At 52.4% G+C, this 56,700-nt stretch carries 56 protein-coding genes, 3 tRNA genes and 1 other annotated feature (1 of these 60 cut by a window edge); of the genes, 39 read left to right on the top strand and 20 right to left on the bottom strand.

The features are described from left to right. Window positions 1-113 carry the 5' end (the start) of a threonine/serine ThrE exporter family protein gene (locus tag JQ822_RS18155; RefSeq protein ID WP_213134629.1) on the bottom strand. The gene continues 664 nt to the left of window position 1, outside the view, so only the first 113 of its 777 coding nucleotides appear in the window; it begins with the start codon at window positions 111-113; its stop codon lies off the left edge, out of view. A 472-nt stretch (window positions 114-585) separates the two neighbouring features. Between JQ822_RS18155 and JQ822_RS18150 the strand changes: the two genes are divergently transcribed. Continuing rightward, entirely contained in the window at window positions 586-1,311 is a 726-nt protein-coding gene (locus tag JQ822_RS18150; protein ID WP_213134628.1) for a helix-turn-helix transcriptional regulator, read from the top strand. After that, window positions 1,272-1,949, top strand: coding sequence for a DNA-binding transcriptional activator BglJ (bglJ, locus tag JQ822_RS18145; RefSeq protein WP_213134627.1), 678 nt, complete (start codon window positions 1,272-1,274; stop codon window positions 1,947-1,949). Before JQ822_RS18150 ends, bglJ begins: the two co-directional genes overlap by 40 nt. Before the next feature lie 58 nt (window positions 1,950-2,007). Here bglJ and JQ822_RS18140 read toward each other — a convergent pair whose 3' ends face one another. The 3 genes from JQ822_RS18140 to JQ822_RS18130 form a co-directional block, all read right to left on the bottom strand. Beyond that, window positions 2,008-2,466, bottom strand: coding sequence for a YbaK/EbsC family protein (locus JQ822_RS18140; RefSeq protein WP_213134626.1), 459 nt, complete (start codon window positions 2,464-2,466; stop codon window positions 2,008-2,010). A gap of 155 nt (window positions 2,467-2,621) precedes the next feature. Continuing rightward, window positions 2,622-3,410, bottom strand: coding sequence for a siderophore-iron reductase FhuF (gene fhuF / locus JQ822_RS18135; RefSeq protein ID WP_213134625.1), 789 nt, complete (start codon window positions 3,408-3,410; stop codon window positions 2,622-2,624). Between the two features lie 118 nt (window positions 3,411-3,528). After that, on the bottom strand, window positions 3,529-4,593 hold the full coding sequence (locus tag JQ822_RS18130) for a GGDEF domain-containing protein (protein ID WP_213134624.1): 1,065 nt from the start codon (window positions 4,591-4,593) through the stop codon (window positions 3,529-3,531). A 257-nt stretch (window positions 4,594-4,850) separates the two neighbouring features. Between JQ822_RS18130 and JQ822_RS18125 the strand changes: the two genes are divergently transcribed. Continuing rightward, window positions 4,851-5,087 (top strand): DUF1435 domain-containing protein, encoded by a 237-nt coding sequence (locus JQ822_RS18125; protein WP_135324943.1) that lies wholly within the window; start codon window positions 4,851-4,853, stop codon window positions 5,085-5,087. Window positions 5,088-5,126: 39 nt separating this feature from the next. Here JQ822_RS18125 and JQ822_RS18120 read toward each other — a convergent pair. The 4 genes from JQ822_RS18120 to rsmC all read right to left on the bottom strand — a co-directional run bounded on the left by JQ822_RS18120 (window position 5,127) and on the right by rsmC (window position 6,616). Beyond that, window positions 5,127-5,212: transfer RNA gene (locus tag JQ822_RS18120), tRNA-Leu, on the bottom strand. Window positions 5,213-5,245: 33 nt separating this feature from the next. Next, window positions 5,246-5,331, bottom strand: a tRNA-Leu gene (locus JQ822_RS18115). 29 nt (window positions 5,332-5,360) lie between these two features. Beyond that, window positions 5,361-5,447, bottom strand: a tRNA-Leu gene (locus JQ822_RS18110). Window positions 5,448-5,584: 137 nt separating this feature from the next. Continuing rightward, on the bottom strand, window positions 5,585-6,616 hold the full coding sequence (gene rsmC, locus JQ822_RS18105) for a 16S rRNA (guanine(1207)-N(2))-methyltransferase RsmC (RefSeq protein ID WP_213134623.1): 1,032 nt from the start codon (window positions 6,614-6,616) through the stop codon (window positions 5,585-5,587). Between the two features lie 155 nt (window positions 6,617-6,771). Here rsmC and JQ822_RS18100 point away from each other — a divergent pair, with 155 nt between their 5' ends. The 8 genes from JQ822_RS18100 (at window position 6,772) to JQ822_RS18065 (ending at window position 13,155) form a co-directional block, all read left to right on the top strand. After that, on the top strand, window positions 6,772-7,185 hold the full coding sequence (locus JQ822_RS18100; protein WP_213134622.1) for a DNA polymerase III subunit psi: 414 nt from the start codon (window positions 6,772-6,774) through the stop codon (window positions 7,183-7,185). Continuing rightward, window positions 7,154-7,600: a ribosomal protein S18-alanine N-acetyltransferase gene (rimI, locus tag JQ822_RS18095; RefSeq protein WP_213134621.1), complete on the top strand. Its 447-nt coding sequence runs from the start codon at window positions 7,154-7,156 to the stop codon at window positions 7,598-7,600. Before JQ822_RS18100 ends, rimI begins: the two co-directional genes overlap by 32 nt. A gap of 17 nt (window positions 7,601-7,617) precedes the next feature. Further along, on the top strand, window positions 7,618-8,295 hold the full coding sequence (gene yjjG, locus JQ822_RS18090; protein WP_213134678.1) for a pyrimidine 5'-nucleotidase: 678 nt from the start codon (window positions 7,618-7,620) through the stop codon (window positions 8,293-8,295). 92 nt (window positions 8,296-8,387) lie between these two features. Continuing rightward, the gene (prfC, locus tag JQ822_RS18085) at window positions 8,388-9,977 is read left to right on the top strand and encodes a peptide chain release factor 3 (RefSeq protein WP_213134620.1); all 1,590 of its coding nucleotides are present in this window, start codon (window positions 8,388-8,390) and stop codon (window positions 9,975-9,977) included. Window positions 9,978-10,282: 305 nt separating this feature from the next. Next, entirely contained in the window at window positions 10,283-10,900 is a 618-nt protein-coding gene (osmY, locus tag JQ822_RS18080; protein WP_213134619.1) for a molecular chaperone OsmY, read from the top strand. Between the two features lie 126 nt (window positions 10,901-11,026). After that, window positions 11,027-11,188 (top strand): DUF1328 domain-containing protein, encoded by a 162-nt coding sequence (locus JQ822_RS18075; RefSeq protein WP_003019081.1) that lies wholly within the window; start codon window positions 11,027-11,029, stop codon window positions 11,186-11,188. 120 nt (window positions 11,189-11,308) lie between these two features. Continuing rightward, window positions 11,309-12,382, top strand: a complete 1,074-nt coding sequence (locus JQ822_RS18070) for a patatin-like phospholipase family protein (RefSeq protein WP_213134618.1) — start codon at window positions 11,309-11,311, stop codon at window positions 12,380-12,382. Next, window positions 12,379-13,155, top strand: coding sequence for a metal-dependent hydrolase (locus JQ822_RS18065; protein ID WP_213134617.1), 777 nt, complete (start codon window positions 12,379-12,381; stop codon window positions 13,153-13,155). Before JQ822_RS18070 ends, JQ822_RS18065 begins: the two co-directional genes overlap by 4 nt. Before the next feature lie 15 nt (window positions 13,156-13,170). On the opposite strand, the gene JQ822_RS18060 is transcribed toward JQ822_RS18065, so the two are convergent. Beyond that, the gene (locus tag JQ822_RS18060) at window positions 13,171-14,034 is read right to left on the bottom strand and encodes a YjjW family glycine radical enzyme activase (RefSeq protein ID WP_213134616.1); all 864 of its coding nucleotides are present in this window, start codon (window positions 14,032-14,034) and stop codon (window positions 13,171-13,173) included. After that, entirely contained in the window at window positions 14,006-15,556 is a 1,551-nt protein-coding gene (locus JQ822_RS18055) for a YjjI family glycine radical enzyme (protein ID WP_213134615.1), read from the bottom strand. Before JQ822_RS18055 ends, JQ822_RS18060 begins: the two co-directional genes overlap by 29 nt. Window positions 15,557-15,817: 261 nt before the next feature. Between JQ822_RS18055 and deoC the strand changes: the two genes are divergently transcribed. The 5 genes from deoC (at window position 15,818) to yjjJ (ending at window position 21,643) form a co-directional block, all read left to right on the top strand. Beyond that, window positions 15,818-16,597: a deoxyribose-phosphate aldolase gene (gene deoC / locus JQ822_RS18050; protein ID WP_213134614.1), complete on the top strand. Its 780-nt coding sequence runs from the start codon at window positions 15,818-15,820 to the stop codon at window positions 16,595-16,597. A 107-nt stretch (window positions 16,598-16,704) separates the two neighbouring features. Further along, window positions 16,705-18,027, top strand: coding sequence for a thymidine phosphorylase (gene deoA / locus JQ822_RS18045; protein ID WP_043018339.1), 1,323 nt, complete (start codon window positions 16,705-16,707; stop codon window positions 18,025-18,027). Between the two features lie 51 nt (window positions 18,028-18,078). Continuing rightward, the gene (gene deoB, locus JQ822_RS18040; protein ID WP_213134613.1) at window positions 18,079-19,302 is read left to right on the top strand and encodes a phosphopentomutase; all 1,224 of its coding nucleotides are present in this window, start codon (window positions 18,079-18,081) and stop codon (window positions 19,300-19,302) included. A gap of 151 nt (window positions 19,303-19,453) precedes the next feature. After that, the gene (gene deoD / locus JQ822_RS18035) at window positions 19,454-20,173 is read left to right on the top strand and encodes a purine-nucleoside phosphorylase (RefSeq protein ID WP_000224864.1); all 720 of its coding nucleotides are present in this window, start codon (window positions 19,454-19,456) and stop codon (window positions 20,171-20,173) included. 141 nt (window positions 20,174-20,314) lie between these two features. Continuing rightward, on the top strand, window positions 20,315-21,643 hold the full coding sequence (yjjJ, locus tag JQ822_RS18030; protein WP_213134612.1) for a type II toxin-antitoxin system HipA family toxin YjjJ: 1,329 nt from the start codon (window positions 20,315-20,317) through the stop codon (window positions 21,641-21,643). Between the two features lie 7 nt (window positions 21,644-21,650). Here yjjJ and lplA read toward each other — a convergent pair whose 3' ends face one another. After that, window positions 21,651-22,667: a lipoate--protein ligase LplA gene (gene lplA / locus JQ822_RS18025; RefSeq protein ID WP_213134611.1), complete on the bottom strand. Its 1,017-nt coding sequence runs from the start codon at window positions 22,665-22,667 to the stop codon at window positions 21,651-21,653. Window positions 22,668-22,687: 20 nt separating this feature from the next. Continuing rightward, window positions 22,688-23,329 carry a YtjB family periplasmic protein gene (locus JQ822_RS18020; protein ID WP_213134610.1) on the bottom strand — a complete coding sequence of 214 codons (642 nt, stop codon included), beginning with the start codon at window positions 23,327-23,329 and terminating at the stop codon, window positions 22,688-22,690. Between the two features lie 116 nt (window positions 23,330-23,445). Here JQ822_RS18020 and serB point away from each other — a divergent pair, with 116 nt between their 5' ends. Genes serB through nadR form a run of 3 tightly spaced genes read left to right on the top strand, consistent with a single transcriptional unit; the run spans window position 23,446 to window position 27,092 of the window. Continuing rightward, entirely contained in the window at window positions 23,446-24,414 is a 969-nt protein-coding gene (gene serB / locus JQ822_RS18015; protein ID WP_213134609.1) for a phosphoserine phosphatase, read from the top strand. 11 nt (window positions 24,415-24,425) lie between these two features. Continuing rightward, the gene (gene radA, locus JQ822_RS18010) at window positions 24,426-25,808 is read left to right on the top strand and encodes a DNA repair protein RadA (protein WP_213134608.1); all 1,383 of its coding nucleotides are present in this window, start codon (window positions 24,426-24,428) and stop codon (window positions 25,806-25,808) included. A gap of 54 nt (window positions 25,809-25,862) precedes the next feature. Continuing rightward, window positions 25,863-27,092 carry a multifunctional transcriptional regulator/nicotinamide-nucleotide adenylyltransferase/ribosylnicotinamide kinase NadR gene (gene nadR / locus JQ822_RS18005; protein ID WP_446715015.1) on the top strand — a complete coding sequence of 410 codons (1,230 nt, stop codon included), beginning with the start codon at window positions 25,863-25,865 and terminating at the stop codon, window positions 27,090-27,092. Window positions 27,093-27,142: 50 nt separating this feature from the next. Here the strand turns inward: nadR and ettA are convergent, their stop codons facing one another. Next, window positions 27,143-28,810, bottom strand: coding sequence for an energy-dependent translational throttle protein EttA (gene ettA / locus JQ822_RS18000; protein WP_213134607.1), 1,668 nt, complete (start codon window positions 28,808-28,810; stop codon window positions 27,143-27,145). 211 nt (window positions 28,811-29,021) lie between these two features. On the opposite strand from ettA, the gene sltY reads away from it, so the two are divergent. Both sltY and trpR read left to right on the top strand, forming a co-directional pair. Further along, complete coding sequence (sltY, locus tag JQ822_RS17995; protein WP_213134606.1) at window positions 29,022-30,959, top strand: murein transglycosylase; 1,938 nt, start codon at window positions 29,022-29,024, stop codon at window positions 30,957-30,959. Window positions 30,960-31,049: 90 nt separating this feature from the next. Then, entirely contained in the window at window positions 31,050-31,376 is a 327-nt protein-coding gene (trpR, locus tag JQ822_RS17990; protein WP_213134605.1) for a trp operon repressor, read from the top strand. A gap of 8 nt (window positions 31,377-31,384) precedes the next feature. Here the strand turns inward: trpR and yjjX are convergent, their stop codons facing one another. Beyond that, on the bottom strand, window positions 31,385-31,900 hold the full coding sequence (gene yjjX, locus JQ822_RS17985; RefSeq protein WP_213134604.1) for an inosine/xanthosine triphosphatase: 516 nt from the start codon (window positions 31,898-31,900) through the stop codon (window positions 31,385-31,387). 52 nt (window positions 31,901-31,952) lie between these two features. On the opposite strand from yjjX, the gene gpmB reads away from it, so the two are divergent. Next, complete coding sequence (gpmB, locus tag JQ822_RS17980; RefSeq protein ID WP_213134603.1) at window positions 31,953-32,600, top strand: 2,3-diphosphoglycerate-dependent phosphoglycerate mutase GpmB; 648 nt, start codon at window positions 31,953-31,955, stop codon at window positions 32,598-32,600. Here gpmB and robA read toward each other — a convergent pair. After that, a complete protein-coding gene (robA, locus tag JQ822_RS17975) occupies window positions 32,597-33,466 on the bottom strand; it encodes an MDR efflux pump AcrAB transcriptional activator RobA (RefSeq protein WP_213134602.1) in 870 nt (289 codons plus the stop codon). The two genes, gpmB and robA, sit on opposite strands and share 4 nt — an antisense overlap. Before the next feature lie 211 nt (window positions 33,467-33,677). On the opposite strand from robA, the gene creA reads away from it, so the two are divergent. The 4 genes from creA to creD are packed head-to-tail and all read left to right on the top strand — an operon-like array spanning window position 33,678 to window position 37,696. Then, window positions 33,678-34,151, top strand: a complete 474-nt coding sequence (gene creA / locus JQ822_RS17970) for a protein CreA (protein ID WP_213134601.1) — start codon at window positions 33,678-33,680, stop codon at window positions 34,149-34,151. A gap of 12 nt (window positions 34,152-34,163) precedes the next feature. Beyond that, window positions 34,164-34,853 (top strand): two-component system response regulator CreB, encoded by a 690-nt coding sequence (creB, locus tag JQ822_RS17965; protein ID WP_213134600.1) that lies wholly within the window; start codon window positions 34,164-34,166, stop codon window positions 34,851-34,853. Beyond that, complete coding sequence (gene creC / locus JQ822_RS17960) at window positions 34,853-36,277, top strand: two-component system sensor histidine kinase CreC (protein WP_213134599.1); 1,425 nt, start codon at window positions 34,853-34,855, stop codon at window positions 36,275-36,277. Before creB ends, creC begins: the two co-directional genes overlap by 1 nt. A gap of 57 nt (window positions 36,278-36,334) precedes the next feature. Then, entirely contained in the window at window positions 36,335-37,696 is a 1,362-nt protein-coding gene (gene creD, locus JQ822_RS17955) for a cell envelope integrity protein CreD (RefSeq protein WP_213134598.1), read from the top strand. 60 nt (window positions 37,697-37,756) lie between these two features. Here the strand turns inward: creD and arcA are convergent, their stop codons facing one another. Beyond that, complete coding sequence (gene arcA / locus JQ822_RS17950; RefSeq protein ID WP_001194359.1) at window positions 37,757-38,473, bottom strand: two-component system response regulator ArcA; 717 nt, start codon at window positions 38,471-38,473, stop codon at window positions 37,757-37,759. Window positions 38,474-38,568: 95 nt separating this feature from the next. Between arcA and yjjY the strand changes: the two genes are divergently transcribed. The 6 genes from yjjY to thrC all read left to right on the top strand — a co-directional run bounded on the left by yjjY (window position 38,569) and on the right by thrC (window position 44,834). Beyond that, entirely contained in the window at window positions 38,569-38,709 is a 141-nt protein-coding gene (gene yjjY, locus JQ822_RS17945) for a YjjY family protein (protein ID WP_042998021.1), read from the top strand. A gap of 398 nt (window positions 38,710-39,107) precedes the next feature. Continuing rightward, complete coding sequence (locus JQ822_RS17940; RefSeq protein ID WP_213134597.1) at window positions 39,108-39,794, top strand: tRNA/rRNA methyltransferase; 687 nt, start codon at window positions 39,108-39,110, stop codon at window positions 39,792-39,794. A 206-nt stretch (window positions 39,795-40,000) separates the two neighbouring features. After that, window positions 40,001-40,127 (top strand) — a sequence feature (Thr leader region). Continuing rightward, window positions 40,006-40,071, top strand: coding sequence for a thr operon leader peptide (thrL, locus tag JQ822_RS17935; protein WP_213134676.1), 66 nt, complete (start codon window positions 40,006-40,008; stop codon window positions 40,069-40,071). Its footprint overlaps the feature before it by 66 nt. 23 nt (window positions 40,128-40,150) lie before the next feature. Beyond that, on the top strand, window positions 40,151-42,613 hold the full coding sequence (gene thrA, locus JQ822_RS17930; RefSeq protein ID WP_213134596.1) for a bifunctional aspartate kinase/homoserine dehydrogenase I: 2,463 nt from the start codon (window positions 40,151-40,153) through the stop codon (window positions 42,611-42,613). 1 nt (window position 42,614) lies between these two features. Beyond that, the gene (gene thrB, locus JQ822_RS17925) at window positions 42,615-43,544 is read left to right on the top strand and encodes a homoserine kinase (protein WP_213134595.1); all 930 of its coding nucleotides are present in this window, start codon (window positions 42,615-42,617) and stop codon (window positions 43,542-43,544) included. A 3-nt stretch (window positions 43,545-43,547) separates the two neighbouring features. Then, a complete protein-coding gene (gene thrC / locus JQ822_RS17920; protein ID WP_213134594.1) occupies window positions 43,548-44,834 on the top strand; it encodes a threonine synthase in 1,287 nt (428 codons plus the stop codon). A 44-nt stretch (window positions 44,835-44,878) separates the two neighbouring features. On the opposite strand, the gene yaaA is transcribed toward thrC, so the two are convergent. Together yaaA and JQ822_RS17910 are read right to left on the bottom strand one after the other, a co-directional pair. After that, on the bottom strand, window positions 44,879-45,652 hold the full coding sequence (gene yaaA / locus JQ822_RS17915) for a peroxide stress protein YaaA (protein ID WP_213134593.1): 774 nt from the start codon (window positions 45,650-45,652) through the stop codon (window positions 44,879-44,881). A gap of 77 nt (window positions 45,653-45,729) precedes the next feature. After that, window positions 45,730-47,160, bottom strand: a complete 1,431-nt coding sequence (locus tag JQ822_RS17910) for an alanine/glycine:cation symporter family protein (RefSeq protein WP_213134592.1) — start codon at window positions 47,158-47,160, stop codon at window positions 45,730-45,732. Window positions 47,161-47,433: 273 nt separating this feature from the next. Here JQ822_RS17910 and tal point away from each other — a divergent pair, with 273 nt between their 5' ends. From tal to JQ822_RS17895, 3 genes are all read left to right on the top strand, one after another. Continuing rightward, the gene (gene tal / locus JQ822_RS17905) at window positions 47,434-48,387 is read left to right on the top strand and encodes a transaldolase (RefSeq protein ID WP_213134591.1); all 954 of its coding nucleotides are present in this window, start codon (window positions 47,434-47,436) and stop codon (window positions 48,385-48,387) included. 110 nt (window positions 48,388-48,497) lie between these two features. Next, a complete protein-coding gene (mog, locus tag JQ822_RS17900; RefSeq protein ID WP_213134590.1) occupies window positions 48,498-49,085 on the top strand; it encodes a molybdopterin adenylyltransferase in 588 nt (195 codons plus the stop codon). Window positions 49,086-49,209: 124 nt separating this feature from the next. Beyond that, a complete protein-coding gene (locus JQ822_RS17895) occupies window positions 49,210-50,517 on the top strand; it encodes an MFS transporter (protein WP_213134589.1) in 1,308 nt (435 codons plus the stop codon). 34 nt (window positions 50,518-50,551) lie between these two features. On the opposite strand, the gene satP is transcribed toward JQ822_RS17895, so the two are convergent. Together satP and JQ822_RS17885 are read right to left on the bottom strand one after the other, a co-directional pair. Further along, the gene (satP, locus tag JQ822_RS17890) at window positions 50,552-51,118 is read right to left on the bottom strand and encodes an acetate uptake transporter (RefSeq protein WP_006686623.1); all 567 of its coding nucleotides are present in this window, start codon (window positions 51,116-51,118) and stop codon (window positions 50,552-50,554) included. Window positions 51,119-51,291: 173 nt separating this feature from the next. Continuing rightward, window positions 51,292-51,696 carry a DUF2541 family protein gene (locus tag JQ822_RS17885; protein ID WP_213134588.1) on the bottom strand — a complete coding sequence of 135 codons (405 nt, stop codon included), beginning with the start codon at window positions 51,694-51,696 and terminating at the stop codon, window positions 51,292-51,294. 384 nt (window positions 51,697-52,080) lie between these two features. Between JQ822_RS17885 and dnaK the strand changes: the two genes are divergently transcribed. From dnaK to JQ822_RS17865, 4 genes are all read left to right on the top strand, one after another. Next, window positions 52,081-53,997, top strand: coding sequence for a molecular chaperone DnaK (gene dnaK, locus JQ822_RS17880; RefSeq protein WP_096758373.1), 1,917 nt, complete (start codon window positions 52,081-52,083; stop codon window positions 53,995-53,997). 87 nt (window positions 53,998-54,084) lie between these two features. Beyond that, window positions 54,085-55,218, top strand: a complete 1,134-nt coding sequence (gene dnaJ, locus JQ822_RS17875; protein ID WP_135323217.1) for a molecular chaperone DnaJ — start codon at window positions 54,085-54,087, stop codon at window positions 55,216-55,218. 188 nt (window positions 55,219-55,406) lie between these two features. After that, window positions 55,407-56,360: a LysR family transcriptional regulator gene (locus tag JQ822_RS17870; RefSeq protein ID WP_213134587.1), complete on the top strand. Its 954-nt coding sequence runs from the start codon at window positions 55,407-55,409 to the stop codon at window positions 56,358-56,360. 13 nt (window positions 56,361-56,373) lie between these two features. Further along, window positions 56,374-56,697, top strand: coding sequence for a phage holin family protein (locus JQ822_RS17865; RefSeq protein WP_213134586.1), 324 nt, complete (start codon window positions 56,374-56,376; stop codon window positions 56,695-56,697). Window positions 56,698-56,700 lie beyond the last annotated feature (3 nt).

Raw genomic sequence — 56,700 nt, 5'->3', positions numbered from 1 at the left:
CGGGTGGAGAGTTCGTCAACCAGCGCGCTTTCCGCCCCGTGTTGCAGTAGAAAAAGTCCGCATTGTATACATAACCGTGTAACCGTTCGCTGTAACGACTGCTCTGTTTGCATGGCTCGCTCTGACTGAAAAGATACTCTCTGAATGACAACTGCCTTCTTTTTATCATGAAGCATGATCCCGTTGGCTCTGGCAAAGATCAATCTTTATGTTGAAAAAAGACGCAGCTCGTATGGTTTATGCATTTGAACAACCTCACTGTCTTATCAATGCGTTGTAATGTGAGTCGCGCCTACCTCAAAGTGGTGTTATTCGCATAGGCGACAATTATGTAAGCAATACTAATGATCTAATGTAGTTCTTTTAATTGTACAGATGATGTATTTATGCGCGATTGTGCAATAATGGTTTAATAGTTTGGTACTATGTGGATTATAGTATCGTAGCTTTGTTTTATTTAAATAAAACCAAGGATAAACAATTCACCTCGTCTATTGTTCGGCATTTTTCTTTTAATTAGTCTTATTTAATTAATCCGAAAAACTTGGATAAGTGCGATTACGGACAAGTGAATTTGGAGGGGTTATGTTGCCAGGACGCTGCAAGAACGCAATTATCATTAGTAAATTACCAATCATACAAACTGGGCTTAAAGGGGTGATGAAAGGGCAGTTTTCTGACTATGAACTGACCTACTGCCGCTCCGTAGAAGAACTTACTTTGCTGCAGTTGCGCTGCTCTGATCTGGTGATCGCCGATTTAACCGGGGACTGTAATAACCCGCGTGCAATCTGCGAACAGTATTATTCTTTACTGTCTCAATACCGTGATATCCACTGGGTTTTTCTCGTTTCACGGCTATTTTACCCTCTGGCGGTTGAATTGCTGATGTGTCCAGTCAGTTCGCTGTTATCTGATGCGGAATCGATTGAAAGCTTAGTGAATGTCATTCACGCGGGGAATACTCGCGCGGAGAGAATCAGCAAGACGCTGCTCTCTCCGCCAATAGTACCTGAAATACTGGATCATAGCGCACGGTCAATTGTTCTCACGCTTTCTGAAAGAAAAGTGTTACGGCTATTGGGAAAAGGCTGGGGGATTAACCAGATTGCGATGTTACTGAAGAAAAGTAATAAAACAATCAGCGCTCAGAAAAATAGCGCGATGCGTCGCTTGTCTGTCCATAGCAACGCAGAAATGTATGCATGGATAAACAGTTCTCAAGGAGCACGAGAACTGAATTTACCTTCAGTTTATGGAGAAACCACGGAATGGAAAGCGGAAGTAACAAAAGAAATGTCGCACTGGTAGAAAAATGTGCGATGAGTGGTGTCGGTATTAAGAGTTTATTTAATACCATGCCACATAGCCCATACAAACTTTATCAGTTTTCTAACCCAGCTGCCTTTAACCAGGAGATGTTAAAAACGTCTTTTTCTGCGGTTATTTTTTCACTTTCTGCATTAAGAGCGGACCGTCGAGCAGGACTGGTTTACCTGACCGACCTTGCTGTTAATTACCCGCGTATCCGGCGTGTGGTTATTGCTGATGATGATGCTGAAGTTCGTTTAATTAGCTCTCTTTCTCCGTTGCCACTGGATGGTGTTATCAGCAAAGCATCGTCATTAGATGTTTTACAGGAAGGGTTACTGGCTGCTTTGAATTGCGCCAGTCGGGGAACAGAAAGTACAAAAAACCTCTGGTTTATTAACCAAAATCGTATGTTGAGCCCCACAGAGCGCGAAATATTGCGTTTTATGTCGAATGGATACTCGATGCCACAGATTGCCATTCAGCTTGAACGGAACATTAAAACCATTCGGGCACATAAATTTAATGTGATGTCTAAACTGGGCGTGAACTCCGATGCGGGATTGCTGGATGCTGCTGACATTCTGCTGTATCTGCGTGCCGGGGAATCTGCGCCTTTTCTCCATGCGGTTTCATAACGGGCATTACTTGCGTGGTGTGTGCCGGGTTTACTTCCCGGCACAGGGTGAGAATTTATCACTGACACACATCAACCCAGGTGGCGGAAGTCAGTTCCGCCATTCTGTCTGGCGTGATACGGACCGCACTGTGCGTAGCCCCTGCAGCGGGAAGTACTTCAGCGTAGTGCTTCAGAGAGATATCGCAGTATACCGAGAGTGGTGTTTCCAGCCCAAAAGGACAGACGCCGCCAACGGGATGACCCGTTGCGTTGACAACTTCATCACTATTCAGCATGCGTGCTTTCGCGCCAAATGTATTTTTTAACTTCTTATTATCCAGACGCGCGTCGCCTTTGGCGACAACCAGGATAATGTCATTTTTCACCTTTAGAGAAAGCGTTTTAGCGATCTGACCTGGCTCAACGTTATGGGCTTTCGCTGCCAGATCGACGGTTGCCGTGCTCTGATCCAGTTCGATGATTTCAATATCCGGGGCATGCTCCGCCAGAAATTGCCGTACTGATTGCAAACTCATTCTTCTCTCCCGATAGCGTACAAGCAGTCCTGTACAGCAGAAAACCGCATGACGTAATTTGTCACAGGGGAAGCGTGGCTGTAAATATTTTATTGTTACAACATAGCAACATCAGCAGGACGTTTAAGGCGGGCAGAGAAGAAGAGGCTGCGCGCTTATTTCAGCGTGCAGTCGCCACATTGCTGGACATCGGGCAGACGGTAGCGTTGGCAGCAGGTTCTGCGAACTAATAGCCCATCACGCGGAACCACGGTGCGCCATAATGGATTATCCTCGCCGCAGGAGAGTTGTTTCTCAAAGAAGCAGGACTGGCGCAGTGTCGCCAGCAGTTCATCACCCAGTAGCGGCTTCATCTCTGTCAAATACCAGTGAATTAAGTATCCGGTGTTGCTCCAGATAAGCTTACCGTTGATCTCTCCCGTCGCCTCCAGGGCCTGGACGACTGGCGTCAGCGCAGAAAGAATCAGCGTTTCCATCCGCTGTTGGGGAGAGCGGGCGGTGGTCTGCATATCCTGATGAACGTCTATCCAGAAGCATGCTGCCCGGCCCGTTTCATGAAACTCGACGTGCATATGCTCTGGCGCAACGTCCATGGCGTTTTTTTGTGTCAGCAGCGCCACCATCAGCGGGGGCATCATCAGGCCGATATACCATTGCGCCCAGAGTGAAATCAGCGGTTTGTTTTCACGGGGTAACGCGGGCTGGTTGCGATAAATATGATCGGAATAGACTGCCAGGAGCGAGCTCAGCGTTGTGGATTGGGTCCATTCATGCAACGTCATGGCGCCTTGTGGGGGCGTCTCATCAAGACGAATAAAATCCAGCAGGTGCTCACGAGTTTGGGCGATGGTTGCGCGCACTGAATCGGCCAGCGAAGGCATCTCCGGGGGGAGGTGGCTGCGCCAGATGACATCTTCAACGATCGGTGCGGAACGATAAGCCATGGCTATATAAGGATGTTAATCTAAATGATAATGATTTCTAATCCTATAGCCGGTGGCTAGCGATGGCAAGATCTTTGTCGTGGTGTCGGGCGAAAGCGCACAGATAACGTAGGCTGGGTTAGACTATCCGCAAATCATCGCTGACCAGCGTGTTATTGCGCCCCTGTTTTTTGGCTTCGTAAAGGGCTTTATCCGCTTTACTGATTGCGGCATCAATATCCTGATCCACCAGCGGCGCAATGCCGATACTGACAGTCACGTTGGTTGCTACGTTTTCATTAAACATGTGGGGAATTTTAAGATCGTAGACTTTCTGGCGAATACGTTCGGCAGCTGTCTGCGCTTGTTGCGGATCGACTGCCGTCAGTAAAACCATAAACTCCTCACCGCCAAAGCGTGCCACAACATCCCGTGAGCGCACGGAGTCTCGAATGGCGGCGGAGACGCGAATCAGCGCCTGATCTCCCATCATGTGCCCATAATGGTCGTTATAGGCTTTGAAATGGTCAATATCCAGTAGCAGCACGTAATGCTTCGCGTTGCTCAGGGCCAGCAGCGTATCAAGTCGGTGTTGCAGTCCCCGGCGGTTATACAGACCGGTTAGCGGGTCGAGCATACTGAGGCCGTTCAGCGTTTCTCTCTCTTCCAAAAGTTTGTACATCAGTTGCTGAGCAAAACCGTCGTAGCGTTTTTGTATCACATGCTGAATGGCGATCCCCGCCATCGGCAGTGCCATAAAATAGATCACGCGCAGCCCATGTTCGCTGCCATTCAGCCACAAGCACACGGCAACTGAGGGGAGTGAATGGAGGGTAAAGGCGATGATATTATTGGCAAAAGCAATTGATCCAATAAACAGTACGCTGAGCAGCGCTATTAATAGAAAAGAATAATCGCTATGCCCCAGTAAGGTATATTTCTGGACGATATGCGCCGCCCATAGCACGCCAAAAATGGTTGAAATAAAAGGGAGATGAATCTTTTTATCCGTGTATTTTCCGTGCCACATCAGCAGTAGCGTGCTGGCGACAAAGATCAGTATCGCCGGGGGGGATAAGACTTTGACGGCAAAAAGCGGGAAAAAAAGGGTAAACACCGCGGATACTGCGTTAAGCAGCAGAAACAAGCGTAAGGAGAGTTGATATTTCTTTGTGCGCAGAGTTCGCCAGGATTGTACTGTCATAGGTAAAAATTGTTATTTATCTGCAATATGCGAAGGTGTGTTTGTAAAGGAAAAATAACGTGCGAAAAGTTATTCCCCCCCAGGTCATTATTGTTGTTTTTGTTGATAAGCTAACCGCCGAGCAATTTAGCACCTTCAATTATTCATGTCACCAATCGTTAAGTAAAACTCATATAATTGATAGCCTTTCTCGGCTGACAAATGAGAAAATATATCATATGATATTGGTTATCATTATCGATATTGTAGGTGAAACCATGTTGCAACGTGCGCTGGGTAGTGGATGGGGTGTGCTGCTGCCGGGGATATTCATTGCGGGTCTGGCTTTTGCTGACCTGTCAGTTTACGCATGGAAGGCGATGATTGTATTAGGATTACTGTTAACTTCACTCATGCTGTACCACAAGCGTTTACGGCATTTTGTTTTACTGCCTTCATGTGCAGCACTGATCGGTGGTGTGGTATTGATGATGATGAACTGGAATCAGGGATGAGCAAAACAGGAAAGAGAATCGAGAGGAAAATAAGATAATTGGTGCGAGGGGGGGGACTCGAACCCCCACATCCTAAGGACACTAACACCTGAAGCTAGCGCGTCTACCAATTCCGCCACCTTCGCACAGTTATCTTACTTTTCTTGATATTGCCTCGTTGGTGCGAGGGGGGGGACTCGAACCCCCACATCCTAAGGACACTAACACCTGAAGCTAGCGCGTCTACCAATTCCGCCACCTTCGCCCAGTGCGAGCAATATCAAACGTGGATTATGGTGCGAGGGGGGGGACTTGAACCCCCACGTCCGTAAGGACACTAACACCTGAAGCTAGCGCGTCTACCAATTCCGCCACCTTCGCATACCATCGACACTCAAAAAGTATCGTTACCACGGAGGCGCATTCTAGTGGTTTTCAGTTTTTCGTCAATAGTTAATTGCGCAGTCTGGGTCGATTGGTGCAAAAACGGCCATGTGCATGGCCGTGATTAATTCCCGTCAGGCTTTCTTCGCCTGGCGGGTCAACACTGTGCGGTACACCTTAAAACGACCTGTCTGGGCGATGACTTCATGGAAGCCAAACATTTCATCCAGCACTTTCGGATATGGCAGGAAGGCATTGGCCACAATACGCAGTTCACCGCCGCTGTTCAGATGGCGCACCGCGCCGCGGATCAGCGTTTGTGCTGCATCGAGGCTGGTTTGCATCCCGTCATGGAACGGCGGGTTAGAGATGATCATGTCAAAGCGCCCGGTCACGTCAGAAAAGACGTTGCTGGCGAAGACGTCACCTTCAATACCGTTTGCCGCAAGCGTCGCCCGGCTGGCTTCAACCGCCGATGCGCTGACATCGCATAGGGTCAGGCGCACTTTCGGTGAATGGCTGGCTAATGCCACGGAAAGAACACCAGCGCCGCAGCCGACATCCAGCACTTTACCTTTGGTGTGCGGCGTCAGGGTTGAGAGCAGCAGCTGGCTGCCGACATCCAGACCGTCACGGCTGAACACACCCGGCAGCGTTTTGATGGTCAGATTGTCGACGCTGTATTCGTCCCAGTATTTTTCTGCATCAAAGACCGGCTGTTTTTCCAGGCGACCGTGGTAGAGACCACAGCGGCGCGCGCTGTCGATTTTATTCAGCGGTGCATATTCGGCCAGCATCTGTTCCGCGCTGCGTACGCCGCTGCGGTTCTCGCCAACGACAAAAATATCGGTGCCGACCGGTAGCAGCGACAGAATGTTCATCAGCTGGAACTGGGCTTCCGGTTTATTCTTCGGCCAGTAGTAGACCAGTGTATCGCTGTCCGCGACATCTTCGGCTTTTGCAACGAGGCTAAAGCGTACGTTGTCACCCATCTGGCGGTTTAACACCTGCCAGTGGTGGAGTTGTTGGGTATGTGCGCGGCTGGCGGCACTTTCGAAATGGGCAGGCAGGTCATCCTGCAAATCACCGGCAAACAGAATACGGCTTTGTTCGAAATCATCACTGTGACGCAGCAAGACTTCACTTGCCGGGGTAAAAGCAGACATGGAATGCTCCTCAATTTATACAGGTTGCGATTATATACACAAAATCAGTCAAGCTGAATCAAGGCGGCATGCGGGATGACGTGTATCGTTGTTTGTTGGCGTAGATTCGACAGATTTGCTATATTTGCGCCCCTGATAGACAGGAGTGTTTCGCTATGACATCCCGACGAGACTGGCAGTTACAGCAACTGGGCATTACGCAGTGGTCGCTGCGTCGTCCTGGCGTACTGCAGGGCGAGATCGCGATTTCAATTCCTGCGCATGTCCGTTTGGTGATGGTTGCTGCAGAGTTACCCGCGTTAACCGAACCGTTGATGGACGATATTTTACGCGCATTGACCGTCAGTGCGGATCAGGTTTTACAACTGACCCCTGACCGTGTCGCCATGCTGCCACAAGGCAGTCGCTGTAATAGCTGGCGGCTGGGAACCGAAGTGCCTCTGCAACTGGATGGCGCTCAGGTCGCCACTCCTGCGTTTAATGAATTACGGGAAAACCCAGCGGCACGCGCCGCGTTATGGCAACAAATCTGCGCATATGAACACGATTTCTTCCCTCAGTCCGACTGATTTACCCGCAGCATTTCAGATTGAAAAACGTGCCCATGCCTTTCCATGGAGCGAGAAAACCTTTGCCAGCAACCAGGGCGATCGCTATCTCAACTATCAGTTAACCGTTGACGGAACGATGGCTGCCTTTGCGATCACGCAGGTCGTGCTGGATGAGGCAACGCTGTTTAACATCGCCGTCGATCCTGATTTTCAGCGGCGGGGTTTAGGGCGTGAGCTACTGGAGTACCTGATCGACGAGCTGGAAAAGCGTAGCATTCTGACGCTGTGGTTAGAAGTGCGTGCCTCGAACGCTGCGGCGATTGCGCTGTATGAAAGCCTGGGCTTTAACGAGGCGACGATCCGCCGCAATTACTACCCGACAGCCGACGGTCATGAAGACGCCATTATTATGGCATTGCCAATCAGTATGTAAGACAAGGTGTAATGATGATGAAGTGGGACTGGATTTTCTTTGATGCCGATGAAACGCTGTTCACATTTGACGCGTTTACCGGCCTACAGCGGATGTTTCTCGACTACAGCATTACCTTTACCGCTGAGGATTTTCAGGACTACCAGGCCGTGAATAAACCGCTGTGGGTGGATTATCAAAACGGTGCAATTACCTCATTGCAACTGCAGCATGCCCGTTTCCTGAGCTGGGCTGAGCGTCTGAACGTGCCGCCGGGTTCTCTCAATGATGCTTTTATTAATGCGATGGCAGAAATTTGCTCTCCGTTACCGGGGGCTGTGTCGCTGCTGAATACGATACGTGGTAAAACGAAAATCGGCATTATTACCAACGGCTTTACCGCATTGCAGCAAATCCGTCTTGAGCGCACCGGGCTGCGCGATCACTTCGACCTGATGGTTATTTCTGAAGAGGTTGGCGTGGCAAAACCCGACCCGCGCATTTTTGATTATGCGCTGGAGCAGGCGGGCAACCCTGACCGCTCCCGCGTGCTGATGGTCGGTGACACGGCGGAGTCCGATATTCTGGGTGGCATCAATTCCGGGTTATCAACCTGCTGGCTAAATGCGCACCAACGCGCGCAACCGGCGGGCATTCAGCCGACCTGGACCGTGGCTTCATTAAGCGAACTGGAGCAACTGCTGTGTAAACACTGATTGCCTCCCCCCCGTTGATGGGTAAAATAGCCGCAATTTTTCGTATTCAACATGCCCGGCCTGACGCCGTGCTTACCTAAGAAGATTTGACTATGACGTTGTCTCCTTTTTTGCAAGAGGTGGCCAAACGCCGCACTTTTGCCATTATTTCTCACCCGGATGCCGGTAAAACGACTATCACCGAAAAGGTGCTGTTATTCGGACAGGCTATCCAGACCGCGGGTACGGTAAAAGGCCGTGGCTCTAACCAGCACGCGAAATCAGACTGGATGGAGATGGAAAAGCAGCGTGGTATCTCCATTACCACGTCCGTAATGCAATTTCCGTATCATGATTGCCTGGTCAATCTGCTGGATACCCCGGGGCACGAAGACTTCTCTGAAGATACTTACCGTACGCTGACGGCGGTCGACTGCTGCCTGATGGTCATCGACGCCGCGAAAGGTGTCGAAGACCGTACCCGCAAGTTGATGGAAGTTACGCGTCTGCGCGATACGCCGATCCTGACGTTTATGAACAAACTCGACCGTGATATCCGCGACCCGATGGAGCTGCTGGATGAAGTCGAAAACGAACTGAAAATCGGCTGCGCGCCGATTACCTGGCCGATTGGCTGCGGTAAGTTGTTCAAAGGCGTTTACCACCTGTATAAAGACGAAACTTACCTGTACCAGACCGGTAAAGGCCACACTATCCAGGACGTTCGTATTGTTAAAGGTCTGAATAACCCGGAGCTTGATGCCGCCGTTGGTGAAGACCTGGCGCAGCAACTGCGTGACGAACTGGAACTGGTGCAGGGGGCCTCTAACGAGTTCGACCAGGAGCTGTTCCTCGCGGGTGAAATCACCCCGGTCTTCTTCGGGACCGCGCTGGGTAACTTCGGCGTTGACCATATGCTGGACGGTCTGGTGGAGTGGGCGCCTGCGCCAATGCCGCGCAAAACCGATACCCGCGTGGTCGAAGCAGCAGAAGAGAAGTTCACCGGTTTTGTGTTTAAAATTCAGGCCAATATGGACCCGAAACACCGCGACCGCGTGGCGTTCATGCGCGTGGTTTCCGGCAAGTACGAGAAGGGCATGAAAATGCGCCAGGTGCGTATTGGTAAAGACGTGGTGATTTCCGATGCGCTGACCTTTATGGCTGGCGACCGTTCTCACGTGGAAGAAGCGTATCCGGGCGATATCCTCGGTCTGCACAACCACGGCACCATTCAGATCGGCGACACCTTTACTCAAGGCGAAATGATGAAGTTCACCGGTATTCCGAACTTCGCGCCGGAACTGTTCCGTCGTATTCGCCTGAAAGATCCGCTGAAGCAAAAACAACTGCTGAAAGGGCTGGTGCAGCTTTCTGAAGAAGGGGCGGTGCAGGTCTTCCGTCCGATTGCCAACAATGACCTGATCGTCGGTGCCGTCGGTGTGCTGCAGTTTGACGTCGTCGTGTCACGCCTGAAGAGCGAATACAACGTTGAAGCGATCTACGAGTCGGTCAACGTGGCGACTGCGCGCTGGGTAGAATGCTCAGACGTGAAGAAATTCGAAGAGTTTAAGCGTAAAAACGAAATTCAGCTGGCGCTGGATGGCGGCGATAACCTGACCTATATCGCGCCCACCATGGTTAACCTGAACCTCACCCAGGAACGTTATCCTGACGTTACGTTCCGTAAAACACGCGAACACTAATCGACCTTCCAGGGTGCGGCATATGCCGTACCCTGCGACTTTCCCTGCCTTATTAATCCCTTACGGAATGTTCTTAAATCCTGCCCTTTTTCCTTATTTTGTCTGTTTTTTAACCGTATTTGTCTGCGGCATCAAAATTGTGATCTATATTTAACAATGTGATGACATAAATATCGGCTTTAAATTCTACGTTAATTTCTCATCTTAGTTGTTTTAGCTGATATTTATTTCGATTACGAGATTAGTTGCTGGCTCAGCCCGATAAGCGGCAGAGCATCGATATGAGCAAAAAAAGGATTACATCGATGACAATGACAAAATTGAAGATTTCTAAAACGCTGCTGGCTGTGATGCTGACTTCTGCTGTTGCTACGGGTTCTGCATTTGCAGAGAACGCGACGACAGATAAAGGGCAATCCGGTCTTGAAAGCGCAGGGCAGAAAGTCGATAGCTCAATGAACAAAGTCGGTGACTTTATGGATGACAGCTCCATCACCGCAAAAGTGAAGGCCGCGCTGGTGGATCACGAAAGCATTAAGAGCACCGATATCTCCGTCAAAACAGACCAGAAAGTGGTCACGCTAAGCGGGTTTGTTGAAAGCCAGGCACAGGCAGAAGAAGCCGTCAAGGTGGCGAAAGGCGTTGAGGGAGTCACCTCCGTAAGCGACAAATTGCACGTACGTGACAGCAAAAGCACCTCTGTAACAGGTTATGCGGGCGATACGGCAACCACCAGTGAAATCAAAGCGAAATTACTGGCTGATGACATCGTTCCTTCCCGTAAGGTGAAAGTGGAGACCACTGATGGCGTGGTTCAGCTTTCCGGTACCGTTGACTCACAGGCGCAAATTGAGCGTGCTGAGAGTATCGCCAAAGCCGTTGATGGCGTGAAAAGCGTTAAAAACGACCTCAAAACTCAGTAATTCGACTTAATTCGTCCTCCTGACGTTTGTCGGGAGGAGTGTTGTGCACCACACTAAAATATCGCAATGGGTGGCCTGAGCATCCATTTCAAGCGGTTGACATTAACTATGGTAAAGGAGAAGCGTATGTTTCGTTGGGGCATCATATTTCTGGTTATCGCGTTAATTGCCGCCGCTCTGGGCTTTGGTGGACTGGCGGGTACCGCTGCAGGTGCAGCGAAAATTGTTTTTGTTGTGGGGATTATCCTGTTCCTGGTCAGCCTGTTCACCGGGCGTAAACGACCCTAGCCTGGATCCGTAAAGAAAAATTGCTACTCAGCCAGTCCAGTGGACTGGCTTTTACGGTTTTAGAGATGCGCAATTTGCGTTACTTTGTCGCTCTATCATAAAAAAAACAGGAAGGCAGAGGTGGGGCAGAGAATACCCGTCACGCTCGGTAATATTGCGCCGTTATCGTTACGTCCGTTTCAACCAGGCAGTATGGCGCTGGTGTGTGAGGGCGGCGGACAAAGGGGAATTTTCACCGCAGGCGTGCTGGATGAGTTTATGCGCGCGCAATTTAATCCCTTCGATCTCTTCTACGGAACGTCCGCTGGCGCGCAAAATCTCTCGGCCTATCTCTGCAACCAGCCAGGTTACGGGCGCAAAGTGATTATGCGATACACCACCCGACGCGAATTCTTTGACCCGGTGCGGTTCGTGCGCGGGGGAAATCTTATCGATCTCGACTGGCTGGTGGAGGCCACCGCCGCGCAGATGCCGCTGGCGATAGACAACGCAGAACAACTGTTTGCCGCGGGAAAAGCGTTTTACATGTGCGCCTGCCGGGGAGATGACTACACGCCGGGCTATTTTTCGCCGAACCGACAAAACTGGCTCGACCTCCTGCGTGCATCCAGCGCCATTCCGGGGTTTTATCGTAGCGGGGTAGCCCTGGATGGAGTGAATTATCTGGACGGCGGGGTAAGCGATGCTATCCCCGTTCAGGAGGCGGTAAAGCAGGGGGCAAAAACGCTGGTGGTGATCCGCACCGTGCCGTCGCAAATGTATTACACCCCACAGTGGTTTAAGCGTATGGAGCGCTGGCTGGGGGAAAGCAGCCTGCAGCCACTGGTGAATCTGGTGCAGCATCATGAGGCCAGCTACCGTGCCATTCAAAGTTTTATTGAAAAACCACCGGGTAAGCTGCGTCTCTTTGAGATCTATCCGCCAAAGCCGCTCCACAGTATGGCGCTGGGTAGCCGTATCCCGGCCCTGCGTGAAGACTACAAAACCGGGCGCCTTTGTGGACGCTACTTTTTGGCGACTATCGGTAAATTGCTGGCGAAAAACGCGCCGTTGCCCCGCCAGACGCCGAAGATTATGGTGCCTGGACCGGTGGTGGTCCCTCCGGCGCCGGTTGCCAACGACGCTCTTGCGCCAGTGGTAGCCGATACGCCTCAGGCCAACGACACCACGTTTAACCATGAGGATCTGGCGTGAGCTATCGGTTTATCGATACGCATTGTCATTTTGATTTTCCGCCTTTTACCGGCAACGAATCCGCCAGCCTGCAGCATGCCTGTGAAGCCGGTGTGGGCAGTATTATTGTTCCGGCTACCGAGGCGGCGAACTTTACCCGTGTGCTGGCGTTAGCGCAAACCTACCCCCCGTTGTTTGCCGCACTGGGTTTACATCCGATTGTGATTGAACATCATGACGACGACGCCCTGGACCACCTGCAACAGGTGCTGGAAAAGCGTCCGCAGAAGGTGGTGGCGATAGGGGAGATAGGGCTGGATCTGTATCGTGACGATCCGCAGTTCGACAAGCAGGAGCGGATGCTGGACGCGCAGCTTCAGCTGGCGAAGCGTTACGAACTGCCGGTGATCCTGCATTCACGACGTACCCATGACAAGCTGGCGATGCACCTTAAACGTTATGCATTGCCGCGTACTGGCGTGGTGCACGGCTTCGCCGGAAGTGTGCAGCAGGCAGAACGCTTTGTGCAGCTGGGATACAAAATTGGCGTGGGCGGGACCATTACCTATCCCCGCGCCAGCAAAACGCGAGAGGTGATGGCGCAATTGCCGCTGGAATCACTGTTGCTGGAAACCGACGCGCCGGATATGCCGCTGAATGGTTTTCAGGGGCAGCCCAACCGTCCGGAGCAGGTGGTCAGGGTGTTTGAGGTATTATGCCAGTTGCGCCCGGAGCCGGCGGATGTAATAGCCGAGGCGCTGTATCGTAATACCACGACGTTGTTTGATGTTTGATTACCGGCCACACACCTACAGGTATAACGCCGGGAAAATCAGGTTATCCACCCCTCGCTCCTGTAACCCTTTTGCCAGACACTCCACATCCTCAGGCGTCGCGCCCGGCCAGGCTTTGGCTTCACCATATACGCCATGCGCATGAAAGGCGTTAAGCCGTACCGGCACCTTGCTTAGCTGGCTAATAAACGCCGCCAGGGGATCGATATGCTGCAGATAATCCACCAGGCCGGGGATCACCAGCAGGCGCAGTTCCGCCAGTTTTCCCCGTTCCGCCAGAAAGAGAATACTGCGTTTGATCGCTGCGTTATCGCGTCCGGTGAGCTGCAAATGACATTCGCTGTCCCAGGCTTTTAAATCCAGCATCACGCCGTCGCAAACTGGCAGCAGCTTCTCCCAGCCGGTTTCACGCAGCATGCCGTTGCTGTCTACCATGCAGGTCAGGTGCTGCAGGTGAGGATCGGCTTTGATCGCTGAGAACAGTGCAATCACAAAGGGAAGCTGCGTCGTCGCCTCACCGCCGCTAACGGTAATCCCTTCAATAAACAATGATGCTTTACGAATATGGCGCAGCACCTCATCGATGCTCATCGTCTGCGCCATCGGCGTAGCCTGCTGTGGGCACATCTGCAGGCAGGTGTCGCACTGCTGGCAAACATCGGATTGCCACCATACTTTCCCTGCACTCAGGCTTAATGCGTCATGCGGGCAATGCAGCACACATTCCCCGCAATCGTTGCAGCGGCCCATCGTCCACGGATTGTGGCAATTCTTACAGCGCAGATTGCACCCCTGCAGGAACAGGGCCAGACGACTGCCTGGCCCGTCGACGCAGGAGAAAGGGATCAGCTTACTTACTGAAGCGCATCTGCTGTTCATGGCTAATCACGCGAGGTTGTCGTTGCAGAATACGCGTATTGCGCGCGGCTTCTTCGCCCAGCCAGGTGGTGTTGGTGCGAGAGCCTTCGCTACGGTATTTTTCCAGATCCGACAGGCGCACCATATAACCGGTGACGCGAACCAGATCGTTGCCGCTGACGTTGGCGGTAAATTCACGCATTCCTGCTTTAAATGCCCCAAGGCAAAGCTGTACCAGCGCCTGTGGGTTACGCTTGATGGTTTCATCCAGCGTGAGAATGTCGCTGATCCCGGCATGATAATACGTGTGATGCGGGGCCACAGTTTGCAGATGGGTGATGGGATCCGGCTCATCGCCGTAAGGCAGACGCGCGCCCGGCGTGGTGCCGATGTCAGAACTGATCCCCGACTGTGCATGCAGCATCGCGCGCTGCTTCCAGCCGTATTTTACCGGCGTGTTTGCCACAAAGTCGGCAAGCTGGGCGCTGATGCGATAGCCCAACTCATTGGCGCTCTCATCTTTCCCGTAGCGTGCGTTCAGCCCGGCTTTCTCACACAACAGGTTTACCGCCTCCGCCAGGCCATACATCCCGAACATAGGCACAAAACGTTCGGGATCAATCAACCCTTCCTGTACCAGGAAGCTATTCTCAAAGAAATGTGATTTCTCATAGAGGAATTCACACCGTGAATTAATGATGGCGATTTGCTGCTGGCAGTAATGCGGCAGGGTGCGCGTAAAGAAGTCAGCGACAGACGTGCTGCGCTCTGCGATGGCTTTCAGATTTAGTCTGACCAGCGTACTTCCGCCACCTGCCAGCGGTAGCGAGTTGTAACAACTGACGACGCCATAGTGGCCTTTTGTGAAAATTTTATCATTTTCAGGGCCGTTAGAAATGTGCGGCTTACTGCATTCGCAAATATTTTGTGCCACGTTCAACAGCAGATCGTCAGGGGTAATTTGTGGGTCATAAATAAAGGTTAGATTAGGCGAAACCTGCTTTAGTTCTGCATCTGCACGTAAAATTGCGCGTGTAATTGGCGTATCCGCAGGGCCAATATTGGCATGCATAAAGGCGTCTGGCAGGGTTCTGTCGAGATAACGCCAGAAACGTTTTATTCGAATATCGATCTCATCTTGTGTTAGAATTCTAACATACGGTTGCAGCAGGGTGTCGAGTTGACCGAGGTAGACCGGCATCGACGTCACTGATGGAACGTGGTGGTACAGAATGGTGAGCAAGGACAATGCGTCGTCAAGATCCTGTGCGCCTTCCAGCTCCAGCCAGGCTGAACCGTTGGCCAGAAAATGGGCGTAATTGGGTAAAACATAGCGTGGCTTGAACGGGGCATGACCTTCGTACATATCGCAGATAACCCCGTCATCCAGCGCCTGGCGTGCTTCGGCAGATAGTTGCGGATACGGCAGCGCGTTTTCTGCTTCCAGCGCCAGAAAATGGCGTTTCTGCTCAGGGCTGAGCACCGGGCTGGTCACGATTTGTTGGCAGCGCTGTTGCAGCGCGAGATCGCTTGAAGTGGGCATCGTTGATTCCTTTATGTGCCGAAGGTGTAGGGCCATTGTAGAAAGCAACAGCGCCACAACCTTTGATCCGGATGCGCCTGATGCCACCGTATCCCGTCTGGAAAGGTTATTTATTTGAACTGGATCTCATTAGAGTAATGCAAATCTGTATGTGGTTTTCATTAACTGTGATGTATATCGAAGTGTAATAGCGAGCGGATGTTAGAATACTAACAAACTCGCAAGGTGAAATTTTATACGGCGATGCCGTTGGAGAATGTTATGACCGATTTAACAGCAAGCAGCCTGCGCGCCCTGAAACTGATGGACCTGACTACCCTGAATGACGACGACACCAATGAAAAAGTGATCGCGCTGTGTCATCAGGCAAAAACCCCGGTGGGTAACACGGCGGCAATCTGCATCTATCCGCGTTTCATCCCTATTGCGCGTAAGACGCTGAACGAGCAGGGCACGCCGGATATCCGTATTGCAACGGTAACCAACTTCCCGCACGGCAACGATGATATCGACATTGCGCTGGCGGAAACCCGCGCGGCGATTGCCTACGGCGCGGATGAAGTTGACGTGGTGTTCCCGTACCGTGCGTTGATCGCCGGCAATGAGCAGGTTGGTTTCGATCTGGTTAAAGCCTGTAAAGACGCGTGTGCGGCGGCAAACGTGCTGCTGAAAGTGATCATCGAAACCGGTGAACTGAAAGAAGAAGCGTTGATTCGCAAAGCGTCTGAAATCTCCATCAAAGCAGGGGCTGATTTCATCAAGACCTCTACCGGTAAAGTCCCGGTCAATGCGACGCCGGAAAGCGCACGCATCATGATGGAAGTGATCCGCGACATGGGCGTATCTAAAACCGTTGGCTTCAAACCGGCAGGCGGCGTACGTACTGCGGAAGACGCGCAGCAGTTCCTCGCCATTGCCGACGAACTGTTCGGTGCCGACTGGGCGGATTCCCGTCACTATCGCTTCGGCGCATCCAGCCTGCTGGCGAGCCTGCTGAAAGCGTTGGGTCACGGCGACGGTAAGAGCGCAAGCAGCTACTAAGTTTTCATTGCCCATCGTAGGCCGGATCGGGCGTAAGCCGCCATCCGGCATTAATACGACTTGCCGGGTGGCGCATCGCTTACCCGGCCCATAATCGGGAGGTTACCGTGTTTCTCGCACAAGAAATTATTCGTAAAAAACGTGATGGTCATGCGCTGAGTGATGAAGAGATTCGTTTCTTTATTAACGGTATTCGCGACAACACCATCTCTGAAGGGCAAATCGCCGCCCTGGCGATGACCATTTTCTTCCACGATATGACAATGCCAGAGCGTGTTTCGCTGACTATGGCAATGCGTGATTCAGGAACCGTGCTGGACTGGAAAAGCCTGCAGTTGAACGGCCCGATTGTGGACAAACACTCTACCGGCGGCGTAGGTGACGTGACGTCACTGATGTTAGGCCCGATGGTCGCAGCCTGCGGCGGCTATATTCCGATGATCTCCGGACGTGGCCTGGGGCATACCGGCGGTACGCTGGATAAACTGGAAGCGATCCCGGGATTTGACATCTTCCCGGACGACGCGCGTTTTCGTGAAATTATTAAAGACGTGGGTGTGGCGATTATTGGGCAAACCAGCTCGCTCGCACCGGCGGATAAACGTTTTTATGCCACCCGTGATATTACCGCGACGGTGGATTCCATCCCGCTGATCACCGGCTCCATCCTGGCTAAAAAGCTGGCGGAAGGGCTGGATGCGCTGGTCATGGATGTGAAAGTAGGCAGCGGCGCCTTTATGCCGACCTACGAGCTTTCTGAAGCCCTTGCCGAAGCGATTGTTGGCGTGGCGAACGGCGCGGGGGTGCGTACCACCGCACTGTTAACCGATATGAACCAGGTACTGGCCTCCAGTGCAGGTAACGCGGTAGAAGTTCGTGAAGCCGTACAGTTCCTGACAGGTGAATACCGCAATCCGCGTTTGTTAGACGTCACTATGGCGCTGTGCGTGGAAATGCTGATCTCCGGCAAGCTGGCGAAAGACGATGCTGAGGCCCGCGCGAAGCTACAGGCGGTGCTGGATAACGGTAAAGCGGCAGAAATTTTTGGTCGTATGGTTGCGGCGCAAAAAGGCCCGACCGATTTCGTCGAAAATTATGCGAAGTATCTGCCGACGGCAATGCTCAGCAAAGCGGTATATGCTGATACCGAAGGTTTTGTCAGCGCAATGGATACCCGTGCGCTGGGGATGGCGGTGGTTTCCATGGGCGGCGGTCGTCGTCAAGCATCGGACACCATTGATTACAGCGTCGGCTTTAGCGACATGGCTCGTCTGGGCGATAGCGTAGACGGACAGCGCCCGCTGGCGGTGATCCATGCCAAAGATGAGGCCAGCTGGCAGGAAGCGGCGAAAGCGGTCAAAGCGGCAATTAGCCTTGACGACAAAGCGCCAGAAATTACACCGACAGTCTATCGTCGTATAACCGAATAACTGTATACTGATCTGATCGCTTTTTTGCGGCGCGAAAAGTACGGAGAACATATGAAACGTGCATTTATTATGGTGCTGGACTCCTTCGGCATCGGTGCTACTGAAGACGCAGAACGTTTTGGCGACGTGGGTGCTGACACCATGGGCCACATCGCAGAAGCCTGCGCGAAAGGTGAAGCTGATAATGGTCGTAAAGGTCCGCTGAACTTGCCTAACCTGACCCGTCTGGGCCTGGTGAAAGCTCACGAAGGTTCTACCGGTAAAATTGCTGCCGGCATGGACGGTAATGCGGAAGTGATTGGTGCCTACGCATGGGCGCATGAACTCTCTTCCGGCAAAGATACGCCGTCTGGTCACTGGGAAATCGCCGGGGTGCCGGTTCTGTTTGACTGGGGTTACTTCTCCGATCATGAAAACAGCTTCCCGCAGGAGCTGCTGGATAAACTGGTCAAGCGTGCCAACCTGCCGGGCTACCTCGGCAACTGCCACTCTTCCGGTACGGTCATTCTGGATCAACTGGGTGAAGAGCATATGAAAACCGGCAAGCCGATTTTCTATACCTCCGCTGACTCCGTGTTCCAGATCGCCTGTCACGAAGAGACCTATGGTCTGGATAAACTCTACGAGCTGTGCGAAATCGCCCGTGAAGAGCTGACCGAAGGCGGCTACAACATTGGTCGCGTGATTGCCCGTCCGTTTATCGGCGATAAAGCCGGTAACTTCCAGCGTACCGGTAACCGTCACGATCTGGCCGTAGAACCGCCAGCAGCGACCGTTTTGCAGAAATTGGTCGACGAGAAAGACGGTCACGTGGTTTCCGTCGGTAAAATCGCGGATATCTACGCGAACTGCGGCATCACCAAAAAAGTGAAAGCGACCGGTCTGGACGCGCTGTTCGACGCCACCATCAAAGAGATGAAAGAAGCGGGTGATAAGACCATTGTCTTCACTAACTTCGTTGATTTCGACTCATCCTGGGGGCATCGTCGCGATATCGCCGGTTATGCCGCTGGTCTGGAACTGTTCGATCGCCGTCTGCCTGAACTGATGGAGCTGGTGGGTGAAGATGACATTCTGATCCTGACCGCCGATCACGGCTGTGACCCGAGCTGGACCGGTACTGACCACACCCGTGAGCATATTCCGGTACTGGTTTACGGCCCGAAAGTGAAACCAGGCTCTTTAGGTCATCGCGAAACCTTCGCGGATATCGGTCAGACTCTGGCGAGCTACTTCGGTACGTCGCCGATGGACTACGGTAAAAACATGCTCTAATACCCGTCGTCTTTCGCGCTGCAGATGCGTTGGCTTCATTCGCTCACCCCGGTCACATAGTTAATCTATGCTCCCGGGGTGAGCGAATTCGCCGCCTTCCTGCAACGCGAAATCCTTAGGGTATTATTCTCAATTTGAATAAGGATAATTTATGGCTACCCCACACATTAATGCAGAAATGGGCGATTTCGCTGACGTAGTTTTGATGCCGGGCGACCCGCTGCGTGCAAAGCATATTGCTGAAACTTTCCTCGAAGATGTCCGTGAAGTGAACAACGTTCGCGGCATGTTAGGTTTCACCGGTACCTACAAAGGCCGTAAAATCTCCGTGATGGGTCACGGCATGGGTATCCCATCTTGCTCCATCTACACCAAAGAGCTGATCACCGATTTCGGTGTGAAGAAAATCATTCGCGTAGGTTCCTGCGGCGCTGTGCGCATGGACGTCAAACTGCGTGACGTGGTTATCGGTATGGGTGCATGCACCGATTCCAAAGTTAACCGTATCCGCTTTAAAGATCATGATTTCGCTGCCATTGCTGACTTCGACATGGTGCGTAACGCTGTTGATGCAGCAAAAGCACTGGGTGTAGACGCGCGCGTGGGCAACCTGTTCTCCGCTGACCTGTTCTACTCTCCGGACGGCGAAATGTTCGACGTGATGGAAAAATACGGCGTGCTGGGCGTGGAAATGGAAGCCGCGGGCATCTACGGCGTCGCGGCTGAGTTTGGTGCGAAAGCGCTGACCATCTGCACCGTGTCCGACCATATCCGTACTCACGAGCAGACCACTGCCGCTGAACGTCAGACGACCTTCAACGATATGATCAAAATCGCACTGGAATCCGTTCTGCTGGGCGACAAAGAGTAAGTCTTCTGTAAGGGGCATTATTTGCCCCTTTTTCTTTCAAGTATCCATTCATAAATCCCTCCTTTTATTTTTTTGTATTGACAAATTAATTGCCTACGTCATTTAATGTATTCAACTATCTATTCATAAATCTATTCATTAATGAGCGCATTAACTGATTTGCTACTCCAGGGGCCACGTTCAGCACCTGAACTACGACAGTCGCTGGCAATCAGTCAGGCGACCTTTTCTCGTCTTGTCTCAACGCATGAAGAGATCGTGCAGTTTGGCAAAGCTCGGGCAACACGTTATGCGCTTCTCAAACCGATTCGCGGCGTAACGGCGTTTCCAGTGTGGCAGGTTGATGTGCACGGAAGTGCCTGTAAGTTAGGTGTTATTTACCCTTGTTGGCCACAGGGGAGCAGTCTGGTTGCGCTGTCTTCCGGAGAATGGCAATGGTTTGATGGTCTGCCGTGGTATCTCACCGATCTACGACCGCAGGGCTTCCTTGGGCGGGCCTGGGGACGATCCGTCGCACAACATACCAACCTGCCGGATGATATTCGTTTGTGGCAAGAGGATGAAATCCTCTACGCACTGCGTACCTATGCGGGTGAAAATGCGGGGGGATGGATCATCGGTGAAGATAACTACCAGCGTTGGGTCGACGCGCCAGAACCGATAGCCATTGCCCACTCCGAAAAAATCACGCGTTTTCAACAGCTCGCGGAGGAAGCGTTAGCCGGTGAAGTTATTGGCTCCTCAGCCGGAGGCGAGCAGCCTAAATTCGCCTGTTTTGTGCAAACGGAACAGGGAAATAAAAATGCGTTGGTTAAATTCAGTGCACAGGAGCGGAGCATTATTTCTGAGCGCTGGAGCGATCTGCTGATTGCCGAATCTATTGCGCTATCGGTGCTGGCAGGGGGAAATGTTTCTGCAAGTCATGCTACAGCTTATTGTCGTGATGCAGGGCAGGTATTCCTGGAAAGCATCAGGTTTGATTGCACAGGCGTGCGCGGCAGGCGGCAGATAGTCTCTCTGGAGGCGTTGCAAAGTGAGTATGTATCTTCACTCGGGACCTGGCCTGTGGTCACGCGCCAATTGGCAGCGCAGGGCTATATAGATGCACATTCCTGTCAACAAACCGAGATAATCTGGGCGTTTGGACGCTTGATAGCCAACAGCGATATGCATGCGGGTAATCTTTCGTTCTACTTGTCCGCTCCGCCGATGGCGCTGGCTCCGGTTTACGATATGCTGCCGATGTCGTTTGCCCCTTCTGGAGCGGGTTCGTTGCGTATTGAAGCGGTTGATATAAAAGTTGATGCGACGGTAAACAGAAATGCGTGGGAATTTGCCCTGCCGCTCGCTGAAGCATTCTGGCTGCAGGTTGCAGATGATGCGCGCATCAGCGCGGGATTTCGGCAAATTGCCCGCGCAATGCTGGAAAAACTGATGTCGGCTGGAAGGGTTATTCAGCGGCTGGCGTAAAGCAGACTTAACGCACGGCCCCCGCAACCCATGCCGCCAGTTCCCGCAGCTCACTCTCCTGATCCGGATATTCCGCAACCAGCGCTTCGCAAGTCTGCTGTAACACGTCGGCGCGATACTGACAGCCCTGTAGCCGCCCAGCCAGCGCTTCCAGCGGTGCGGGGTTAAGGCTGTCGGTAAACACCTGCGTGCGCGTGATATGGCCTTTCTCAACGTCAAAATGCAGCTCAACGCCACCCCAGGTAAAACGCTCGTCCAGCAGATGTGAGAAGGCGGGCGCCTGACCAAAATTCCATTCCCAACTGCTTTGACGGGCAAAAGTTTCGGTAAAGTTGGGGAGGTCCGGCGTGTTATCCGGTGAAATCACTTCCGCTGCCACGCGTTCGCCGTAGTGGGCGAAAAAGGCTTCCGTGATGGCCTGACAGACCTGTTGATGGGTGATACCCGGTAACAGCTCGGTCAAATTCGCAACGCGTGAGCGTACAGAGGTGATTCCCTTCGCCGCAAGTTTCTTTTCATCAGGGTTGAGATAGTTTGCCAGGCGGCTGAGGTCGGCATTCAGCAGCAGCGTACCGTGGTGGAATCCGCGGTCTTTGGTTTCCCGATAGGCCGAGCCGGAGACTTTGCGATCGCCTTCGGTCGTTTTGACCACCAGATCGTTACGCCCGGAGGCATCAGCGTCTACGCCCAGCGCGTTCAGAGCATTGAGGACAATCGCGGTGGAGATGGTTTTGTCGTACTCCGGTTTACCGGCCATAAAGGTAAAGCAGGTATTGCCCAAATCATGGAACACCGCGCCGCCTCCGCTGCTGCGACGCGCCAGCCGCACGTTGTCTTCCTCCATACGGCGGGTATTACACTCTTTCCACGGGTTTTGTGCCCGGCCAATTACCACCGTATCAGCGTTGCGCCATAAAAACAGAACACGCTGAGTGGCGGGCATTTGACGAAAGATGCACTCTTCAACGGCCAGATTAAACCACGGATCATAAGAGTCTGAGATAAGCAGGCGTAGTGTTATCATGGTTGATTTCCTTTCTGTTTTTACTCTTTTTTCTCGTTGTCTTCTTCCTGCACCGGTTTGTTGGCGGTGAGAAGGAACGGCGATTGTTGCCAGCGGGTGCGCTTACCTTGCAGTAATGTACGGGTCAGCACCACGCCAATTGCCAGTGACAAGAGCAGCATCAGGCGTAAGATGTTGGTGGTGTTATCCACCTGTTTGGCTTCGGTAGCAAGCGTGTGGGTATCCAGCGTCAGGCGCAGATAACCCAGTGGGCCATTTTTGCCCTGAATAGGTTCAACAATCTGCTGATTAAAATAGCCCCCGGCTTTTTTACCATCCAGCGCCAGGCGGTCGCGGACATTCACGCTCTCGCCAGCATGCGTAATGAGATCGCCCTGTTCATCATAGACGCCCGCATCCAGAATACGGCTCTCGTCGGTTAGTTGGCGTAGCACGGCAGCAATATGTTTTTCATCCGGTGTTTCGGTGCGCATCAGCGGCGCGACGTTTAACGCAACCTGGCGGGCCAGCGTGCGGGCCAGCTCTTCCAGCTGCGGATTACGCTGCTGTTGATGGTTTTGACTAAACCACGACGCGCCTTGCATCAGCGCGACAAGCAGCGCGAGGCAGGACAATACAATCACTGCACGATGAAGTCGGAATTTCAGTTTTGCTCGAGCCATATTCCACCTGCTGAAAATTTGAGGCTTAATGTTGCCAGAAGCGCTGGTTACAGGGTAGCCTCATGCGTTATTTTCCCCTGGATGATTCCGACCCGAACGATTTTACAGGAGCTTTAATGCCTAACATTACCTGGTGCGATCTACCTGAAGATGTCTCTCTGTGGCCAGGTCTGCCCCTCTCTTTAAGTGGTGATGAAGTGATGCCACTGGATTATCACGCGGGCCGCAGTGGCTGGCTGCTGTATGGTCGTGGGCTGGATAAACAACGCTTAACGCAATACCAAAGCAAACTGGGGGCGGCGATGGTGATCGTGGCGGCCTGGTGTGTCGAGGATTATCAGGTGATTCGCCTGGCGGGATCGTTAACGCCGCGTGCGACAAAGCTGGCGCATGATGCCAAACTGGATGTCGCCCCGCTGGGGAAAATCCCGCATTTGCGCACGCCTGGCCTGCTGGTGATGGACATGGATTCGACGGCTATCCAGATCGAATGTATCGATGAGATCGCCAAACTGGCCGGAACCGGTGAGATGGTTGCCGAAGTGACGGAACGCGCGATGCGCGGCGAGCTGGATTTTACCGCCAGCCTGCGCAGCCGTGTCGCCACGCTGAAGGGCGCTGATGCCAATATTCTGCAACAGGTACGTGAAGATTTACCGCTGATGCCCGGTCTGACGCAGCTGGTGTTGAAGCTGGAAACGCTGGGCTGGAAAGTGGCGATTGCCTCCGGCGGTTTTACTTTTTTTGCCGATTATCTGCGTGACAGGTTGCGTCTGACGGCAGCTGTGGCCAATGAACTGGAGATCATGGACGGGAAATTTACCGGCAACGTGATTGGCGATATCGTCGATGCCCAGTATAAAGCCAATACCCTGACCCGACTGGCGCAGGAGTACGAAATCCCGATGACACAAACGGTGGCGATTGGCGATGGGGCTAACGATCTGCCGATGATCAAAACGGCAGGGTTGGGGGTAGCCTACCATGCCAAGCCAAAAGTGAATGAAAAGACGGAGATAACCATCCGTCACGCTGACCTGATGGGCGTGTTCTGCATTCTCTCTGGCAGCATGAATCAGAAATAACGAGGTAAACCGTGGCAAAAGCTCCTAAACGCGCCTTTGTATGTAATGAATGCGGGGCCGATTATCCGCGCTGGCAGGGGCAATGTAGCGCCTGTCAGGCCTGGAACACCATTACCGAGGTGCGCCTTGCCGCATCGCCGACGGTGGCGCGTAATGAGCGTCTTAGCGGCTACGCCGGTAACGCAGGCGTCGCAAAGGTGCAAAAGCTGGCGGATATCAGTCTTGAAGAGCTGCCGCGTTTTTCTACCGGTTTTAAAGAGTTCGACCGCGTGCTGGGCGGTGGTGTGGTGCCTGGTAGCGCCATTCTGATCGGCGGTAATCCAGGTGCGGGGAAATCCACCCTGCTGCTGCAAACGCTGTGCAAGCTCGCAGAACAGATGAAAACCCTGTACGTCACGGGGGAAGAGTCTTTGCAACAGGTAGCGATGCGCGCCCATCGACTCGGTCTGCCGACGGCGAATCTGAATATGCTGTCAGAAACCAGTATCGAACAAATTTGTCTGATTGCGGAAGAAGAACAGCCGAAGCTGATGGTCATTGACTCCATTCAGGTGATGCACATGGCGGATATTCAGTCTTCACCGGGCAGCGTGGCGCAGGTACGTGAAACCGCCGCATACCTTACGCGCTTTGCCAAAACGCGCGGCGTGGCGATTGTCATGGTCGGTCACGTTACTAAAGACGGCTCGCTGGCCGGGCCAAAAGTGCTGGAGCACTGCATTGACTGCTCGGTGCTGCTCGACGGCGACGCGGATTCTCGCTTCCGAACCCTGCGTAGCCATAAAAACCGCTTTGGCGCGGTGAATGAGCTTGGCGTTTTCGCCATGACCGAACAGGGCCTGCGCGAAGTGAGCAACCCCTCCGCTATCTTCTTAAGCCGTGGTGATGAAGTGACCTCTGGCAGTTCGGTAATGGTTGTCTGGGAAGGGACGCGCCCGCTGTTGGTGGAGATTCAGGCGCTGGTCGACCACTCGATGATGGCGAACCCCAGGCGCGTAGCGGTAGGGCTGGAACAAAACCGTCTGGCGATTCTGCTGGCGGTGCTGCACCGTCACGGTGGCCTGCAAATGTCTGACCAGGATGTGTTCGTCAACGTGGTCGGCGGCGTAAAAGTCACTGAAACCAGCGCCGACCTGGCACTACTGCTGGCGATGGTTTCCAGCCTGCGCGACAGGCCGTTGCCGCATGATTTAGTGGTCTTTGGCGAGGTGGGGCTGGCAGGTGAGATTCGCCCGGTTCCCAGCGGTCAGGAACGTATTTCTGAAGCGGCGAAGCACGGTTTCCGGCGGGCGATTGTCCCTGCGGCCAATGTGCCGAAGAAAGTGCCGGAAGGGATGCAAGTTTTTGGCGTTAAAAAACTTTCTGACGCATTAAGTGTATTTGACGACTTATAATTTAATATTCGTTCCAGGGTATTACTTTTATTTTTAGTAAAGCAGGAGGCTCTTGTGTCATTTGATTATCTGAAAACCGCCATTAAGCAAAAGGGCTGTACCCTGCAACAGGTGGCGGATGCCAGTGGCATGACCAAGGGATATCTAAGCCAACTGCTGAATGCCAAAATTAAAAGCCCCAGCGCGCAAAAACTGGAGGCGCTGCACCGTTTTCTCGGGCTCGAGTTTCCGCGTCAGCAGAAAAATATCGGTGTGGTATTCGGTAAGTTCTATCCGCTGCATACCGGCCATATCTATCTGATCCAGCGTGCCTGTAGCCAGGTTGATGAGCTGCATATCATCATGGGCTATGACGATACGCGCGACCGCAGCCTGTTTGAAGACAGCGCCATGTCACAGCAGCCCACGGTTTCCGACCGTCTTCGCTGGCTGCTGCAGACGTTCAAGTATCAGAAAAATATCCGCATTCATGCCTTCAATGAAGAAGGCATGGAGCCATACCCGCACGGTTGGGATGTCTGGAGCAACGGCATCAAAACGTTTATGCAGGAGAAGGGGATCCAGCCAAACTGGATTTACACCTCTGAAGAAGCGGATGCGCCGCAGTATCTTGAGCACCTGGGAATAGAAACGGTGCTGGTCGATCCCAAACGGACGTTTATGAGCATCAGCGGCGGACAAATCCGTGAAAACCCGTTTCGCTACTGGGAATATATCCCCACTGAAGTGAAGCCGTTTTTTGTGCGCACCGTGGCGATCCTCGGCGGCGAGTCGAGCGGTAAATCGACGCTGGTGAACAAGCTCGCCAATATCTTCAACACCACCAGTGCGTGGGAGTATGGCCGTGATTATGTCTTCTCCCATTTGGGGGGCGATGAGATGGCGTTACAGTATTCTGATTACGATAAAATCGCACTCGGCCAGGCTCAGTACATTGATTTTGCAGTTAAATATGCCAATAAAGTGGCGTTCATCGACACCGACTTTGTCACCACTCAGGCGTTCTGTAAAAAGTATGAAGGGCGTGAGCATCCGTTTGTACAGGCGCTGATCGATGAGTATCGCTTCGATCTGGTGATCCTGCTGGAAAACAACACGCCGTGGGTCGCGGATGGATTACGCAGTCTGGGAAGTTCGGTTGACCGGAAGGCGTTTCAGACGCTGCTGGTGGAGATGTTACAGGAAAACAATATTGAATTTGTGCACGTGGAGGAGCCTGACTATGATGGTCGCTTCCTGCGCTGTGTGGAGTTGGTGAAAGAATTAATGGGTGAGCAGGGTTAAGACTAAAGCGCCGGATGGCGGCATTGTGCCACCATCCGGCATCTGAACAATTACTTAGAAATACGCTTGTACTTGATACGCTTCGGCTCCAGCGCATCTGCGCCCAGAGTGCGTTTTTTGTACTCTTCGTATTCGGTAAAGTTACCTTCGAAGAATTCGACTTTACCTTCATCCTGATAATCCAGGATGTGGGTAGCGATACGGTCGAGGAACCAACGGTCGTGCGAGATGACCATCGCGCAGCCCGGGAACTCCAGCAGGGCGTTTTCCAGCGCGCGCAGGGTTTCGATATCCAGGTCGTTGGTCGGTTCATCGAGCAGCAGCATGTTACCGCCAACTTGCAGCAGCTTCGCCAGGTGCAGACGACCACGCTCACCACCGGACAGTTCGCCCACGCGTTTGCCCTGATCAACACCTTTGAAGTTGAAGCGGCCTACGTAAGCACGGCTTGGCATTTCGGTGTTGCCGATCTTCATGATATCCAGCCCGCCGGACACTTCTTCCCACACGGTTTTGCTGTTATCCATAGCGTCACGGAACTGGTCAACGGAGGCCAGTTTCACGGTTTCACCCAGCTCGATGGTGCCGCTGTCTGGCTGTTCTTCACCGGAGAGCATGCGGAACAGGGTTGATTTACCCGCGCCGTTCGGACCGATGATACCGACGATGGCGCCTTTCGGTACCGAGAAGCTCAGATCGTCGATTAACAGGCGATCGCCATAAGATTTACGCAGGTTGCTGACCTCAACGACTTTATCGCCCAGACGTGGTCCAGGTGGAATAAACAGTTCGTTGGTTTCGTTACGTTTCTGGTATTCGGTGCTGTTGAGTTCCTCAAAGCGTGCCAGACGGGCTTTGCCCTTCGACTGACGGCCTTTCGCACCCTGACGTACCCACTCCAGCTCTTTCTCAATGGATTTACGGCGAGCCGCTTCCTGAGAGGCTTCCTGCGCCAGACGCTGATCTTTCTGCTCCAGCCAGGAAGAGTAGTTACCTTCCCACGGAATACCTTCACCGCGGTCAAGTTCCAGAATCCACCCAGCAACGTTATCGAGGAAGTAACGGTCGTGGGTAATCGCTACGACGGTCCCTTCGAAGTCGTGCAGGAAACGTTCCAGCCATGCCACGGATTCTGCATCCAGGTGGTTGGTCGGTTCGTCGAGCAGCAGCATGTCTGGTTTTTCCAGCAGCAGGCGGCACAGCGCGACGCGGCGGCGTTCACCACCGGACAGCTTCTCAATTTTGGCATCCCAGTCCGGCAGGCGCAGGGCGTCAGCGGCGCGTTCCAGCTGCACGTTCAGGTTGTGGCCGTCGTGCGCCTGAATAATTTCTTCGAACTTACCCTGCTGTGCGGCTAGCTTATCGAAGTCGGCATCCGGCTCGGCGTACTTCGCGTACACTTCATCCAGGCCTTTCAGGGCGTTAACCACTTCAGCGACCGCTTCTTCAACGGATTCACGAACGGTATGTTCCGGGTTCAGTTTCGGTTCCTGCGGCAGGTAGCCGATCTTGATACCCGGCTGCGGACGTGCTTCGCCCTCGATGTCGGTATCAATGCCGGCCATGATGCGCAGCAGGGTGGATTTACCCGCGCCGTTCAGACCGAGTACACCGATTTTGGCACCCGGGAAGAAGCTCAGAGAGATGTTTTTAAGAATATGACGTTTCGGCGGAACGACTTTGCCGACACGATGCATGGTATAAACGAATTGGGCCACGTTGGACTCGCCTCTATGTTTATCGTGATGATGAATAGTTATCAAAGGCGAAGTGTAGCCTTTTTCACTGCCCAATCCCAGCCAGCAGATCTCACTCGCAACAAAAGTAAAAAAGTGTCCGGAACGTGGCACTTTCTGTAATGTCTGATTAGCATGAATCTATTAAGCGGCATGATGCTGCACAGACGTAACACGATAAGAGGAAGAGCTTGTGGACAAAGCCAAACACGTAACCTGGCGCCTGCTGGCAGCCAGCGTATGTCTGCTGACGGTCAGTCAAGTGGCGCGAGCTGATTCTCTGGATGAACAGCGCAATCGCTATGCGCAAATTAAGCAGGCCTGGGATAACCGGCAGATGGATGTCGTAGAGCAGATGATGCCGGGCCTGAAGAGTTACCCTCTTTATCCGTACCTTGAATATCGCCAGATTACTGACGATCTGATGAATCAGCCTACCGTTACCGTAACCAATTTTGTGCGCGCTAACCCAACGCTGCCGCCCGCGCGCACGTTGCAATCGCGCTTCGTGAACGAACTGGCGCGTCGGGAGGACTGGCGTGGGCTGTTAGCGTTCAGCCCGGATAAACCCGGTACCACCGAAGCGCAATGCAATTACTTCTATGCGAAATGGAGTACCGGCCAGGCTGAAGAAGCCTGGCAGGGCGCAAAAGATCTTTGGCTGACCGGGAAAAGTCAGCCTAATGCCTGCGACAAATTATTCGGCGTATGGCGGGCCTCAGGTACTCAGGATCCGCTGGCTTATCTGGAACGTATTCGCCTGGCGATGAAGGCAGGCAATACCGGACTGGTCACGGCGCTGGCCGGACAAATGCCAGCGGAATATCAGACCATTGCTTCAGCGATCATCGCGTTGGCAAACAACCCTAATTCGGTGATGACGTTTGCGCGTACCACCGGCGCCACGGATTTTACCCGTCAAATGGCGGCGGTCGCGTTTGCCAGCGTAGCGCGTCAGGATGCAGAAAATGCACGCTTGATGATCCCGTCATTAGCACAGGCGCAGCAGCTTAACGACGAGCAAACTCAGGAGCTGCGGGATATCGTCGCCTGGCGTTTGATGGGCAACGACGTCACTGACGAGCAGGCGAAATGGCGCGATGATGCGATTATGCGCTCAAATTCCACTACGCTTGTGGAGCGCCGTGTGCGTATGGCGCTGGGAACCGGCGATCGTCGCGGCCTGAATACCTGGCTGGCGCGTCTGCCGATGGAAGCAAAAGAAAAAGATGAATGGCGGTACTGGCAGGCGGATCTGCTGCTGGAGCGCGGGCGTGACGCTGAAGCAAAAGAGATCCTGCACCAGCTCATGCAGCAGCGCGGTTTCTATCCGATGGTGGCGGCGCAGCGGCTGGGTGAAGAGTACGAGCTGAAAGTGGATAAAGCCCCAACAAACGTTGACTCTGCGCTGACTCAGGGGCCGGAAATGGCGCGCGTGCGCGAGCTAATGTACTGGAACCTGGACAATACCGCGCGCAGCGAATGGGCGAATCTGGTCACCAGTCGCACCAAGTCTGAGCAGGCGCAACTGGCGCGTTATGCGTTTAATAACCACTGGTGGGATCTAAGCGTGCAGGCAACGATCGCGGGCAAACTCTGGGATCATCTGGAAGAGCGTTTCCCGCTGGCCTACAAAGATCTGTTTACCCGCTACACCAGCGGCAAGGATATTCCGCAGAGTTATGCGATGGCGATCGCGCGTCAGGAAAGCGCCTGGAACCCGAAGGTGAAATCGCCGGTCGGTGCCAGCGGGTTGATGCAGATTATGCCGGGCACGGCGACGCATACGGTGAAAATGTTCTCGATTCCAGGTTACAGCAGCCCGAGCCAGCTACTGGATCCTGATACCAACATCAACATCGGTACCAGCTACCTGCAGTATGTGTATCAGCAATTCGGCAACAACCGCATTTTTGCGTCGGCAGCCTATAACGCCGGACCGGGGCGCGTTCGCACCTGGCTTGGCAATAGCGCAGGACGCATTGATGCCGTGGCGTTTGTTGAAAGTATCCCGTTCTCTGAGACGCGTGGGTACGTGAAAAACGTGCTGGCTTACGATGCTTACTATCGCTACTTCCTCGGCGACAAGCCTGAATTGATGAGCGACGCAGAATGGCAACGCCGTTACTGATCGCGCTGAGTGTGTTATGCTATCGTACTCGTTAAAGAGTACAAAAGGGGGAGGCAATCGCGCTTCCCCCCGCAACGATGGCGATATCTTATGACTCAGCAATCACCCTATTCAGCAGAGATGGCAGAACAGCGTCACCAGGAGTGGTTACGTTTTGTCGATCTGCTTAAACACGCCTACGAGCAAGATTTGCACCTGCCGCTGCTCAATTTGATGTTAACGCCGGACGAGCGCGAAGCGTTGGGAACGCGGGTGCGCATTGTTGAGGAGCTGCTGCGCGGCGAGATGAGCCAGCGCGAGCTGAAAAATGAGCTCGGAGCGGGTATCGCCACCATTACGCGGGGTTCGAACAGCCTCAAATCCGCCCCGGTGGATCTGCGTCAGTGGCTGGAGCAGGTGCTGCTGAAAAATGTCTGACCTGCAACTTACTGATACACCGCGTTATGAAACGGGCTGAGCGCCAGGATCACCGCCTGGTGGTAAACGCTTGAACGCGTCAGTTTACCTGCAGTAAACACGCCAATCGCCCCTTCTTTACGGCCAATCTCGTCAATACCCGTGTACTGCGACATCACCGGGCCGAGCGCTTCTCCCAGGCGGACTCTGTTGAGAATAACAGCCGGCAGTGGCAGCGTGGCGGAACGTGCTTCGCCGCGCTGAGTGCCGTTATCAATCACCACCCAACTGAAGGTGGCGTCATCGTCAATTCCCGCTTCAATAGCCACCCAGAAATCGGCTTCTGGATGCAGGCGGCGTGCGTTATCTACGCGATTTCGTGCGCCAGTGCGCGTTTCCTGACTTCCAAAAGGTTGTTCAGGCACACCGCTCTCGACGGCGACGGGTTCAATATGGCAGGATCCTTCCCCGAAAATCTCTTCAAATGCCCGAAGAATTGCCTGAATTTTGGCAGGATTGGTGGTCGCAGAGATAACCTTGTGCATAATTAAGCTCAGTTTGAAAATTCATCGCATCGCAGTATAACGGAAAAAAAGCATGTTACAGGTATACCTTGTTCGCCACGGTGAAACGCAGTGGAACGCCGAGCGACGTATTCAAGGCCAGTCAGACAGCCCGCTGACCGCTAAAGGTGAGCAGCAAGCTATGCAGGTTGGCGAACGCGCCCGCTCGCTTGGCATTACTCACGTCATCAGTAGCGATTTAGGTCGTACACGACGCACAGCAGAAATCATTGCCCAGGCTTGTGGCTGTGATATCACCTTCGACGCCCGCCTGCGCGAGCTGAATATGGGGGTGCTGGAGCAACGTCATATCGATACGCTGACACCGGAGGAAGAAGGCTGGCGCCGCCAACTGGTGAACGGTACGGTTGATGGTCGTATTCCGCAAGGAGAATCGATGCAGGAATTGAGCGATCGCGTCAACGCGGCGCTGGCATCCTGTCTGGAGCTACCGCCGGGGAGTCGTCCGCTGCTGGTGAGCCACGGTATCGCGCTGGGCTGCCTGGTGAGTACGATTCTGGGACTGCCCGCCTGGGCTGAGCGCCGCTTGCGTTTACGCAATTGCTCGATTTCCCGCGTCGATTATCAGGAAAGTCTATGGCTGGCGCCGGGTTGGGTGGTTGAAACGGCAGGGGACATCTCGCATCTGGACGCCCCTGCGTTGGATGAGCTACAGCGTTAACGGCGGATAGGAATCAGGAATTCGCAGCGTAGATTAATAGGGCGATCGCCTGCTTTGGCATCTTCTGCCGGGTAGTATCGCTCTATATCCTGACCTTTACGACGGGTCAGATTCAGCATCGGCATACAGGTGCCGTACACCGTCAGAATAAATTCTTGCACACCCGTTCCCAGACCTTCATACGTAAACATCACATATTCGCCGCCCTGCAACAGGATTGGCTGCGCCGACTGGACATAGCCACTGGCCTGTTCCGGCGTGAGCGCTGTGGTATAGAATACTTCCTGCTCGTCATCTTTCTCAAAGCTGGGGCGCGTTTCGTTCAGCCCGTACAGCACCGGTGGGATCGCAGGGGCCTGACTGAGGAAATCACGCCAGAACTGAATACGCATTTCATGACGGAAATCGGAAATCTGTTCCAGCGAGCAGGAGTAGCTTTGCGTGGTGCCGAGCAGGTGCGTATCTTCCAGCGTCACAAACTGGTGCGCTGGCATAGCGAATTCCCCGAGTCGCATCGGTGGGCGAATACCAAAAGCGCTCCATTCTGGCGAACGGCGGTACAGCGCTGGCGTCTGGGCAAATTGCTTTTTGAACGCACGGGTAAACGTCTGTTGAGAGTCAAAACGGTATTGCAGGGCAATATCCAGAATCGGACGCGCAGTCAGGCGTAGCGCCACAGCGGATTTCGATAAACGACGGGCGCGGATATAGGCGCCAATAGCGTGGCCCGTCACGTCCTTAAACATTCTCTGCAGATGCCACTTGGAATAGCCTGCTTTTGCCGCCACATTGTCAAGCGACAAAGGCTGATCCAGATGACCTTCCAGCCAGATTAATAGGTCGCGAATAATGCCAGCCTGATCCATAAAATATCCTCATCCTTTCAACAGCGAGTACCTGACGTCAGGTATGAGGATAATAGCATTTTTTGCTGTTTTAGCATTCAGTGTTTTTTTTGCGCATAAATGCTGTTTTTGGACATACGAAAGCGTGATTATTGTAATCCTGTGATCTGTATACGTTTTATCTTAGAATGTCGAATAATTACACAGAGCAACTTTAAAGAATGGTAACAATATGAAATATAAGAGCTTAGTCATTTCGTCAATTTTGCTGATGCTGGCACAGGTGGCTCACGCGGAACAGATTGGTTCTGTCGATACGGTGTTCAAAATGTTCGGGCCCGATCATAAAATCGTTGTCGAAGCATTTGACGATCCTGATGTCACCAATGTGACCTGCTACGTCAGCCGCGCGAAAACCGGCGGTATCAAGGGTGGACTGGGGTTGGCGGAAGACACTTCCGATGCCGCCATTTCCTGCCAGCAGGTGGGGCCGGTTGAGTTGAGCGATAGAATTAAGAACGGTAAAGCGCAGGGAGAAGTCGTCTTCAAGAAACGTACGTCGCTGGTGTTTAAATCATTACAGGTCGTGCGTTTTTATGATGAAAAACGCAACACGCTGGCGTATCTGGCCTATTCCGACAAGGTTGTCGACGGTTCGCCTAAAAATGCCATTAGCGCGGTGCCTATTATGCCGTGGCAGAAGTAACAAGGAAGCAAAATGCAACAGGCGTTGATCTGGTTGGTTGAGGATGAGCAGGGGATCGCGGATACGCTTATCTACATGCTGCAACAGGAAGGTTTCAGCGTGGAAGCGTTTGAGCGTGGGTTACCCGTGCTGGAAAATGCGCGCCAGCGATGCCCGGATGCGATAATCCTCGATGTCGGATTACCCGATATCAGCGGTTTTGAGCTGTGTCGACGTCTGCTGGAGAGACATCCGGCGCTACCTGTTCTCTTTCTGACCGCCCGCAGCGATGAAGTGGATCGCCTGTTGGGGCTGGAGATTGGCGCGGATGATTACGTCGCCAAACCTTTCTCGCCGCGTGAGGTGTGCGCCCGGGTGCGCACGTTGCTCCGGCGGGTGAGAAAATTTGCTACGCCGTCATCGGCAACGCGCTTTGGTGAGTTTGAGCTCAATGAGCCCGCTGCACAAATTGCGTGGTTTGGAAGTCCGTTAAACCTGACGCGCTATGAATTCCTGTTGCTAAAAACCTTGCTGATGTCGCCAGGTCGCATCTACTCTCGCCAGCAGTTGATGGATTTAGTCTGGGCCGATGCGCAGGATACTTATGACAGAACGGTGGACACGCACATCAAAACGCTGCGTGCCAAGCTGCGGGCCATCAACCCCGAGCTTTCCCCCATCAATACGCATCGCGGTATGGGATACAGCCTGAGGAACGTCTGATGCGCATTGGCATGCGTTTGCTGCTCGGCTATTTTCTGATTGTTGCCGTCGCTGCCTGGTTCGTTCTGTCGATCTTTGTGCAGGAAATTAAGCCTGGCGTACGCCGTGCCACTGAAGGCACGCTGATTGACACCGCCACGTTGCTAGCGGCGCTGGCGCGTGACGATGTTCTCTCCGGTTCTCCCGCCAACGGCAAGCTGGCGCAGGCGTTCTCGCAGCTGCACAGCCGACCATTCCGCGCCAATATCAGCGGCATTAACAAAGTGCGTAATGAATATCATGTCTATATGACGGATGCCCAGGGTAAGGTACTGTTTGATTCCGCCAACAAGGCGGTAGGGGAAGATTATTCCCGCTGGAACGACGTGTGGTTAACGCTGCGCGGTCAGTATGGCGCGCGCAGTACGCCGCAAAACCCGGCCGATCCGGAAAGTTCGGTGATGTACGTTGCCGCACCGATTATTGACGGTGGGCGCATTATTGGGGTGCTGAGCGTTGGCAAACCGAATGCGGCGATGACGCCAGTGATTAAACGCAGTGAACGGCGGATGCTGTGGGCCAGCGCCGTATTGCTGGGTATTGCCTTAGTGATTGGCTTTGGGATGGTGTGGTGGATCAATCGGTCTATTGCCCGGCTGGCGCGCTATGCCGACTCTGTGACGGAGAATCGGCCCGTCGCGTTGCCGGATTTAGGTAGCAGTGAACTGCGTAAACTGGCGCAGGCGTTGGAAAGTATGCGTCTGAAGCTGGAGGGCAAGAATTATATTGAGCAATATGTGTATGCGTTAACACATGAACTGAAAAGCCCGCTGGCGGCCATTCGCGGTGCGGCTGAGATTTTGCGCGAAGGCCCGCCACCGAACGTGGTTGCGCGCTTTACCGATAATATTCTGACGCAGAATGCGCGCATGCAGGCGCTGGTCGAAACTCTGCTACGGCAGGCGCGACTGGAGAATCGGCAGGACATTACGTTGACGCCCGTTTCGGTAGATGCGCTTTTTACCCAACTGAAAGAGGCGCGTAGCGTTCAGCTGGCAGCTAAACATATCACGTTGAACATTGTGCCCTCGTCGCTGGTTGTCGCTGCTGAGCCCGCGCTGCTGGAACAGGCCGTAGGTAATCTGCTGGATAACGCCATCGACTTCACACCTGAGCAGGGAACCATTGTCCTGAGTACGCAACAGCAAGCAGATAAGGTCTCGTTGCTGGTTACAGACAGCGGTAACGGCATCCCTGACTTTGCATTGCCGCGCATATTTGAGCGCTTCTATTCGCTTCCCCGCGAGAATGGGCATAAGAGCAGCGGGTTGGGGCTGGCGTTTGTCAGCGAAGTTGCGCGACTGCATGAAGGTACGGTGACATTATCTAACCGACCCGAAGGCGGGGCGCAGGCGTCGTTCACACTTCACCGTCACTTCACATAGCTTCAATTTCTCCGCACATAGCCGTTCTATCTTGCAGTCATTGCAAAGGAGAACGCTATGTTGAAATCCCCCCTGTTTTGGAAAATCGTCACCTTAAGTGGCGCAATGCTGCTGCTGTTAATTCCGCTGACAATGGTCAGGCAGATAATTGTTGAGCGCTCGGATTACCGCGATGAAGTCGAAGATGCCATTCGACAGAGCACTAGCGGGCCGCAGAAGTTAGTCGGGCCACTGATCGCTATTCCTGTAACCGAACTTTATACCTCGCTGGAAGATGGCAAAGAGGTTCCGCGTAAGCGCAGCTACATCCATTTCTGGCTACCAGAATCGTTGGTGGTTGAGGGCAATCAAAATGTTGAAGCGCGTAAAATTGGTATTTACGAGGGTCAGGTCTGGCACAACGATGTGTTGTTGAAAGCAGAGTTTAACGCTGAACGTCTGAGTGATTTAAACCATCCCAATGTCAGCGTAGGTAAACCATTTATTGTGGTTGGTGTAGGTGATGCGCGCGGGATTGGCGTGGTAAAGGCTCCGCAGGTCAATGGAATGCCGCTGGCCGTTGAGCCAGGGACGGGGCTGGATGGGCGTGCGCAGGGGATCCACATTCCGCTGCCGGATGCCAGTTGGGCGGAGCAAAACCTCAGTATCGCACTGACGCTCAATTTGAGCGGAACCGGGGATTTCTCCGTTGTTCCGGTTGGCCGTAACAGTGAAATGTCCTTAACCAGCAACTGGCCGCATCCCAACTTCCTCGGCGATTTTCTGCCGACTAAGCGTGAAATTAGCGAGTCAGGGTTTACGGCTCAATGGCAAAGCAGTTGGTTCGCCAATAACCTCGGCGAGCGTTTTGACGGGGAAAAGATTGGCTGGCAGGGCATGCCTGCGTTTAGCGTGGCAGTGGCAACACCGGCCGATCAGTATCAGCTCACTGACAGAGCGACAAAGTACGCCATTCTGCTAATTGTGCTGACCTTTATGTCTTTCTTCGTGCTTGAAAGCATGACCAGTCTGCGTCTGCACCCGATGCAGTATCTGCTGGTGGGGCTATCGCTGGTGATGTTTTATCTTCTGCTGCTGGCGCTGTCGGAACACATTGGTTTTACGGCGGCGTGGATCACGGCAAGCCTGGTGGGGGCGCTGATGAACGGCATGTATCTGCAGGCAATATTGCAGGGCTGGCGGAACAGTATTTTGTTCACCGCAGCGTTGCTGGCGCTGGATGGTGTGATGTGGGTGCTGCTCCGTTCACAGGACAGTTCTTTGCTGCTGGGAACCGGCGTGCTGTTGCTCGCGCTGTGCGGGGTGATGTTCCTGACGCGCCATCTTGACTGGCACGGGCTTGCTCAGCCAAAGCCAAAGTCTACAGAACTTCCAGAGCCTCAGCCTGCGAAGCGCGACGAGTGTCGCTTGTGGAAATAGGGTAGTGGAGAAATGAAAAACGGCGCGTTACGCGCCGTTTTTGTACCATTTAGGATTAAATTAATCCTGCAGGTCGCCGCAGAAACGGTAGCCTTCACCGTGAATGGTGGCGATGATTTCTGGCGTATCCGGCGTGGATTCGAAATGTTTACGAATGCGGCGGATAGTCACGTCAACGGTACGGTCATGCGGCTTCAGCTCGCGACCGGTCATTTTTTTCAGCAGTTCTGCACGAGACTGGATCTTGCCCGGATTCTCACAGAAGTGAAGCATGGCGCGGAATTCGCTGCGTGGCAGTTTATACTGCTCACCGTCAGGACCGATCAGAGAACGGCTGTTGATATCCAGTTCCCAACCATTGAACTTGTAGCTTTCGACGCTACGGCGTTCTTCGCTGACCGTGCCCAGGTTCATGGTACGGGACAGCAGGTTACGAGCACGAATAGTCAGTTCACGCGGGTTAAACGGTTTAGTGATGTAATCGTCAGCGCCGATTTCGAGGCCGAGAATTTTATCGACTTCGTTATCGCGGCCCGTCAGGAACATCAGCGCAACGTTAGCTTGTTCGCGAAGTTCACGCGCTAACAGGAGACCGTTTTTACCTGGCAGATTGATATCCATAATCACAAGGTTGATGTCATATTCAGAGAGGATCTGATGCATTTCCGCGCCATCTGTCGCCTCGAATACATCATAGCCTTCCGCTTCGAAAATGCTCTTCAACGTGTTGCGTGTTACTAACTCGTCTTCAACGATAAGAATGTGCGGGGTCTGCATGTTTGCTACCTAAATTGCCAACTAAATCGAAACAGGAAGTACAAAAGTCCCTGACCTGCCTGAAGCATGTCGTAAATTAACATGACCGGCGTAACATGACTAAAGTACGTAATTGCGTTCTTGATGCACTTTCCATCAACGTCAACAACATCATTAGCTTGGTCGTGGGTAGTTTCCCTCTGGACCCGACAGTGTCAAAAACGGCTGTCATCCTAACCATTTTAACAGCAACATAACAGGCTAAGACATGCCGGACACCCAATAAAACTACGCTTCGTTGACATATATCAAGTTCAATTGTAGCACGTTAACAGTTTGATGAAATCATCGCATCCAAATGTTAGCGTTCATCACAAAATTGCAATATTACAACTAGTTGCACGAGCAAATTAATAAATGTAATGAATCCAACCAATGTGTTCCATTTTAAATTAAATTATCATGGATAAACAGAGGGATATATAACTTCTGTTAACATAAAAATCAATAGTACAGGTACGAAACAGTTTAGCATTTTTTACTTAATGTAAAATGCTTTTTCAGTGATCTCTGTTAAGAATATGTAAATTCGCGACGCGTAATATGTTGATGTACATCACATTACTATCGGCAAACTGACAAAAAGAGTAGCAAAATGCGTTTAACAATTATTCTGGTGGCGCCTGCCAGAGCGGAAAATATTGGTGCGGCGGCCCGTGCGATGAAAACCATGGGATTCACCGAGTTGCGGATCGTTGACAGCGAGGCCCACCTGGAGCCTGCTACGCGCTGGGTTGCCCACGGGTCGGGTGACATCATTGATAATATTAACGTTTTTTCAACGTTAGCCGAGGCGCTGCACGACGTAGATTTTACGGTTGCCACCACCGCACGCAGTCGGGCTAAGTTTCATTATTACGCCACCCCGGTCGAACTGGTTCCCCTTTTGCAGGAAAAATCCACATGGATGGATCACGCCGCGCTGGTTTTTGGTCGCGAGGATTCGGGCCTGACAAATGAAGAATTAGCGCTGGCAGATGTGCTGACAGGTGTGCCGATGGTGGCTGACTATCCTTCACTCAATTTGGGGCAGGCGGTGATGGTGTATTGCTATCAATTAGCAGGTTTAATACAACAACCGGCTAAAAACATTGAGGTGACAGATGAACTTCAGCTACAGGCTTTGCGCGCGCGCGTTTTGCGTTTATTAGCCACGCTGAACGTTTCTGATGACATCAAACTCACGGACTGGCTGCAACAGCGAATGGGCCTGTTAGGACAACGAGACACGGCAATGTTGCACCGTTTTTTACATGATATTGAAAAAAATATCACAAAATAAAGCATTGCCAATCGCGCTCTCAGTGGTTTTTTATTCTAATTTCAAGAGGGTGTGGCGCGCTGTATTAGTTGAAAGTAAAACGGCAAGCAGTGACTCGTGAACAAGTTTCGGAATGTGACCAATTTAAAAATTTATTGACTTAGGTCACGAGATACTTTAACCCTAAAAGGATACAGGACAGACAGATAATAATTACAGAGCACACAACATCATGAAACGCATCAGCACCACCATTACAACAACCATCACCATTACCACAGGTAAAGGTGCGGGCTGACGCGTACAGGAAACACAGAAAAAAGCCCGCACCTAAACAGTGCGGGCTTTTTTTTCGACCAGAGGCAACGAGGTAAACCATGCGAGTGTTGAAGTTTGGCGGTACATCAGTGGCAAATGCAGAGCGCTTTCTGCGAGTTGCCGATATTCTGGAAAGCAATGCCAGGCAGGGGCAGGTTGCGACCGTCCTCTCTGCCCCGGCAAAAATTACTAACCATCTGGTGGCGATGATTGAGAAGACCATCGGTGGTCAGGATGCTTTAGCCAATATCAGCGACGCCGAACGCATTTTCTCTGAGCTATTGGTTGGACTTGCCGCGGCACAGCCCGGTTTCCCGCAGGCTCCGCTCAAAGCCTTTGTTGAACAAGAATTTGCCCAAATTAAGCATGTCCTGCACGGTATCAGCCTGCTGGGACAGTGCCCGGACAGCATCAATGCTGCGCTTATCTGCCGTGGCGAAAAAATGTCGATTGCTATCATGGCCGGACTGCTGGAAGCACGTGGCCACAAGGTGACGGTTATCGATCCTGTCGAGAAACTGTTAGCGGTAGGCCATTACCTCGAATCGACCGTTGATATTACCGAGTCTACGCGCCGTATTTCCGCCAGCCGTATTCCTGCAGACCATATGGTGTTGATGGCGGGCTTTACCGCCGGGAATGAAAAAGGTGAGCTGGTTGTGCTGGGACGTAACGGCTCTGATTACTCCGCTGCCGTACTGGCCGCCTGCCTGCGTGCCGACTGTTGTGAGATCTGGACGGACGTTGACGGCGTATATACCTGCGACCCGCGTCAGGTACCCGATGCCAGACTGCTGAAGTCAATGTCTTACCAGGAAGCGATGGAGCTGTCTTATTTCGGCGCCAAAGTGCTTCACCCGCGCACCATTACCCCGATTGCCCAGTTCCAGATCCCTTGCCTGATTAAAAATACCGGTAACCCGCAAGCGCCGGGTACGCTGATTGGCGCCAGCCGTGATGAAGATGATTTGCCGGTGAAAGGTATTTCGAATCTCAATAATATGGCGATGTTCAGCGTTTCGGGCCCAGGGATGAAAGGGATGGTGGGCATGGCGGCACGCGTGTTCGCTGCGATGTCTCGCGCAGGGATCTCGGTGGTGCTGATCACCCAGTCTTCTTCTGAATACAGCATCAGCTTCTGCGTCCCGCAGGGCGACTGTGCGCGTGCTCAGCGTGCGATGCAGGATGAATTTTACCTCGAGCTGAAAGAAGGCTTGCTGGAGCCGCTGGCAGTTACTGAGCGCCTGGCGATTATCTCGGTGGTCGGCGACGGTATGCGCACGCTGCGCGGTATCTCGGCGAAATTCTTTGCGGCGCTGGCGCGTGCCAATATCAATATCGTGGCTATCGCCCAGGGCTCGTCTGAGCGCTCTATTTCGGTGGTTGTGAACAACGATGATGCCACCACTGGTGTGCGCGTGACGCATCAGATGCTGTTCAATACCGATCAAGTCATCGAAGTCTTTGTGATAGGCGTTGGTGGTGTAGGCTCCGCGCTGCTTGAGCAGTTAAAACGCCAGCAAAGCTGGCTGAAGAGCAAGCATATTGATTTACGCGTTTGCGGGGTTGCGAACTCGAAAGCCTTACTGACTCATGTCCACGGCCTAAACCTGGAAAACTGGCAGGCGGAACTGGCGGAAGCCAAAGAGCCTTTCAACCTTGGTCGCTTAATTCGCCTGGTAAAAGAATACCATCTGCTCAATCCGGTGATTGTCGACTGTACGTCAAGCCAGGCCGTGGCGGATCAGTATGCCGACTTCCTGCGCGAAGGTTTCCACGTGGTAACGCCAAACAAAAAGGCCAACACCTCGTCGATGGATTACTACCATCAGCTGCGTTTTGCCGCCGCGAAGTCCCGGCGTAAATTCCTGTACGACACTAACGTTGGCGCGGGCTTACCGGTTATCGAAAACCTGCAAAACCTGCTCAGCGCAGGCGATGAACTGCAACGTTTCTCCGGTATTCTGTCCGGTTCGCTGTCGTTTATTTTTGGTAAGCTGGATGAAGGAATGAGCTTCTCACAAGCCACCGCTCTGGCACGCGAAATGGGCTATACCGAACCTGACCCGCGCGATGACCTTTCCGGGACGGACGTGGCGCGTAAGCTGCTGATCCTCGCCCGTGAAACCGGCCGCGAGCTGGAGCTTACTGATATCGTTATTGAACCGGTGCTACCGCAAGACTTTGATGATTCTGGCGACGTTTCCGCGTTTATGGCGAAGCTGCCTCAACTCGACGATGCGTTTGCCGCGCGCGTGGCGAAAGCCCGTGATGAGGGGAAAGTCATGCGCTATGTTGGCAATATCGAAGAAGACGGCGTATGCCGGGTGAAAATCGCCGAAGTGGATGGCAACGATCCGCTGTTTAAAGTGAAAAACGGTGAAAACGCGCTGGCGTTTTACAGCCACTATTATCAGCCGCTACCGTTGGTTCTGCGCGGCTACGGCGCGGGTAACGATGTCACGGCGGCGGGCGTCTTTGCCGACCTGCTACGTACCCTTTCATGGAAGTTAGGAGTTTAACATGGTGAGAGTTTATGCCCCGGCTTCCAGTGCCAATATGAGCGTCGGGTTTGATGTGCTCGGGGCAGCAGTCACGCCCGTTGATGGTTCTTTGTTAGGTGATGTTGTCTCTGTTGAAGCTGCCGACAGCTTTAGCCTCAACAACCTTGGGCGCTTTGCTAATAAGCTGCCGCCTGAGCCGCGAGAAAATATTGTCTACCAGTGCTGGGAGCGATTCTGCCAGGAACTGGGGAAAGAGATTCCGGTGACGATGACGCTGGAAAAAAATATGCCGATTGGCTCGGGGTTAGGTTCCAGTGCCTGTTCTGTTGTTGCCGCGCTGGTGGCGATGAACGAGTTCTGCGGAAAACCGCTCAACGACACGCGGCTGCTGGCGATAATGGGCGAGCTGGAAGGACGCATCTCCGGCAGTATCCACTACGATAACGTTGCGCCGTGCTTTTTGGGCGGTATGCAATTGATGATTGAAGAAAACGGCATAATCAGCCAGCAGGTGCCAGGCTTTGATGAGTGGCTGTGGGTTCTGGCCTATCCGGGAATTAAGGTCTCCACGGCTGAAGCGCGGGCGATTTTACCGGCGCAATACCGCCGTCAGGACTGTATCGCCCACGGGCGGCATCTGGCGGGCTTTATTCATGCCTGCTATTCCCGTCAGCCTGGGCTTGCCGCTAAGCTGATGAAAGATGTGATTGCCGAGCCATATCGCACCCGCTTGCTGCCCGGTTTTAGCCAGGCGCGTCAGGCGGTGGCGGAAATCGGTGCGCTGGCCAGCGGTATCTCCGGGTCAGGGCCGACGCTGTTTGCGTTATGTGATAAACCGGATACGGCACAGCGTGTCGCAGACTGGCTGGGTAAGAATTACCTGCAAAATCAGGAAGGCTTTGTTCATATTTGCCGGCTGGACACGGCGGGCGCACGGGTACTGGGATAATAAATGAAACTCTACAATCTTAAAGATCATAACGAGCAGGTCAGCTTCGCACAGGCCGTCACGCAAGGGCTGGGGAGAAAGCAGGGACTTTTTTTCCCGCACGATCTGCCGGAATTTAGCCTGACCGAAATTGATGAGATGCTGAAGCTGGATTTTGTCAGCCGTAGCGCAAAGATCCTGTCTGCATTTATTGGCGATGAAATTGCGCACGACGTCCTCGCAGAGCGCGTGCGTGCGGCGTTTGCATTCCCGGCGCCGGTCGCTCAGGTGGCGGGTGATGTCGGTTGTCTGGAGCTGTTCCACGGTCCGACGCTGGCTTTTAAAGACTTTGGCGGGCGCTTTATGGCGCAAATGTTGACGCACATCAGCGGCGACAAGCCAGTGACCATCCTGACGGCCACTTCCGGTGATACCGGAGCGGCGGTCGCGCATGCCTTTTATGGTCTGAAAAATGTGCGTGTGGTTATCCTCTATCCGAACGGTAAGATCAGCCCGTTACAGGAAAAACTGTTCTGTACGCTGGGTGGAAACATTGAAACTGTCGCCATCGACGGCGATTTTGATGCCTGTCAGGCGCTGGTGAAAAAGGCGTTTGATGATGAAGAACTGAAGGTGGCGCTGGGATTAAACTCGGCTAACTCGATCAACATCAGCCGTTTGCTGGCGCAAATCTGCTATTACTTTGAGGCCGTGGCTCAACTGCCGCAGGAGGCGCGTAATCAATTGGTTGTCTCCGTGCCTAGTGGCAACTTTGGCGACTTGACCGCCGGGCTGCTGGCGAAATCACTCGGCTTGCCGGTGAAGCGTTTTATCGCGGCGACCAACGTCAACGATACGGTTCCACGCTTCCTTGAAGAAGGCGAGTGGGCGCCGAAAGCGACTCAGGCGACGTTGTCGAATGCCATGGATGTCAGCCAGCCGAACAACTGGCCGCGTGTGGAAGAACTGTTCCGCCGTAAAATCTGGCGTCTGAACGAGCTGGGTTACGCCGCCGTTGATGATGCCACGACGCAGGATACGATGCGCGAGCTGCATGAGTTAGGCTACACCTCTGAACCCCACGCGGCGGTGGCTTACCGTGCGCTGCGTGACCAGTTGAACCCAGGCGAGTATGGACTGTTCCTCGGGACTGCACATCCGGCGAAGTTTAAAGAAAGCGTTGAAGAGATTCTTGATCTTACGTTAGCTCTGCCAAAAGAGCTGGCGGAACGCGCGGACTTGCCGCTGCTGTCTCATCATCTGCCAGCCGATTTTGCGCAACTGCGTCAGCTGATGATGACCCGCGGGTAATCGTGGTGCCGGATGTCGACTTGCGTCGGCATCCGGTATGTAAATTACTGCTCGTGGCGTTTAAACACCAGTTCGCCATTCCCTGACGCTTCTTCATCAAAGAAATAGCCTTCGCTGTTAAATGTGGTCAACTGTTCTGGCCTGGTTAAGCGGTTTTCGATGATGTAACGGCTCATCAGGCCACGCGCTTTTTTGGCATAGAAGCTGATGACTTTGAACTTGCCGTTTTTCTCATCAAGGAACACCGGTTTGATAAGCTCCGCATTCAGTTTTTTCGGTTTTACGGATTTAAAATACTCATCCGAGGCGAGGTTAATGACCACGCTGTCACCTTGCGCTTCCAGCGCTTCGTTCAGCTTATCAGTGATGATATCTCCCCAGAACTGGTAGAGATCTTTACCTTTGGCATTGGCAAGGCGAATGCCCATCTCGAGGCGGTAGGGTTGCATCAGGTCCAGTGGGCGCAGCACGCCGTACAGTCCGGACAGCATGCGTAAATGCTGCTGGGCAAAATCGAAATCTGCCTCGCTGAAGGTTTCTGCCTGCAATCCGGTATACACGTCGCCCTTAAACGCCAGAATAGCCTGGCGCGCATTGTCAGGCGTGAAGTCCGGTTGCCAGTCATGGAAGCGGGTGGCGTTCAGGTCCGCCAGCTTGTCGCTAATCCCCATCAACTTACCAATCTGCGGCGCAGAAAGCTGACGCGCTTCGTGGATAAGCTGCTGGGAATGATCCAGCAGCTCGGGCAACGTATGACGCGCAGTTGCCAGTGGGCTTTGATAGTCGAGCGTTTTTGCAGGTGAAATCAGAATCAGCATATCCAGTCCTTGCGGGAGATTTACTGCGACTGTAGCAAAAAAAACGACAGAATTGATCGATGGTTGCGATTGCCGCGCTAGTTGTGCGGCGTTTCATCCCAGGCCTCGGGTGCAAGCTGTTGTCTGATATCAGGATAACGCCGCGGATCAAATTCCGGCGGCACGCCGAGTTTTCGTTGACGCAGGTAGTCGCTGGCGAGGGTATAAACAACCGGGGAGAGCAGTAGAATCGCCGTCAGGTTAGTGATCGCCATACAGGCCATAATAATGTCGGCAAGCTGCCATACCAGCGGGAAGCTGGCTAAGGTGCCTGCGATGACGGTACCGACAGTAACAATGCGCAATAGCCAGATAACCCGGATATTGTCCAGATGCAGAAAGACCAGGTTGTTTTCAGCATAGATATAGTTGGCGACGATAGAACTGAAAGCGAACATGATAACAATCAGGGCGACAAATCCCGCACCCCACTCACCCGTGAGCGTTACCATGGCTTTCTGAACCAACTGGATACCTTCCATCGGCACATACGTGGTGCCATTACCCGCCAGCAGAATAATCATTGCACTAGCCGTACAGATAACCAACGTATCACCCAGCACGCCAATCATCTGGACAATGCCCTGGGCGGCAGGATGTGGAGGCCATGACGCGGCGGCTGCGGCAGCGTTAGGGGTTGAACCCATTCCGGCCTCATTAGAGAACATACCGCGTTGAAAGCCGCTGGCAATAGCCTGGCTTAGCGTATACCCGGCCGCACCGGCGGCGGCTTCCTGCCAGCCAAACGCGCTCTTCACAATGGTGACGATGACCTCAGGGATCTGTCCAATATGCCACAGGCAGATAATGATGCTGCAGCTTACCCATAATAGGGCCATTAATGGAACGAACCATTGCATCAGGCGGGCAACGCCTTTAATGCCGCCGACGATAACCAGCAAAGACAGCAACGCCAATGAGATACCGGACACAAGCGGTGGGATGTCAAAAGCAAACTCCAGCGCACGCGAGACTGAATTCGCCTGGACGCTGTTGAAAATCAGACCATAGGCAATGAGTAAAAAGATAGCGAACAAAACGCCCATCCAGCGCATGCCCAGCCCACGTGCCATATACCACGCAGGGCCACCGCGAAACTGTCCCTTGTTATCGCGTTCTTTATACAGTTGAGCAAGTGAGCATTCAGCAAACGAGGTCGCCATCCCAATGACTGCGGAAACCCACATCCAGAAAACGGCTCCCGCACCGCCGGCAGCGATCGCCAGAGCCACGCCCGCCAGATTTCCGCTGCCAATACGCGCGGCGAGACTGGTGCACAGAGCCTGAAAGGAAGTTAAGCCGCCCGGCTGCGGGCTGATGCTGTTTTTAAGACTTTTGCCAAACTGGCGAAGATAGCGAAACTGAACGAACCCTGTACGCCAGGTGAACCAGCATCCTGCGCCAAGCAGGAGGTAGATCATCACCGAACCCCAGAGCACCTCATTAATAAATGATAAAAAATCAGGCATTAACATCCCTCTTGTTGATGCCGGTAAGCGCGAATAATCCCGTGTAAGCGCTACCAATAATCGAACAGTATATACCTTGTGATGAGATTGATTGCGGGAGTTTATCATAACTATGGGTATATCCTTAATTGCGCATCACCGGCTTTGAGATGCGTAATCAGGACTGAGCGGCTGGTCGGACAATCCCGGCGGTTGCGCTGAGAGTGCGTCGTGCTATCATCAGGGAAGATCGGTTACATCCCCCTAACAAGCTGTTTAAAGAGAATCGCTATCATGACGGACAAATTGACCTCCCTTCGTCAGTTCACCACAGTAGTGGCCGACACCGGAGACATCGCGGCAATGAAGCTGTATCAGCCTCAGGATGCCACAACTAACCCTTCTCTCATTCTTAACGCAGCGCAGATCCCGGAATACCGCAAGCTGATTGATGACGCTGTAGCCTGGGCTAAGCAGCAGAGCAACGACCGCGCGCAGCAGGTTGTCGACGCGACCGACAAACTAGCGGTAAACATCGGTCTGGAGATCCTGAAACTGGTCCCGGGTCGTATCTCCACTGAAGTTGACGCTCGTCTGTCTTACGACACCGACGCGTCTATCGCGAAAGCAAAACGCCTGATCAAGCTGTACAACGATGCTGGCATTAGCAACGATCGCATTCTGATCAAACTGGCTTCTACCTGGCAGGGTATCCGTGCTGCGGAGCAGCTGGAAAAAGAAGGCATCAACTGTAACCTGACTCTGCTGTTCTCCTTTGCGCAGGCGCGTGCATGTGCAGAAGCAGGCGTGTACCTGATTTCTCCGTTTGTTGGCCGTATTCTGGACTGGTACAAAACCAATACTGACAAGAAAGAGTACGCACCGGCAGAAGATCCGGGCGTCGTTTCTGTCACGGAAATCTACGAGTACTACAAACAGCACGGTTATGAAACTGTAGTGATGGGTGCAAGCTTCCGTAACATCGGCGAAATCATTGAGCTGGCGGGCTGCGATCGTCTGACGATTGCTCCGGCACTGCTGAAAGAGCTGGCGGAAAGCGAAGGCGCTCTCGAGCGTAAACTGTCCTTCTCTGGCGAAGTGAAAGCGCGTCCTGCGCGTATCACTGAAGCTGAGTTCCTGTGGCAGCATAACCAGGATCCGATGGCTGTAGACAAACTGGCGGACGGTATCCGTAAGTTTGCTGTAGACCAGGGCAAACTGGAAAAAATGATCGGCGATCTGCTGTAATCATTAGCGCGTGGCCCTGACAAGGGTCACGCTACCTCTTCTGAAACCTGTCTGTCCTTCCCTTCGCAGTGTATCATTCTGTTTAACGAGACTGTTTAAACGGAATAATCATGAACACTTTACGCATTGGCTTAGTTTCTATTTCTGACCGTGCCTCCAGCGGCGTTTATCAGGATAAGGGTATCCCTGCGCTCGAAGAGTGGCTGGCGTCCGCCCTGACAACCCCTTTTGAACTGCAAACCCGGTTGATCCCGGATGAGCAGGCCATCATTGAACAAACATTGTGCGAACTGGTTGATGAAATGAGTTGCCACCTGGTGCTGACCACCGGCGGCACCGGCCCGGCTCGTCGCGACGTGACGCCTGATGCAACGCTTGCCGTAGCCGACAGGCAGATGCCTGGCTTTGGTGAGCAAATGCGCCAGATAAGCCTGCACTTTGTGCCGACGGCGATCCTCTCGCGTCAGGTTGGGGTTATTCGCAAGCAGGCGCTGATCCTGAACCTGCCAGGCCAGCCAAAATCGATTAAAGAAACGCTGGAAGGTGTGAAAGACGCCGACGGTAAGGTTATCGTGGCGGGTATTTTTGCAAGTGTACCGTATTGTATACAGTTATTGGATGGGCCGTATGTGGAAACTGCCCCGACAGTGGTAGCATCTTTTAGACCGAAAAGCGCGATACGCGATACAAATGCCTGAAAGTAGCCTTTTCGTGACATAAAGAGTAATGCTGGTGGAGTATTGAATTGTTTACGATATAGTAATTTTTGTTTTACATGTATCGACAGACACGTTCAATCACTCCACTGACGCATGGTTTGCTATGTCACAACATTCTCGACCACTGAATCGCCAGGATTATAAAACCCTTTCGCTCGCTGCTCTCGGTGGGGCGCTTGAGTTTTATGATTTCATTATTTTTGTCTTCTTTGCCGCTGTTGTGGGTGAACTGTTCTTCCCCGCAGACATCCCAGAATGGCTACGTCAGGTGCAAACCTTCGGTATTTTTGCCGCAGGCTATCTGGCGCGTCCGCTGGGCGGCATCATCATGGCGCATTTTGGCGATTTGGTCGGGCGTAAGAAAATGTTCACTCTGAGCATTTTGCTAATGGCGATACCAACGCTGGCGATAGGCCTGCTGCCGACTTATGCCTCGATGGGGATACTGGCCCCGTTGTTGCTGCTATTGATGCGTATTTTGCAGGGTGCAGCGATAGGGGGAGAAGTGCCGGGAGCGTGGGTGTTTGTTGCCGAACACGTCCCGGAGCGCCGTATCGGCATTGCCTGCGGAACGCTGACCGCCGGATTAACGGTGGGTATTCTTCTGGGCTCGGTAGTGGCCACGTTGGTGAATACCAGCCTGACGCAGCAGGCGGTACATGAGTACGGCTGGCGTATTCCTTTCCTGCTGGGGGGCGCGTTTGGGCTAGTGGCAATGTATCTGCGCCGCTGGCTGCAGGAGACCCCCATCTTCCTCGAAATGCAACAGCGCAAAGCGTTGGCGCATGAGCTACCGGTAAAATCGGTGGTGAGCAAACATAAAAAAGCGGTGGTCATTTCGATGTTACTGACCTGGCTGCTCTCCGCTGGGATTGTGGTGGTGATCCTGATGTCCCCCGTCTGGCTGCAAAAACAGTATGGTTTTGCCCCTGCGCTGACCTTACAGGCCAACAGCGTTGCCACTATTATGCTGTGCATCGGGTGCCTGCTGGCTGGATTTGTGGTCGACAGAGTGGGCGCCAGCAAAACCTTTATTGTTGGTAGCCTGCTGCTGGCTTGTTCGAGCTGGTTTTTCTATCACCTGACCGGCACTCATCCCGAGTACCTGTTCCCGTTGTACGGTCTGGTCGGGTTGTGCGTTGGCGTGGTCGGCGCAGTGCCTTACGTGATGGTGCGGGCGTTTCCGGCGGAGGTCCGTTTTACCGGTATCTCCTTTTCCTATAACGTCTCGTATGCCATTTTCGGTGGTTTGACGCCGATCGCGGTAACGATGTTGATGAGCGTGTCACCAATGGCTCCGGCCTGGTACGTACTGGCGCTTTCGCTGGTGGGGTTAGGGCTGGGGATTTGGCTGCGACAGGGTATTTATCATCGTGATACAGACGTTGAGGGAGAATTACAGCGTCTGTAGGGATTATCCCCCCTTACGGGGGGATAACGGCAGATTAGTGCGCTTCACCAATCGGCAGGATGGTGCGGCCAAACTGTTCGTTCAGCACTTCACCCATCGCCAGGTAAATGGCGCTTGCGCCACACACCAGGCCAACCCAGCCAGCAACGTGGATAATCGCTTCGTTACCCGCAATATTGCCCACAGCCAGCAGGGCGAACAACACGGTCAGGCTCAGGAAGACAAACTGCAACGCGCGAGCAGCTTTCAGCGTACCGAAGAACATGAACAGCGTGAACACGCCCCACAGACCCAGATACACGCCCAGGAATTGACCATTTGTTGCATCTGCCAGGCCCATTTTCGGCATGATCAGGATCGCAACCAACGTCAGCCAGAAAGAGCCGTAGGAGGTAAAGGCGGTTAAACCGAAGGTGTTGCCTTTTTTATACTCCAGCAGTCCGGCAAAAATTTGCGCGATACCGCCGTAGAAAATTCCCATCGCCAGAATAATAACGTCAAAGGCGAAGAAACCCGCGTTATGCAGGTTAAGCAGAATGGTGGTCATGCCAAAGCCCATCAGGCCCAGCGGTGCCGGATTAGCCAACTTAGTGTTGCCCATAATTCCTCAAAATCATCATTGATTGAATGGTGAAATAGTTTCCCCGAATAACGATCACTGTCTTCGGGGCGCGGCATGATAATCAGGGGAGAGGGGGCTGTCTATGATCTGATGAGGGGAAAATGAATTTTTTTCCCCAGTGATAATTATCATGGCTGAAAGGTGGGGGGAGGTTAGTCATCACCAATGACTTTTAATGTCGCCATGTCGGATGAATTGACTGACTGGCCAGAGAAGGTGATTTTGGACACGCAGCGTTTATTGTCGTTGTCGCTATTGATGTTGATCCAACTGGTTGTCTGCCCCTCTTTGATAGAGGAAGGGACGTTCAGGCTCTGTCTGGACATGCGCGCGGCTTTAAAATAAACGGAAGCGCCATTTAGTTTGATATCGCCACGATCTGCCGCCAACTGAATACGCTTCACCACGCGACAAACGGGAATTCTTAGCGTGAGATCGTTGGTTGCATTTCTGGGCATAGCAATCATTCCCAGGACTTTATGATCGTTAGCATGTGCAGCGCTGCTCAGCAACAGACCCATCAGCAGGCTGGCGGGAAGGGTTAACATGGATTTCATGAAATTTCTCTTTGACGGGTTCAAAAGTTGATTGCCAGTCACCATAATACCGCCGTTGGAAAAACAGTTCATGTTTGTAATCTTTTCTTTTTATTACAATTTTAAGGTGAATGGCTGGTATTTATAATATTGGTTCAGTGAATTATTTGGGGGCTGTGACTATTGGCTTTCCTGCTTTTCTACCCGTTTTCTCTCATTTTATTACGATTGGGCTAAAAAAAATTTGCATGCCCCCCTTGATGACGTGGGTTACGACCCCATCTTGTAGACAACCGCAGTGGTGAGTCTGAAAAAAAACGATTCAGGGTAGTTGAAACCGCACGTTTCGCCCTTATTACAGATTCACAACCACCTGATGACAGAATTTTTAGTGGAGACGTTTAGATGGGTAAAATTATTGGTATCGACCTGGGTACTACCAACTCTTGTGTAGCGATTATGGATGGCACTACTGCACGTGTGCTGGAGAACGCCGAGGGCGATCGCACCACGCCTTCTATCATTGCTTATACCCAGGATGGTGAAACTCTGGTTGGTCAGCCGGCTAAACGTCAGGCAGTGACAAACCCGCAAAACACCCTGTTTGCGATTAAACGCCTGATTGGCCGCCGCTTCCAGGACGAAGAAGTGCAGCGTGATGAAGCTATCATGCCGTACAAAATCATCGGTGCTGACAACGGTGATGCATGGATTGACGTAAAAGGTCAGAAACTGGCACCGCCGCAGATTTCTGCTGAAGTGCTGAAAAAAATGAAGAAAACGGCTGAAGATTACCTGGGTGAGCCGGTAACTGAAGCGGTTATCACCGTACCTGCTTACTTCAACGATGCTCAGCGTCAGGCAACTAAAGACGCCGGTCGTATCGCAGGTCTGGAAGTCAAACGTATCATCAACGAACCGACCGCAGCCGCGCTGGCTTACGGTCTGGATAAAGAAGTCGGCAACCGTACTATCGCGGTCTACGACCTCGGTGGTGGTACTTTCGATATCTCTATTATCGAAATCGACGAAGTTGACGGTGAAAAAACCTTCGAAGTTCTGGCAACCAACGGTGATACCCACCTCGGTGGTGAAGACTTCGATAGCCGTATGATCAACTACCTCGTTGACGAATTTAAGAAAGATCAGGGCATTGATCTGCGTAACGACCCGCTGGCAATGCAGCGCCTGAAAGAAGCCGCAGAAAAAGCGAAAATTGAGCTGTCTTCTGCGCAGCAGACCGACGTTAACCTGCCGTACATCACTGCAGATGCGTCTGGTCCGAAACACATGAACATCAAAGTGACCCGTGCGAAACTGGAAAGCTTGGTAGAAGACCTGGTTAACCGTTCTATCGAGCCGCTGAAAGTTGCTCTGCAGGATGCGGGTCTGTCTGTTTCCGACGTTCAGGACGTTATCCTGGTCGGTGGTCAGACACGTATGCCGATGGTGCAGAAGAAAGTTGCTGAGTTCTTCGGTAAAGAGCCACGTAAAGACGTTAACCCGGACGAAGCCGTTGCTATCGGTGCTGCTGTTCAGGGTGGTGTATTGACCGGTGATGTTAAAGACGTGCTGCTGCTGGACGTTACCCCGCTGTCTTTGGGTATCGAAACCATGGGCGGCGTGATGACTCCGCTGATCGCGAAAAACACCACTATCCCGACCAAGCACAGCCAGGTGTTCTCTACCGCTGAAGACAACCAGTCTGCGGTGACCATCCATGTGCTGCAGGGTGAACGTAAACGTGCGGCTGATAACAAAGATCTGGGTCAGTTTAACCTGGATGGTATCAGCCCGGCACCGCGCGGTATGCCGCAGATCGAAGTCACCTTCGATATCGATGCCGACGGTATCCTGCACGTTTCTGCGAAAGACAAAAACAGCGGTAAAGAGCAGAAGATCACCATCAAGGCTTCTTCTGGTCTGAACGAAGAAGAAATTCAGAAAATGGTTCGCGAAGCAGAAGCGAACGCAGAATCTGACCGTAAGTTTGAAGAGCTGGTTCAGACCCGTAACCAGGGTGACCATCTGCTGCACAGCACTCGCAAGCAGGTTGAAGAAGCAGGCGATAAACTGCCGGCTGACGACAAAACTGCTATCGAGTCCGCTCTGACTGCACTGGAAACGTCTTTGAAAGGCGAAGACAAAGCAGATATCGAAGCGAAAATGCAGGCTCTGGCGCAGGTTTCCCAGAAACTGATGGAAATCGCGCAGCAGCAGCACGCACAGCAGCAGGCGGGTTCAGCTGATGCTTCTGCAAACAACGCGAAAGATGACGACGTTGTTGACGCTGAGTTTGAAGAAGTGAAAGACAAAAAATAATCGCCCTGATGCAGGGTAGTTAATCGGCACGGGCGTAGAGGTTTCCTCTTCGCCCGTGCTCGTATGTTAAGGGGCTTAAAAAAACCAATGGCAAAGCAAGACTATTACGAGATTTTGGGCGTTTCCAAAACTGCGGAAGAGCGTGAAATCAAAAAGGCCTATAAGCGCCTGGCCATGAAATTTCACCCGGACCGTAACCAGGGTGATAAAGAGGCCGAAGCCAAATTCAAAGAGATCAAAGAAGCCTACGAGATCCTGACCGATGCGCAAAAGCGTGCGGCTTACGATCAGTACGGCCATGCTGCGTTTGAGCAAGGCGGTATGGGTGGCGGCGGCGGTTTCGGCGGCGGTGCTGACTTCAGCGATATCTTTGGTGACGTGTTTGGCGATATCTTTGGCGGTGGTCGTGGCCGTCAGCGCGCCTCACGTGGTGCGGATTTACGTTACAACATGGATCTCTCTCTGGAAGAAGCTGTGCGTGGCGTCACCAAAGAGATCCGTATTCCTACGCTGGAAGAGTGTGACGTTTGCCACGGCAGCGGCGCGAAATCAGGGACTCAGCCGCAGACCTGTCCGACCTGTCACGGTTCCGGTCAGGTGCAGATGCGCCAGGGCTTTTTTGCTGTACAGCAGACCTGTCCACACTGTCAGGGCCGCGGTACGCTGATCAAAGATCCATGCAACAAATGCCACGGGCATGGCCGCGTTGAGAAGAGCAAAACGCTGTCCGTTAAAATTCCGGCAGGGGTTGATACCGGCGACCGTATCCGTTTGTCTGGTGAAGGCGAAGCGGGCGAGCATGGTGCGCCGGCAGGCGATTTGTACGTTCAGGTGCAGGTGAAACAGCACCCGATTTTCGAACGTGAAGGCAATAACCTGTACTGTGAAGTGCCGATCAACTTTGCGATGGCTGCGCTGGGCGGCGAGATTGAAGTCCCGACGCTCGATGGCCGCGTGAAATTAAAAGTACCTGGTGAAACGCAAACCGGTAAACTTTTCCGTATGCGCGGTAAAGGCGTTAAGTCGGTGCGCGGTGGTGCCCAGGGCGATTTGCTGTGCCGCGTTGTGGTTGAAACCCCAGTGGGTTTGAACGATAAGCAGAAACAGCTGCTGAAAGACCTGCAGGATAGTTTTGGTGGCCCGACGGGCGAACAAAACAGCCCGCGTTCCAAAAGCTTCTTCGACGGCGTGAAGAAATTCTTTGACGATTTGACACGCTAATAATTAGTGCTAAATCGTTTAAAAGCCCTGGATTGTAAAATCCAGGGCTTTTTATTTGACTATAGAAGACCAGAAACCACTGGCTAACTATACGTATAAAAAAGAGAATTCAGGAGAGATGATGAGAAATGATTTTCTAAGATAAAGGTTTTCTCTTATTTTGTTTCTCAGCATAATAGGAGGTATAAATGAACAGGACACTTGATCAACATTGTAATTTCGACTTTAATTTAATTAAGATATTTAATGCTGTAGTTGAATCAGGAAACGCTTCCAGAGCTTCTGATAGGTTGTCGCTAACTCCAGCAGCAATTTCTCAAGCATTGAATCGCCTGCAAAACACTTATTCTTTTAAGCTCTTTGAAAGAACCCAGATGGGACTGACACCGACGAAAAAAGGATTAGAACTCTATAAATCGTATAGTCATGTCCTGCATATTATTAACGATACATACTCTCTCTCAAATGATAATAATGAATCCCATGTTATAACATTATTAGGCAGCGATATTGTCGAAAATTATTATCTTTCATGTTTTATTAAAAGCTCTGAGCTAACCAAAAAATATACAATAAATCATTACTCAGTTAATAAAAATAGTAAAGTTAATTTAGCCAGTATGTTATCATCTGGTACGGGAGATATACTTATTAATCTTTCCCCACCACAACGATCTGATATTGAAGTACATCTCATTGATGTGTTTAGGGATTACGTTTGTGTTTGTGGTGTAAGTAGTCCGCTATCAACTTTGGATGAGTTGTTACCACACCACTATTATTCTTTTCCACATGCCGTATATCAATCAGATATCTTTTCTCAAGAACTAATGGAAGAATTTTCTCTTTATAAAAACAATGCCGAATTTAAATTAGTTCGTAAAGTAGGTTATCGTAGTGACTCAATGTTAGGCCTGATGAATATAGTAGAAAATACAAATATGATTTGTATTATTCCCATTACGTTAGCTTCTTTTTTTAAGGAGATAATGGGGTATAGTATAAAAATATTAACATTGCCTGATGATTTTATTTTTAAAATGCTGCCTGTTTATGCTTCGTTATATAAAAAGAATAAATATTACGACATACTTCGAGAATGGATTATGAGGCTGCAGTCCATATATTCACCTATAAAATGATAAGGAATTTATTATGTCCATGGTAATCAGTTCTGAACCTGCTCAACGGGCTATTATAGAATTTGAGATTATTCTTGCTGTTATAGTCGTTAGTGCATGGGGGGGAGTAGTCAGTTATCTCTTGAGAGAAAGTAGAGGTCGAATACATAAAAATATCAAAGGATGTTTAAAACAAGTTATCATATCATGTTTTTCTGGTTTTTTGCTTTCAGGTATTGCTATTGATAAAGGCTACAGCACTAATATGATACTCATATTGTCAGGACTTGGCGGTGTTTTTGCTGGACCTGTATTGAAAATATTGAAGACCAAAATCACGCAAATTTTTGTTAAATGATTA

Source organism: Citrobacter sp. FP75 (assembly GCF_018342065.1).
Taxonomy (GTDB): domain Bacteria; phylum Pseudomonadota; class Gammaproteobacteria; order Enterobacterales; family Enterobacteriaceae; genus Citrobacter.
The sequence above is the reverse complement of the archived record's forward strand: the minus strand, read 5'-3'. Positions and strand labels throughout refer to the sequence as shown.

What these genes read in the sequence shown, in the direction of transcription:
- JQ822_RS18150 (WP_213134628.1), top strand. Translation starts at nt 586, where the DNA reads ATGTTGCCAGGACGCTGCAAGAACGCAATTATCATTAGTAAATTACCA.
- bglJ (WP_213134627.1), top strand. Translation starts at nt 1,272, where the DNA reads ATGGAAAGCGGAAGTAACAAAAGAAATGTCGCACTGGTAGAAAAATGT.
- JQ822_RS18140 (WP_213134626.1), bottom strand. Translation starts at nt 2,466, where the DNA reads ATGAGTTTGCAATCAGTACGGCAATTTCTGGCGGAGCATGCCCCGGAT.
- fhuF (WP_213134625.1), bottom strand. Translation starts at nt 3,410, where the DNA reads ATGGCTTATCGTTCCGCACCGATCGTTGAAGATGTCATCTGGCGCAGC.
- JQ822_RS18130 (WP_213134624.1), bottom strand. Translation starts at nt 4,593, where the DNA reads ATGACAGTACAATCCTGGCGAACTCTGCGCACAAAGAAATATCAACTC.
- JQ822_RS18125 (WP_135324943.1), top strand. Translation starts at nt 4,851, where the DNA reads ATGTTGCAACGTGCGCTGGGTAGTGGATGGGGTGTGCTGCTGCCGGGG.
- rsmC (WP_213134623.1), bottom strand. Translation starts at nt 6,616, where the DNA reads ATGTCTGCTTTTACCCCGGCAAGTGAAGTCTTGCTGCGTCACAGTGAT.
- JQ822_RS18100 (WP_213134622.1), top strand. Translation starts at nt 6,772, where the DNA reads ATGACATCCCGACGAGACTGGCAGTTACAGCAACTGGGCATTACGCAG.
- rimI (WP_213134621.1), top strand. Translation starts at nt 7,154, where the DNA reads ATGAACACGATTTCTTCCCTCAGTCCGACTGATTTACCCGCAGCATTT.
- yjjG (WP_213134678.1), top strand. Translation starts at nt 7,618, where the DNA reads ATGAAGTGGGACTGGATTTTCTTTGATGCCGATGAAACGCTGTTCACA.
- prfC (WP_213134620.1), top strand. Translation starts at nt 8,388, where the DNA reads ATGACGTTGTCTCCTTTTTTGCAAGAGGTGGCCAAACGCCGCACTTTT.
- osmY (WP_213134619.1), top strand. Translation starts at nt 10,283, where the DNA reads ATGACAATGACAAAATTGAAGATTTCTAAAACGCTGCTGGCTGTGATG.
- JQ822_RS18075 (WP_003019081.1), top strand. Translation starts at nt 11,027, where the DNA reads ATGTTTCGTTGGGGCATCATATTTCTGGTTATCGCGTTAATTGCCGCC.
- JQ822_RS18060 (WP_213134616.1), bottom strand. Translation starts at nt 14,034, where the DNA reads ATGAACAGCAGATGCGCTTCAGTAAGTAAGCTGATCCCTTTCTCCTGC.
- JQ822_RS18055 (WP_213134615.1), bottom strand. Translation starts at nt 15,556, where the DNA reads ATGCCCACTTCAAGCGATCTCGCGCTGCAACAGCGCTGCCAACAAATC.
- deoC (WP_213134614.1), top strand. Translation starts at nt 15,818, where the DNA reads ATGACCGATTTAACAGCAAGCAGCCTGCGCGCCCTGAAACTGATGGAC.
- deoB (WP_213134613.1), top strand. Translation starts at nt 18,079, where the DNA reads ATGAAACGTGCATTTATTATGGTGCTGGACTCCTTCGGCATCGGTGCT.
- deoD (WP_000224864.1), top strand. Translation starts at nt 19,454, where the DNA reads ATGGCTACCCCACACATTAATGCAGAAATGGGCGATTTCGCTGACGTA.
- yjjJ (WP_213134612.1), top strand. Translation starts at nt 20,315, where the DNA reads ATGAGCGCATTAACTGATTTGCTACTCCAGGGGCCACGTTCAGCACCT.
- lplA (WP_213134611.1), bottom strand. Translation starts at nt 22,667, where the DNA reads ATGATAACACTACGCCTGCTTATCTCAGACTCTTATGATCCGTGGTTT.
- JQ822_RS18020 (WP_213134610.1), bottom strand. Translation starts at nt 23,329, where the DNA reads ATGGCTCGAGCAAAACTGAAATTCCGACTTCATCGTGCAGTGATTGTA.
- serB (WP_213134609.1), top strand. Translation starts at nt 23,446, where the DNA reads ATGCCTAACATTACCTGGTGCGATCTACCTGAAGATGTCTCTCTGTGG.
- trpR (WP_213134605.1), top strand. Translation starts at nt 31,050, where the DNA reads ATGACTCAGCAATCACCCTATTCAGCAGAGATGGCAGAACAGCGTCAC.
- yjjX (WP_213134604.1), bottom strand. Translation starts at nt 31,900, where the DNA reads ATGCACAAGGTTATCTCTGCGACCACCAATCCTGCCAAAATTCAGGCA.
- gpmB (WP_213134603.1), top strand. Translation starts at nt 31,953, where the DNA reads ATGTTACAGGTATACCTTGTTCGCCACGGTGAAACGCAGTGGAACGCC.
- robA (WP_213134602.1), bottom strand. Translation starts at nt 33,466, where the DNA reads ATGGATCAGGCTGGCATTATTCGCGACCTATTAATCTGGCTGGAAGGT.
- creA (WP_213134601.1), top strand. Translation starts at nt 33,678, where the DNA reads ATGAAATATAAGAGCTTAGTCATTTCGTCAATTTTGCTGATGCTGGCA.
- creB (WP_213134600.1), top strand. Translation starts at nt 34,164, where the DNA reads ATGCAACAGGCGTTGATCTGGTTGGTTGAGGATGAGCAGGGGATCGCG.
- creC (WP_213134599.1), top strand. Translation starts at nt 34,853, where the DNA reads ATGCGCATTGGCATGCGTTTGCTGCTCGGCTATTTTCTGATTGTTGCC.
- creD (WP_213134598.1), top strand. Translation starts at nt 36,335, where the DNA reads ATGTTGAAATCCCCCCTGTTTTGGAAAATCGTCACCTTAAGTGGCGCA.
- arcA (WP_001194359.1), bottom strand. Translation starts at nt 38,473, where the DNA reads ATGCAGACCCCGCACATTCTTATCGTTGAAGACGAGTTAGTAACACGC.
- yjjY (WP_042998021.1), top strand. Translation starts at nt 38,569, where the DNA reads ATGACTAAAGTACGTAATTGCGTTCTTGATGCACTTTCCATCAACGTC.
- JQ822_RS17940 (WP_213134597.1), top strand. Translation starts at nt 39,108, where the DNA reads ATGCGTTTAACAATTATTCTGGTGGCGCCTGCCAGAGCGGAAAATATT.
- thrA (WP_213134596.1), top strand. Translation starts at nt 40,151, where the DNA reads ATGCGAGTGTTGAAGTTTGGCGGTACATCAGTGGCAAATGCAGAGCGC.
- thrB (WP_213134595.1), top strand. Translation starts at nt 42,615, where the DNA reads ATGGTGAGAGTTTATGCCCCGGCTTCCAGTGCCAATATGAGCGTCGGG.
- thrC (WP_213134594.1), top strand. Translation starts at nt 43,548, where the DNA reads ATGAAACTCTACAATCTTAAAGATCATAACGAGCAGGTCAGCTTCGCA.
- yaaA (WP_213134593.1), bottom strand. Translation starts at nt 45,652, where the DNA reads ATGCTGATTCTGATTTCACCTGCAAAAACGCTCGACTATCAAAGCCCA.
- JQ822_RS17910 (WP_213134592.1), bottom strand. Translation starts at nt 47,160, where the DNA reads ATGCCTGATTTTTTATCATTTATTAATGAGGTGCTCTGGGGTTCGGTG.
- tal (WP_213134591.1), top strand. Translation starts at nt 47,434, where the DNA reads ATGACGGACAAATTGACCTCCCTTCGTCAGTTCACCACAGTAGTGGCC.
- mog (WP_213134590.1), top strand. Translation starts at nt 48,498, where the DNA reads ATGAACACTTTACGCATTGGCTTAGTTTCTATTTCTGACCGTGCCTCC.
- JQ822_RS17895 (WP_213134589.1), top strand. Translation starts at nt 49,210, where the DNA reads ATGTCACAACATTCTCGACCACTGAATCGCCAGGATTATAAAACCCTT.
- satP (WP_006686623.1), bottom strand. Translation starts at nt 51,118, where the DNA reads ATGGGCAACACTAAGTTGGCTAATCCGGCACCGCTGGGCCTGATGGGC.
- JQ822_RS17885 (WP_213134588.1), bottom strand. Translation starts at nt 51,696, where the DNA reads ATGAAATCCATGTTAACCCTTCCCGCCAGCCTGCTGATGGGTCTGTTG.
- dnaK (WP_096758373.1), top strand. Translation starts at nt 52,081, where the DNA reads ATGGGTAAAATTATTGGTATCGACCTGGGTACTACCAACTCTTGTGTA.
- dnaJ (WP_135323217.1), top strand. Translation starts at nt 54,085, where the DNA reads ATGGCAAAGCAAGACTATTACGAGATTTTGGGCGTTTCCAAAACTGCG.
- JQ822_RS17870 (WP_213134587.1), top strand. Translation starts at nt 55,407, where the DNA reads ATGAACAGGACACTTGATCAACATTGTAATTTCGACTTTAATTTAATT.
- JQ822_RS17865 (WP_213134586.1), top strand. Translation starts at nt 56,374, where the DNA reads ATGTCCATGGTAATCAGTTCTGAACCTGCTCAACGGGCTATTATAGAA.